Source organism: Caballeronia sp. LZ001 (genome assembly GCF_031450875.1).
Taxonomy (GTDB): domain Bacteria; phylum Pseudomonadota; class Gammaproteobacteria; order Burkholderiales; family Burkholderiaceae; genus Caballeronia.
The window spans coordinates 3,128,701-3,182,563 of record NZ_JARTVX010000004.1 but is presented as its reverse complement, the minus strand read 5'-3'; the positions used below and the strand labels follow the sequence as shown (position 1 = coordinate 3,182,563).

General features: G+C 58.6%; 65 protein-coding genes and 1 pseudogene (2 of these 66 running past the window's edge). 41 read left to right on the top strand and 25 right to left on the bottom strand.

What is annotated here, in order from left to right:
- Together P9292_RS25840 and P9292_RS25835 are read right to left on the bottom strand one after the other, a co-directional pair.
- Positions 1 to 195, bottom strand: partial view of a hypothetical protein gene (locus tag P9292_RS25840; RefSeq protein WP_409015196.1) — the 5' portion only. It extends 72 nt beyond the left edge of the window; 195 of the gene's 267 nt are visible here — the first part of the coding sequence; it begins with the start codon at positions 193 to 195; its stop codon lies beyond the left edge, outside the window.
- A 267-nt stretch (positions 196 to 462) separates the two neighbouring features.
- Positions 463 to 747, bottom strand: a complete 285-nt coding sequence (locus P9292_RS25835; RefSeq protein ID WP_309851359.1) for an HNH endonuclease signature motif containing protein — start codon at positions 745 to 747, stop codon at positions 463 to 465.
- A gap of 312 nt (positions 748 to 1,059) precedes the next feature.
- On the opposite strand from P9292_RS25835, the gene P9292_RS25830 reads away from it, so the two are divergent.
- The gene (locus P9292_RS25830; RefSeq protein WP_309851356.1) at positions 1,060 to 1,368 is read left to right on the top strand and encodes a hypothetical protein; all 309 of its coding nucleotides are present in this window, start codon (positions 1,060 to 1,062) and stop codon (positions 1,366 to 1,368) included.
- Positions 1,369 to 2,694: 1,326 nt separating this feature from the next.
- Here the strand turns inward: P9292_RS25830 and P9292_RS25825 are convergent.
- The 13 genes and pseudogenes from P9292_RS25825 to mnmE all read right to left on the bottom strand — a co-directional run bounded on the left by P9292_RS25825 (position 2,695) and on the right by mnmE (position 12,201).
- Positions 2,695 to 4,980 (bottom strand): DUF927 domain-containing protein, encoded by a 2,286-nt coding sequence (locus tag P9292_RS25825; RefSeq protein ID WP_309961918.1) that lies wholly within the window; start codon positions 4,978 to 4,980, stop codon positions 2,695 to 2,697.
- 210 nt (positions 4,981 to 5,190) lie between these two features.
- Positions 5,191 to 5,427: pseudogene (locus P9292_RS43270) on the bottom strand (PriCT-2 domain-containing protein); the annotation flags it as partial.
- Positions 5,424 to 5,735, bottom strand: coding sequence for a hypothetical protein (locus P9292_RS25820; RefSeq protein ID WP_309841008.1), 312 nt, complete (start codon positions 5,733 to 5,735; stop codon positions 5,424 to 5,426). The pseudogene P9292_RS43270 and the gene P9292_RS25820, both read right to left, overlap by 4 nt.
- A 131-nt stretch (positions 5,736 to 5,866) precedes the next feature.
- The gene (locus tag P9292_RS25815; protein WP_309841010.1) at positions 5,867 to 6,097 is read right to left on the bottom strand and encodes a transcriptional coactivator p15/PC4 family protein; all 231 of its coding nucleotides are present in this window, start codon (positions 6,095 to 6,097) and stop codon (positions 5,867 to 5,869) included.
- Positions 6,094 to 6,318 carry a hypothetical protein gene (locus P9292_RS25810; RefSeq protein ID WP_309841012.1) on the bottom strand — a complete coding sequence of 75 codons (225 nt, stop codon included), beginning with the start codon at positions 6,316 to 6,318 and terminating at the stop codon, positions 6,094 to 6,096. Before P9292_RS25810 ends, P9292_RS25815 begins: the two co-directional genes overlap by 4 nt.
- Positions 6,311 to 6,739, bottom strand: coding sequence for a hypothetical protein (locus P9292_RS25805; RefSeq protein ID WP_309841013.1), 429 nt, complete (start codon positions 6,737 to 6,739; stop codon positions 6,311 to 6,313). The genes P9292_RS25810 and P9292_RS25805 overlap by 8 nt, the downstream gene beginning before the upstream one ends.
- Positions 6,732 to 6,938 carry a hypothetical protein gene (locus P9292_RS25800; RefSeq protein WP_309841014.1) on the bottom strand — a complete coding sequence of 69 codons (207 nt, stop codon included), beginning with the start codon at positions 6,936 to 6,938 and terminating at the stop codon, positions 6,732 to 6,734. The genes P9292_RS25805 and P9292_RS25800 overlap by 8 nt, the downstream gene beginning before the upstream one ends.
- Positions 6,931 to 7,110: a hypothetical protein gene (locus P9292_RS25795; protein ID WP_309841016.1), complete on the bottom strand. Its 180-nt coding sequence runs from the start codon at positions 7,108 to 7,110 to the stop codon at positions 6,931 to 6,933. Before P9292_RS25795 ends, P9292_RS25800 begins: the two co-directional genes overlap by 8 nt.
- A 392-nt stretch (positions 7,111 to 7,502) precedes the next feature.
- Positions 7,503 to 8,156 carry a KilA-N domain-containing protein gene (locus P9292_RS25790; protein ID WP_309961915.1) on the bottom strand — a complete coding sequence of 218 codons (654 nt, stop codon included), beginning with the start codon at positions 8,154 to 8,156 and terminating at the stop codon, positions 7,503 to 7,505.
- Positions 8,153 to 8,410 carry an AlpA family phage regulatory protein gene (locus tag P9292_RS25785; protein ID WP_309841020.1) on the bottom strand — a complete coding sequence of 86 codons (258 nt, stop codon included), beginning with the start codon at positions 8,408 to 8,410 and terminating at the stop codon, positions 8,153 to 8,155. The genes P9292_RS25790 and P9292_RS25785 overlap by 4 nt, the downstream gene beginning before the upstream one ends.
- Before the next feature lie 301 nt (positions 8,411 to 8,711).
- Positions 8,712 to 9,320 (bottom strand): hypothetical protein, encoded by a 609-nt coding sequence (locus P9292_RS25780; RefSeq protein WP_309841023.1) that lies wholly within the window; start codon positions 9,318 to 9,320, stop codon positions 8,712 to 8,714.
- Positions 9,321 to 9,409: 89 nt separating this feature from the next.
- Positions 9,410 to 10,639, bottom strand: coding sequence for a tyrosine-type recombinase/integrase (locus P9292_RS25775; protein WP_309841024.1), 1,230 nt, complete (start codon positions 10,637 to 10,639; stop codon positions 9,410 to 9,412).
- 173 nt (positions 10,640 to 10,812) lie between these two features.
- Complete coding sequence (mnmE, locus tag P9292_RS25770) at positions 10,813 to 12,201, bottom strand: tRNA uridine-5-carboxymethylaminomethyl(34) synthesis GTPase MnmE (protein ID WP_309964180.1); 1,389 nt, start codon at positions 12,199 to 12,201, stop codon at positions 10,813 to 10,815.
- A 307-nt stretch (positions 12,202 to 12,508) separates the two neighbouring features.
- On the opposite strand from mnmE, the gene P9292_RS25765 reads away from it, so the two are divergent.
- On the top strand, positions 12,509 to 12,925 hold the full coding sequence (locus P9292_RS25765) for a helix-turn-helix transcriptional regulator (RefSeq protein ID WP_244826705.1): 417 nt from the start codon (positions 12,509 to 12,511) through the stop codon (positions 12,923 to 12,925).
- A 93-nt stretch (positions 12,926 to 13,018) separates the two neighbouring features.
- Here the strand turns inward: P9292_RS25765 and yidC are convergent, their stop codons facing one another.
- The 4 genes from yidC to rpmH form a co-directional block, all read right to left on the bottom strand.
- The gene (gene yidC / locus P9292_RS25760; protein ID WP_309961913.1) at positions 13,019 to 14,689 is read right to left on the bottom strand and encodes a membrane protein insertase YidC; all 1,671 of its coding nucleotides are present in this window, start codon (positions 14,687 to 14,689) and stop codon (positions 13,019 to 13,021) included.
- A gap of 8 nt (positions 14,690 to 14,697) precedes the next feature.
- Positions 14,698 to 15,018, bottom strand: coding sequence for a membrane protein insertion efficiency factor YidD (yidD, locus tag P9292_RS25755; RefSeq protein WP_309961911.1), 321 nt, complete (start codon positions 15,016 to 15,018; stop codon positions 14,698 to 14,700).
- A gap of 59 nt (positions 15,019 to 15,077) precedes the next feature.
- A complete protein-coding gene (gene rnpA / locus P9292_RS25750; RefSeq protein WP_244826709.1) occupies positions 15,078 to 15,554 on the bottom strand; it encodes a ribonuclease P protein component in 477 nt (158 codons plus the stop codon).
- A 104-nt stretch (positions 15,555 to 15,658) separates the two neighbouring features.
- Complete coding sequence (rpmH, locus tag P9292_RS25745) at positions 15,659 to 15,793, bottom strand: 50S ribosomal protein L34 (RefSeq protein WP_004198824.1); 135 nt, start codon at positions 15,791 to 15,793, stop codon at positions 15,659 to 15,661.
- A gap of 461 nt (positions 15,794 to 16,254) precedes the next feature.
- Between rpmH and dnaA the strand changes: the two genes are divergently transcribed.
- The 5 genes from dnaA (at position 16,255) to dbpA (ending at position 23,620) form a co-directional block, all read left to right on the top strand.
- The gene (gene dnaA / locus P9292_RS25740) at positions 16,255 to 17,841 is read left to right on the top strand and encodes a chromosomal replication initiator protein DnaA (protein WP_250509716.1); all 1,587 of its coding nucleotides are present in this window, start codon (positions 16,255 to 16,257) and stop codon (positions 17,839 to 17,841) included.
- A gap of 270 nt (positions 17,842 to 18,111) precedes the next feature.
- Positions 18,112 to 19,218, top strand: coding sequence for a DNA polymerase III subunit beta (gene dnaN / locus P9292_RS25735; protein WP_244826711.1), 1,107 nt, complete (start codon positions 18,112 to 18,114; stop codon positions 19,216 to 19,218).
- Between the two features lie 114 nt (positions 19,219 to 19,332).
- Entirely contained in the window at positions 19,333 to 21,804 is a 2,472-nt protein-coding gene (gene gyrB, locus P9292_RS25730; RefSeq protein ID WP_244826712.1) for a DNA topoisomerase (ATP-hydrolyzing) subunit B, read from the top strand.
- 236 nt (positions 21,805 to 22,040) lie between these two features.
- Entirely contained in the window at positions 22,041 to 22,235 is a 195-nt protein-coding gene (locus P9292_RS25725) for a hypothetical protein (protein ID WP_309961908.1), read from the top strand.
- Entirely contained in the window at positions 22,232 to 23,620 is a 1,389-nt protein-coding gene (gene dbpA / locus P9292_RS25720) for an ATP-dependent RNA helicase DbpA (protein WP_309964178.1), read from the top strand. Before P9292_RS25725 ends, dbpA begins: the two co-directional genes overlap by 4 nt.
- A 212-nt stretch (positions 23,621 to 23,832) precedes the next feature.
- Here dbpA and P9292_RS25715 read toward each other — a convergent pair whose 3' ends face one another.
- Positions 23,833 to 25,218, bottom strand: coding sequence for an MFS transporter (locus P9292_RS25715; RefSeq protein ID WP_309961906.1), 1,386 nt, complete (start codon positions 25,216 to 25,218; stop codon positions 23,833 to 23,835).
- Between the two features lie 218 nt (positions 25,219 to 25,436).
- Between P9292_RS25715 and P9292_RS25710 the strand changes: the two genes are divergently transcribed.
- Positions 25,437 to 25,823: a DUF488 family protein gene (locus P9292_RS25710; RefSeq protein ID WP_309841034.1), complete on the top strand. Its 387-nt coding sequence runs from the start codon at positions 25,437 to 25,439 to the stop codon at positions 25,821 to 25,823.
- Between the two features lie 35 nt (positions 25,824 to 25,858).
- Here P9292_RS25710 and P9292_RS25705 read toward each other — a convergent pair whose 3' ends face one another.
- The 4 genes from P9292_RS25705 to P9292_RS25690 form a co-directional block, all read right to left on the bottom strand.
- Positions 25,859 to 26,530, bottom strand: coding sequence for a DUF799 domain-containing protein (locus tag P9292_RS25705; protein ID WP_309841036.1), 672 nt, complete (start codon positions 26,528 to 26,530; stop codon positions 25,859 to 25,861).
- Positions 26,531 to 26,539: 9 nt separating this feature from the next.
- Positions 26,540 to 26,905, bottom strand: a complete 366-nt coding sequence (locus P9292_RS25700; RefSeq protein WP_309961905.1) for a DUF4810 domain-containing protein — start codon at positions 26,903 to 26,905, stop codon at positions 26,540 to 26,542.
- 25 nt (positions 26,906 to 26,930) lie between these two features.
- Entirely contained in the window at positions 26,931 to 27,608 is a 678-nt protein-coding gene (locus tag P9292_RS25695) for a CsgG/HfaB family protein (protein WP_309964176.1), read from the bottom strand.
- Positions 27,609 to 28,557: 949 nt separating this feature from the next.
- On the bottom strand, positions 28,558 to 28,914 hold the full coding sequence (locus P9292_RS25690) for a helix-turn-helix transcriptional regulator (protein ID WP_309961903.1): 357 nt from the start codon (positions 28,912 to 28,914) through the stop codon (positions 28,558 to 28,560).
- Positions 28,915 to 29,020: 106 nt separating this feature from the next.
- On the opposite strand from P9292_RS25690, the gene P9292_RS43265 reads away from it, so the two are divergent.
- From P9292_RS43265 to P9292_RS25610, 17 genes are all read left to right on the top strand, one after another.
- On the top strand, positions 29,021 to 29,263 hold the full coding sequence (locus P9292_RS43265) for a helix-turn-helix domain-containing protein (RefSeq protein WP_409015195.1): 243 nt from the start codon (positions 29,021 to 29,023) through the stop codon (positions 29,261 to 29,263).
- Positions 29,264 to 29,266: 3 nt separating this feature from the next.
- Entirely contained in the window at positions 29,267 to 30,553 is a 1,287-nt protein-coding gene (locus P9292_RS25685; protein ID WP_309961902.1) for a DNA-binding protein, read from the top strand.
- Positions 30,510 to 31,442, top strand: a complete 933-nt coding sequence (locus P9292_RS25680; protein ID WP_309961900.1) for a Mu transposase C-terminal domain-containing protein — start codon at positions 30,510 to 30,512, stop codon at positions 31,440 to 31,442. The genes P9292_RS25685 and P9292_RS25680 overlap by 44 nt, the downstream gene beginning before the upstream one ends.
- Before the next feature lie 15 nt (positions 31,443 to 31,457).
- A complete protein-coding gene (locus P9292_RS25675; RefSeq protein ID WP_309961898.1) occupies positions 31,458 to 32,210 on the top strand; it encodes an ATP-binding protein in 753 nt (250 codons plus the stop codon).
- Complete coding sequence (locus tag P9292_RS25670) at positions 32,207 to 32,836, top strand: hypothetical protein (protein WP_309961896.1); 630 nt, start codon at positions 32,207 to 32,209, stop codon at positions 32,834 to 32,836. Before P9292_RS25675 ends, P9292_RS25670 begins: the two co-directional genes overlap by 4 nt.
- A gap of 314 nt (positions 32,837 to 33,150) precedes the next feature.
- On the top strand, positions 33,151 to 33,459 hold the full coding sequence (locus tag P9292_RS25665; protein ID WP_309961894.1) for a hypothetical protein: 309 nt from the start codon (positions 33,151 to 33,153) through the stop codon (positions 33,457 to 33,459).
- 58 nt (positions 33,460 to 33,517) lie between these two features.
- Positions 33,518 to 33,820, top strand: a complete 303-nt coding sequence (locus P9292_RS25660) for a hypothetical protein (protein ID WP_309961892.1) — start codon at positions 33,518 to 33,520, stop codon at positions 33,818 to 33,820.
- A gap of 80 nt (positions 33,821 to 33,900) precedes the next feature.
- On the top strand, positions 33,901 to 34,158 hold the full coding sequence (locus tag P9292_RS25655) for a hypothetical protein (protein WP_309961890.1): 258 nt from the start codon (positions 33,901 to 33,903) through the stop codon (positions 34,156 to 34,158).
- Positions 34,155 to 34,772: a DUF3164 family protein gene (locus P9292_RS25650; RefSeq protein ID WP_309961888.1), complete on the top strand. Its 618-nt coding sequence runs from the start codon at positions 34,155 to 34,157 to the stop codon at positions 34,770 to 34,772. The genes P9292_RS25655 and P9292_RS25650 overlap by 4 nt, the downstream gene beginning before the upstream one ends.
- Before the next feature lie 42 nt (positions 34,773 to 34,814).
- Positions 34,815 to 35,210, top strand: coding sequence for a regulatory protein GemA (locus P9292_RS25645; protein WP_309961887.1), 396 nt, complete (start codon positions 34,815 to 34,817; stop codon positions 35,208 to 35,210).
- Positions 35,207 to 35,641 carry a Mor transcription activator family protein gene (locus tag P9292_RS25640; RefSeq protein WP_309961885.1) on the top strand — a complete coding sequence of 145 codons (435 nt, stop codon included), beginning with the start codon at positions 35,207 to 35,209 and terminating at the stop codon, positions 35,639 to 35,641. The genes P9292_RS25645 and P9292_RS25640 overlap by 4 nt, the downstream gene beginning before the upstream one ends.
- 137 nt (positions 35,642 to 35,778) lie before the next feature.
- Positions 35,779 to 36,315, top strand: a complete 537-nt coding sequence (locus tag P9292_RS25635) for a glycoside hydrolase family 104 protein (RefSeq protein ID WP_309964174.1) — start codon at positions 35,779 to 35,781, stop codon at positions 36,313 to 36,315.
- A 15-nt stretch (positions 36,316 to 36,330) separates the two neighbouring features.
- Positions 36,331 to 36,609: a hypothetical protein gene (locus tag P9292_RS25630; RefSeq protein ID WP_309961883.1), complete on the top strand. Its 279-nt coding sequence runs from the start codon at positions 36,331 to 36,333 to the stop codon at positions 36,607 to 36,609.
- The gene (locus tag P9292_RS25625; RefSeq protein WP_309961881.1) at positions 36,593 to 37,198 is read left to right on the top strand and encodes a hypothetical protein; all 606 of its coding nucleotides are present in this window, start codon (positions 36,593 to 36,595) and stop codon (positions 37,196 to 37,198) included. The genes P9292_RS25630 and P9292_RS25625 overlap by 17 nt, the downstream gene beginning before the upstream one ends.
- Before the next feature lie 22 nt (positions 37,199 to 37,220).
- Complete coding sequence (locus tag P9292_RS25620) at positions 37,221 to 37,523, top strand: hypothetical protein (protein WP_309961879.1); 303 nt, start codon at positions 37,221 to 37,223, stop codon at positions 37,521 to 37,523.
- Positions 37,520 to 37,726 carry a hypothetical protein gene (locus P9292_RS25615; RefSeq protein ID WP_309961877.1) on the top strand — a complete coding sequence of 69 codons (207 nt, stop codon included), beginning with the start codon at positions 37,520 to 37,522 and terminating at the stop codon, positions 37,724 to 37,726. Before P9292_RS25620 ends, P9292_RS25615 begins: the two co-directional genes overlap by 4 nt.
- A 4-nt stretch (positions 37,727 to 37,730) precedes the next feature.
- On the top strand, positions 37,731 to 38,228 hold the full coding sequence (locus tag P9292_RS25610; RefSeq protein WP_309961875.1) for a DUF1804 family protein: 498 nt from the start codon (positions 37,731 to 37,733) through the stop codon (positions 38,226 to 38,228).
- A 220-nt stretch (positions 38,229 to 38,448) separates the two neighbouring features.
- Here P9292_RS25610 and P9292_RS25605 read toward each other — a convergent pair whose 3' ends face one another.
- A complete protein-coding gene (locus tag P9292_RS25605) occupies positions 38,449 to 38,703 on the bottom strand; it encodes a hypothetical protein (RefSeq protein WP_309961873.1) in 255 nt (84 codons plus the stop codon).
- Between the two features lie 84 nt (positions 38,704 to 38,787).
- Between P9292_RS25605 and P9292_RS25600 the strand changes: the two genes are divergently transcribed.
- The 16 genes from P9292_RS25600 to P9292_RS25525 all read left to right on the top strand — a co-directional run.
- Entirely contained in the window at positions 38,788 to 40,569 is a 1,782-nt protein-coding gene (locus tag P9292_RS25600; RefSeq protein WP_309961871.1) for a hypothetical protein, read from the top strand.
- A 3-nt stretch (positions 40,570 to 40,572) separates the two neighbouring features.
- Positions 40,573 to 42,183 (top strand): DUF935 domain-containing protein, encoded by a 1,611-nt coding sequence (locus P9292_RS25595; protein ID WP_309961869.1) that lies wholly within the window; start codon positions 40,573 to 40,575, stop codon positions 42,181 to 42,183.
- Positions 42,170 to 43,489 carry a PBECR2 nuclease fold domain-containing protein gene (locus P9292_RS25590; protein WP_309961867.1) on the top strand — a complete coding sequence of 440 codons (1,320 nt, stop codon included), beginning with the start codon at positions 42,170 to 42,172 and terminating at the stop codon, positions 43,487 to 43,489. The genes P9292_RS25595 and P9292_RS25590 overlap by 14 nt, the downstream gene beginning before the upstream one ends.
- Positions 43,490 to 43,604: 115 nt before the next feature.
- The gene (locus P9292_RS25585) at positions 43,605 to 44,189 is read left to right on the top strand and encodes a phage virion morphogenesis protein (RefSeq protein ID WP_309961864.1); all 585 of its coding nucleotides are present in this window, start codon (positions 43,605 to 43,607) and stop codon (positions 44,187 to 44,189) included.
- Positions 44,190 to 44,389: 200 nt separating this feature from the next.
- Positions 44,390 to 45,469 carry a phage protease gene (locus tag P9292_RS25580; RefSeq protein WP_309961863.1) on the top strand — a complete coding sequence of 360 codons (1,080 nt, stop codon included), beginning with the start codon at positions 44,390 to 44,392 and terminating at the stop codon, positions 45,467 to 45,469.
- 40 nt (positions 45,470 to 45,509) lie between these two features.
- On the top strand, positions 45,510 to 45,920 hold the full coding sequence (locus tag P9292_RS25575; RefSeq protein ID WP_309961861.1) for a hypothetical protein: 411 nt from the start codon (positions 45,510 to 45,512) through the stop codon (positions 45,918 to 45,920).
- Between the two features lie 42 nt (positions 45,921 to 45,962).
- On the top strand, positions 45,963 to 46,856 hold the full coding sequence (locus tag P9292_RS25570; protein WP_309961859.1) for a Mu-like prophage major head subunit gpT family protein: 894 nt from the start codon (positions 45,963 to 45,965) through the stop codon (positions 46,854 to 46,856).
- Positions 46,857 to 46,890: 34 nt separating this feature from the next.
- Entirely contained in the window at positions 46,891 to 47,388 is a 498-nt protein-coding gene (locus tag P9292_RS25565) for a hypothetical protein (protein ID WP_309961857.1), read from the top strand.
- A gap of 3 nt (positions 47,389 to 47,391) precedes the next feature.
- On the top strand, positions 47,392 to 47,805 hold the full coding sequence (locus P9292_RS25560) for a phage protein Gp36 family protein (protein WP_309961855.1): 414 nt from the start codon (positions 47,392 to 47,394) through the stop codon (positions 47,803 to 47,805).
- A 4-nt stretch (positions 47,806 to 47,809) separates the two neighbouring features.
- A complete protein-coding gene (locus tag P9292_RS25555) occupies positions 47,810 to 48,478 on the top strand; it encodes a DUF1834 family protein (protein ID WP_309961853.1) in 669 nt (222 codons plus the stop codon).
- Positions 48,475 to 48,666, top strand: coding sequence for a hypothetical protein (locus tag P9292_RS25550; RefSeq protein WP_309961851.1), 192 nt, complete (start codon positions 48,475 to 48,477; stop codon positions 48,664 to 48,666). The genes P9292_RS25555 and P9292_RS25550 overlap by 4 nt, the downstream gene beginning before the upstream one ends.
- Before the next feature lie 3 nt (positions 48,667 to 48,669).
- Complete coding sequence (locus P9292_RS25545) at positions 48,670 to 50,148, top strand: phage tail sheath C-terminal domain-containing protein (RefSeq protein WP_309961849.1); 1,479 nt, start codon at positions 48,670 to 48,672, stop codon at positions 50,146 to 50,148.
- A 31-nt stretch (positions 50,149 to 50,179) separates the two neighbouring features.
- Positions 50,180 to 50,557 carry a phage tail protein gene (locus P9292_RS25540; protein ID WP_309961847.1) on the top strand — a complete coding sequence of 126 codons (378 nt, stop codon included), beginning with the start codon at positions 50,180 to 50,182 and terminating at the stop codon, positions 50,555 to 50,557.
- Positions 50,554 to 50,928 (top strand): hypothetical protein, encoded by a 375-nt coding sequence (locus P9292_RS25535; RefSeq protein WP_309961845.1) that lies wholly within the window; start codon positions 50,554 to 50,556, stop codon positions 50,926 to 50,928. The genes P9292_RS25540 and P9292_RS25535 overlap by 4 nt, the downstream gene beginning before the upstream one ends.
- A gap of 256 nt (positions 50,929 to 51,184) precedes the next feature.
- A complete protein-coding gene (locus P9292_RS25530) occupies positions 51,185 to 53,251 on the top strand; it encodes a phage tail tape measure protein (RefSeq protein ID WP_309961843.1) in 2,067 nt (688 codons plus the stop codon).
- A gap of 1 nt (position 53,252) precedes the next feature.
- On the top strand, positions 53,253 to 53,863 hold the beginning of the coding sequence (locus tag P9292_RS25525) for a DNA circularization N-terminal domain-containing protein (RefSeq protein ID WP_309961841.1). Its footprint extends 652 nt past the window's final position; the window shows 611 of its 1,263 coding nt (coding positions 1-611); the start codon lies at positions 53,253 to 53,255; the stop codon falls past the right edge of the window.

Here is a 53,863-nt window from a genome sequence, read left to right as displayed (position 1 = left end):
CTCCACGGCCTGCCGCGTGATGCGCAGGCGCGTGGCGAGCGACGAGGCTGCGCGGCTCTCACGCTCGCTCATCGCCAGCAGCCGGTCATAGCGTTTCAGACCATCATCACGCGCAAGCCAAGCGCGCTCGAAGTTGAGCAGCTCGTCAGCGAGGGTGCGCGCATTGACGACGTGCCGGCAGTACATCTCCAGCAAAGGAGCGTGAGTCGCGCTGAATGCGCAGCCGGCTGGTCGCTGACGAGCTCCAACCATACCACTCGCTCCGCGTCACTCAGGTGAAGCGGGGCCGCCAGACGCTGTTCGAGCGCGATTGGCACCGTTGGCGCGGTTGCCAGCGATGCCGCGGATTTCCTTCCCCGTTGAGCCATTTTCTACTTTTTTTGTCCACGTTTATGGTCGCGAAGGGGAACGGTCGGTGTCCGGCCCAAGCGCTCCCAGAAATCGACCTGCCCCCCTCACACATCATGACCACTCGCCATCCGCTGGCATACCGTCAGCACCGAATGCCTTCTTCTCCCGATACCCAAACTGCTGACGCGTCACCTCGTCATGACAGGCCGCGCACAAGCCACGCAGATTCGATTCGTCGTCGGTGCCGCCGTGCGCAAGCGGAACGATATGGTCCACGACAACCGAGACGCATGTGCGATCGAGGGTGCGACATAGCACGCAGACGGGGTCGCGTGAAAGGATACGAGAACGGAGGCGAAGCCAGCGGCGACCTCGAGTCCGACCGTGGGATCGCATCGATGAGGGCTTCCCAAACATCCTTGATAGATTCCTCTAAATAACAATTGTAACTATTCATTAGACAAATACTTTCATTCGGTTGTTGCTGCGCGAAATTCAGTTCGAACGTACGACAACGTGGCGCGCAATGATTTCAACAACCAGGCTCGAAGTTAGGAGCAAAACTTCGCTTGGAACTTTTTTTAAACGATTTTTGAACAAAGGCTTGGCGGTTTTACTGATCATTCGATAGCGCGTTAGCTTGACGCGTGACAACCGGGATCGATCCTCATCGGGAGGGCCATCCCCGGTTACTTTTGGAGGATGCAGATGAAAGCGCTGAGCCTAAAATGGACAGGCGTTCTTGGGGCCATCGCCTGTACAGCAACCGTTGCTATGGCAGCTGGTGGCCAACTTGCGGCAGCCAGTTCGCAGGATGAGAATCCGGTCACTCAAAACCATCCCGCAGAGTGCGTGGGCAACGACAATTGCAAGAAAGTGGAATCAGATTGTCGAGCATGTTGTAGCGAAACCCATTTACCCACTTGCGATCACGGCTTCGGGTTTTTTAACTGTGTGAACAAGTGCAAAGCTCAACACGGCTGTCTAGGAAAACGAGAGCATGATAAAAAATCTTAATACCGCTGAGAAGTTCAACCGCGCGTTGTTGCAAGCAGGAGCGGAGCTAAACAATATGCTTCTAGAAATATGGTCCGAATTGCCGGAGGACGAGCAGACACGGTGTCGATTGGCTATCGGGAATATCTTAGGTGAGATCTTGAGCGAAGGTTTGAATCCAATCCACCGAGTGCACCCGACGCTCGTACCTCCCGACATGCGGAGCACGAGTGGTGAGGAGGCGCGCGAATAGTCTCTGCCTTACGTCGGCCGCGATTGTGATAAATCGCGACCGATGACCCACAAGAATGGGCAATCGAGCAATGACACGGTTTTGCGCGGTGCACTTCGCCACTTCCTCGCCACTGCGTGTGCAACAAACGGGGGCTAAGTCTTGAGCTCCCGTTTTCTTTTCGTATGTCATCACCGAGGATGGCAGTCGGTAGCCGGCTCGCCGCAGTTCCTGAATCCTCACGAGAGGCCTTTGCCAGCGTTGCCGCCATCTCCTCTGAATGTAAAGCGACGACCTAAGCACGAACGCAGCTCTTAACCTACGAGTCATCGATTTTGAATCGTGTACCTAAGAGGGCGCACGAAGGCAAACATGTCAGTCTTGCCCACAATTGCTATCTAAACACGATATTTCCAGGACAAGTACGATTTGCGAACAGCCGCATTTGATATCTAATAGCGGATCTAGGTAGTTCAAAACGGCGGCCCATCTACTTCTTCTTTTAATATGCAATGTTTTCTAACAAGACGGCAGTTAAAATACATTTTGATTGCACTGCTTTTTCTTTTGATAATCGGTTATGTCGTTTCGCAGATAAGAGATGACGACGCCGAAAGTAGATGTTTTCACATATTCATGGATAGCATGGAAAAATGCAATTCGAAAGCGGAATCTGGTTACCGTCAATGCATGAAAGATAGTATGAAAATGCATGGTTGTACTTACCCTCCTAACGACTGAATCGAGTCAAAATCATGAGTTAGCGACGACTTTCTCCTGCTCTTTCCCGAGCGCCACATGTAAGGCGCCTCGATGGCCGCACGGAATCCGCTGAAAAAGTCTCACCCATCTGTTTTTTTTCGCTGTTACGGCTGTTACGCTGTTACACATTCGTCGAAAGCCTTTACCGGTGAAGGTTTGCGCGTAACAGCGAAAGCGTAACAGCGGCGTGCTGTAACAGCGGAGTTGATAGAACGGTGGAGCATCGTGCGTCGAGGTTACAGCGGTGCGCTGTTACACCGCCTCGCTGTTACGCTTTCGCTGTTACGCGCAAAGCCCCGCCCACTGGGGCTTTGCGCGTTTTTGTAACAGCGTAACAGCCGTAACAGCGATATTCAGCAGGATGGTGAAGAGTTTCCCGACCAGAGCGACGAAGTGAAGACGTACATGCGCGTCGGCCCCTTCCCGGGAAGTCGCTCAGCGCGCTGCGCCCACCCGTTTGCGGCAGGCCTGATCCAGCCAGAATCGATAAGAAGCTTGGCGGCGTTTTTTGCATCCAGATCATTGCAAATTTCGCGTTTAAATACCTCCGGAAAAACGAGATACTCAACAACACCGTCAACCGTTCTTTTAAATCCCGCTCGATTAATCGTCGGTCTTTCCGACATGTCGTTTAAGTCGGTAAAGCGAGACTCTTCATGCGCTTCGAAGAACGCTTTTACGTGAGCGCGAATCGCAGTATGTTCGTGATTCCCCGCGCCGCCGCGATTGCTCAACCACGCTTTAAAGCAATAAGCTGCGGCTGATTGCGCCTCGCCGTCTTGCCATCCAGTAATACCTCGATTCGTCGCGTATTCGCCCGCCAAACCAATGAGCGCGAGTCGCTCGCAAACACGGTGAGCTTGTCCGCTGGCATCAGCCGGTAGGTGCTCAGCGACGAATCTGGCTGTCTCCTGACGCAAGTACTGTTCGATTACCTCCGGCTCATTGGCAATAGCATTGAGCATCTCGATGGCGGCAACGCCGTAGCTACGCTTGCAACCTTCGTTGATCAGCGTCGAGAGCTGCGCGCCGCCGACTTGCCCGTGCAGCGTTTCGAACAAGCCGAAGCCCCGACCCGCATCCGCCGGAATTTCGACCAGGCGCACCTCCTGGCCCGCCTTGGCCTTCTTCCCACCTGCCTGCATGTGCTGTGAGAGGCCGATCTCGCCTGCCGACAGAAACAGCAGCCGCCACGATTGCCGCGCCCGCGCCGAGCCGGTTCGCCCCGCTCGTGCCTTGCCACTGCCGTTGGCCAGCATGTAGGCGATCTCGCCTGCCTCCCGAGGATCGACCTGCGCGAGTTCATCAAGCACGAGCAGCGTGTCGTTGTGAAGCGCGGCCAAACCCTCAAGCCCGTTCGAGGTTGCGCGCCACCGCTGCATGTACTCGGGTCCGCCGTAGACACTGCAAGCGGCTCGAAGCGCCGTCGTTTTACCTGTCGACGAGTCGCCAACGAAGTTCAGGCCGCCCGACTCCTGACCCGAATACGCGAGCATCATCCCGGCAAATGCCGTCGAGACCGCGACCAGCATGCGGGAGTTGCCCGAGCAATACGAAGCGACGTCGCGCTTCCAGTCGTCTAACGTTCCGGCCTGTGAATATGCACGCATAATTGCCTCCGATTGAAAGATGACACGTTCGGACGCGTTTCCGATGGTTTGGTCGGGGAAGACGAAAGCGCCGCTATGCCAGCCCGTGCGAGTGACGCACCGCCCCCGCGCTTTTGGTTTGGCGGTCGTCACGTACTCCGTGAGCTTGTTACGTGCTCGATTGCTTGGCGCGATGTCCAGTCCGAGCCGAGCGAGTTCGCCGCGCATGTCCGCGCCGTCCGAGCGCAACATCTCCATCGGCATGGCCCACACGTGAGGATGGTCATCGGCGTCCGTCCACTCCAGCAGTCGCCCCCAGTTCTCGGACGCGCGATCACGAACCAAGGCACGCACATGAAGCGGTGAGCACATCCAATGCGGCATGCCGTCATCGTCTGTATAGAAGACACCTTCCTTCGTTATTGAGAAGCCGCGTGGCACACAGCCCTTATCTGGTCGACCGTCACCGTCAGGCTTTGCAGCTTTCTTGATCTGCGAGGCGACAGCGGCCGTGCCAAACCGTGTGTGCATGTCGTTGAAGTCGGTTTCGTTATCTGCACGCGTATCTCCGAAGTCGGGCACAGCGACGGCGCCACCCACCGATCGCGCCGCCTCAACTGCCTTCTGTTGCCCATTTCCAAGATCGGCCAGCACGGTGATTTCAGCATCGGGATAGGCAGCACGCATTGTCTGCGTGACCTTCGTGAGATTGCCCGCCGAGAGCGCTGCCACAGCCGCCTCACCCGTACACAGGTGAGCCGACAGCGCCGTGGCGACACCTTCAGCAATGAGGATGCGCTCGGACTTCTCGGGCAGGGCGCACGCGAACCAACAGCCGCCCGCTTTCTCGCCGTTCGCCAGCGCTGACTTGCGGCCCGACTCGTCGATCATCTCGACTGTCGTGATCGCGCCGTTAATGGTCACTGGCGCAATCAGGATTCGCCCTTCGAGGTGCGCCCCGCCGCACTGTGGACGGTAGCCGATCAACTTCTGAAGCTTCGTATCGTCGATTTCGTAAAGGGTATCAACAGCACTGACACCCTTGCGCAACAGATACGGATGATCGTCGCGTGCCGGCTCGGCCTTCTCGATGATGGCAAGCGCAAGCGATGCTGCATGCTTGCGTTTCACCTCTCGTTGCTGCGCGTCCTGCGCAACACGGGCGTCGCGCTCAACACGACGACGCTCGACCTCCTTCGGATCGACAACCGTGCCGACTTTCGAGCGCGTGTTGTAGCCGTACCGCTTCGCGATCGCGAACAGCGTAGCGATCGTGATTCCGGCGTCGGGACGGATCGAGCGCCAAGTGTCGCGCGTGTCAGCGGCCGAGTAATTCGGGCTTGCCTTACTCCACATGTCGAAGGTCTCGAACGCTGCTTCTCCCTCTTCGTTTTTCAACGCAGCAGCAACTCGAAACCATACGTCTCGCTCACAGTCCGGCGGGATGTATGACAGTGCTTCGAGGATGCGCTGATGATGGTCAAAGACGGTGCTCATTGCTTGCCTCCCGCAATGACACCTGCCCGTGCAACCACGCGAGCGAAAGCAAGGTTGTCGCCGATCGCCGCCGTCGCTTGTCCTGCGAGAACGCGCATGCGCGGCGAGGGTTCACGCTTGGACATCATGGTTTCAAGCAGATCGCTGTTGCGAAATCCGTTCTCGGCGGCTGCGGCAAATACAACATCGAGCACGCGGCGTGCGTACTGGCGCACTTCTTCATCAACCTTCTTCTTCTGAAACACGAGGAAGCCGCACATCAGCACACATTGCGTCGGGCTTGCATACTCGCCCTCAGCGATGGGCATACCCAGTTCGTAGTTCTCGTTTATGCGACGATCCGCGCCGCTAGCGGAAGCTTGCTTTCGACAGCGCTCGTCCCAAATTTCTTGGGCGCTACGCAGAATGACCGTCCTCTTGCCCATATTCTGTCTGGTTTTCATACAACCTCCCGCGCGGCCAGCGTCAGCCCTTGAATGACCTGCGCAAGCAATTCCGGGCGAAGCATGATGCCCTGTCGAGTCGGCACAAAATCACCCGCCATATCGACGACCACCAGACGAACATCAACGTACTGACGGCCCTTGTACCAGCGATGCGAGATACGAACGCGTTGCGTCGCGTTCTTCTGAACCTCCATCACCATCTTGTCTTGATCGACCGTACTCATACGTCCTCCTTCGAACCGCTCTTATCGCTCGTGCTTTCACCCGCGTACTGAGGATCAGACAGCTTATTGGCGACATCGCGAGATTGATCGATCAGCATGTGCACGACTCCATAAATAGGGTGATCGTCGCTGATAGGGAGATGGCTGATAGCGATCAGCAGCATCTGCAAGGTGTCGTGGATCTGTTGCACCTTCGTCGGCATTTCACTGTGCTTAGCCATGACTAATCTCCTGTGAGGAGTACTCATCGTTAAAGCTACGACGAGAGCGCTCAACCTTGAGACGGTCAATGAACCGTTGTTGCAGATAGCCGTTTGAGTCGGCTGCTACTTCCGCAATGCGAGCGATCAGCTCGATCTCAGCCGCGATATGAAAGAGTAGTGACGGTTCATCTTTACCCTGCAAAGCTTCGACGCGAAGGTGCTTGTTCTCCGACCGACTATCCGCGCTCACCAACATACCGATGCCCGCGGTCAGCGTAGACAGCGATTCAGCCATGTCAGCGACGGTGCCTGTGAAGTCCGCGAGATATTGCAATTCACTGTCCGACGCATGGGCGGTGTTGAAGCGCTCGAAGAAGAAGTCAATCAAGCCTGCGGCCGTCGTGTGTCGACAAACGATCGCTTCTGTGGTCTTAGCCATGACGAACCTCCGTATCGAACTGCTTCAGCAAGTCTGCTGTCATGACTTGGCCGAGCTGAGCGAGCAAGAAAGCACGGCCAGACTCGTTATCGGATGCGCATTCTTCGATCACGGCAAGCAGAGCATCAAGCTGCTGGACTGCGATGAAGAGTTCACCAATGTCAGGTGCACGGTTGGCGCTAGGGACGAGATTAGTCATGGCGCGCCTCCGCACGGGCGATTTCAGCAAGGTGAAGAAGTGCTTCGGCGCAGCAGTCGAGCGCGTCGTTGGCACTGGGCGCGAGCGCTGCATCGCGCAGGGCGCGATTGATGATTTGGATTTGAAGCGGAGTTTTGATTTGCTCAGAACGAGCGGGGATAGCGAGTCGCATGGTGCGGCCTCCATATGCAGAGTTAGCGAACCCGGCCCCCGCTGCTAAACGGGGTGGCCAGGCACAAGGCAGGGTTAGCAGACCGGCGCATATGGAAACCGGCGAGCGCGAACGCTCCCCCACCAAGGCCCGGCCATTGAAGGCGAACACATGGCAGCGGACGAAAAAATACCGCCGAGAGGCGGTTGTCCGCCATATGCAAGTCGAGCTGCTAAACCCGAGCGAGAGATGTCTCCTCCCACGTTTCACAGGATAGACGACGGATTCCCGCCTCGTCAAGCCGTGTGCATTTTCGTACCCGACAGATAGCGACTGTGCTCGCGCTGACCTAATATCGCTTTCGGGGTTGTTCATTTGGCTGGCAAATGCGCCAGCCTTTTTTTTGCCTATCATCACAGACCTCCCAGAAGGGAGGTTTGGCTTGCAGTTGCGCCAAATTCAATGCGCCGCCGCTCCAGCAACGCGAAGTCTTCTGCGGTTGCCGTTCCGTTTAACAGCCGAGATCCGAACAGAGACGCGTCTGCTACCTGATCGCAGCTCATCTCGCGGGCATGCGCGACGCCGGCAAACGTGTTGAGTGCTTCGTAGACGGTGGAGAAGGGGAGGCGATGGCGAGCGACGATAGCGGCGGCCGTTGTGAGCAAGGGCTCACGGTCCGGTGTGTCGCTGCGCTGCGTGCCGCTCTTCGAAAGCAACGACAGTCCTCCGCGCAGAATGTGATCGATTTGCTCGTCACACCAAACTGCGAAATCGACATCCAGCCATTGGGCAAAGCGAACCGCAAGCTTCGGGTGCATCCAAGTCGCGTCTGGCCGACCGCGGCCGCCACGGACGACTTTTAGAAACGGGATTTTCCCGTTTCTATTCTCGAGGGCGCGGACATATCGCACCGTGTCCGACAAGCGCGTCCATTCATGCGGGCTTTTACCGTATTTCTTAGAAGCGGCAGTAGCGTTGAACCATGCATCACCGGTGAACGAGATCTGCACGCCGTCGTATTTGGCTTGGATCGACGTCTGGCTGCATTTAGCGATGCTCGTCTTCATACAGTCTCCGCCCGATAGTTGACCGGATCTGCGAACCATTGATGGATTTCCCGATTTGACCAGACAGCGCACCGTTTGGTCAGATATTGGCGTCGCGGGAAACGCCCGGAAAGCTCGCGTTGCCGAAGGCTTTCTCGGCTCATCGGCACAAAGTGTTTAATGTCATTCCAGCGCGATAGACCATCGAGCGGAAGCGAGATCGGGTGTGAGTCCCTTGCGCCTTTAGCGCGCGTCGGAGAGATCTTGTTTGCCACGTTCAAACCTTTCTGTAGTTGGGAAGGCGTGGCAATTCTTAGTTTTATTCGCTATCAAGTGTCCGGATGGCCGCGGCAATATCCGAATTCGGATGCGGATCTATTAGTGGAAAGGTTTTGCGGGGAGGTTCAGGATTCTTTGTGTCAGTTATGCTATCGCCCTCAAACCCTTGTGCACAAAGGGTTTGAGCGATTTTCTGTCTAATGGAATCCGGTAGGATATGCACTGTTTCGCACCGATACGCCCTAATACAGCGCATTCGCGTGCAATACATCGCACTCCGTCTCAGTGCGTATAGCGTTATGACGATCCACGCGATGCTGCTGGCGCGTTATACGGGCCCTGCTCGGCGAGTATTGCCCGACGGAGCGCTTTAGCCTCGTCCAGATATTTTTTTATCGTTTCATCATCTAAAGGGATTCCAAGCCGTTCGCAATCGGTCCGCATAGACTTCGCTTGCAAATTGCGAGTCGCATCAACCTTCATTCCGTAACCGCCGCACGCCAGCGCCAGGATTAACTTAAGCATGGTCGCGCGTTCTTTTGTTTGCGACGACGCAGGACGACTTACCGAATCAGGTTGCTCTGCGATCGGTTGGTCGCGCTCTTGGCGACGTTTTGCCTCTTGCAAGAGCGGCTCAGGCACCGCTATCCCCATGCGACGCGCTGCGTCAATGATGTATAGCGGGCGCTCCTTCGTCTTGTATTCGTTGCCTCCATATGAAGCCCAACTGAATCGCTCCAACATGCGATAGATTTTTCGAGCGTCGGGATAGATATGGTCAGCGTCGGGGGACGACAGTTTTGCGCCGCGATGCTTATCCGGATCCTTGTTATCCAGCAACATCGCCGCCTCACTGCGGTTCCATCGATCGAGAGCCATCCAATATCGGTAGTCGGGAGTGTCCATTGCACTTTCACGCGCCCCTTGCTGATTTGCCGCGCCGCACGGAGAGGGGAACCCCGTTTTACCTCACAGAGGCAGGCGCGGACCCTTTTTTAAGACGCTCGTTTGAAGCGGCCAATCAAAACACCTTGGCCTTCATCAATTTGAGCGTCCACGAAGTCGGCCCATAGCTGCAAAATCCGCTGCCGCTCTGTTCCGTATTCGGCACGGTTATAAACGCCTTTCATCCCTCTGATCGAGTGAGCAAGCGCCTTTTCGATCGCATCGGACGACTGACCCATCTCGTGCAGGTGCGTCGACGCGGTTCGGCGCAAGTCGTGCAGCACAAAGTGCTCGACCTCCAAGCCAAGCGCCTTGACGGCCTGATTGAGCGTGCTTTTCGCAATTGGTCGATCTGGACCGCGCACTGTGGGGAAGACGAAGGTGCGGCTCGTGCGCGTTTGCGACAATTCTGTGAGCATCACGACGGCCTGATGGGGCAGATATACCCAGTGCTCCCGATCCTTCTTCATTCGCGCGGCAGGGATTCTCCAGACGGCCTCGTTAAGATCGAATTCATCCCAAGTTGCTTCAATCAATTCCGATTTGCGCACCATCGTCAGCGTCAGCAGATGCAGAGCAAGCTTCAATGGACGGCGAATATCTGATGCATAAATGGCGCGCAGCATCGTGCCGATTTCATTTGGTGCCAGCACTCTCGTCCGGCTCTCAGTCGTTGCCACAAAGCGTGCGGGGATCATCGACGCGGGGTTGACGCTCGCGAGCTGGCGCGCGATCGCGTACTCGTAAAGCCGCTTCAATACATTTCGCGTGTGCAGCGCCATCTTCGGCGAGCCGCGCCCTTTGATTTTGTCGCAGATTGCGAGCACATCGGCCGCGCTTACGTCGCCGATACGCATGCTGCCGATGGCGGGATAGATGTCCTTTTCGAGCGTCCGTCGCGTCGTTCGTCGGTAGTCCGCCGACTTGCCGTCGATTTCTGCGGCGAGATAGAGTTCAGCGCAATCCTTCAGAGTGTCAATGCGCTTTTCCGCCCCACGATCCTGTCGAGCGGTGGAAACCGGCGATACGCCGGATGCGACGATCGCGGCGTAGTGCTGTGCCTTGATTCGCGCCGCCTTCAGCGAAATTTTGCCGTATTCACCGATGGTAACTAGTGGCTGCCGATTGCCATGGAGGGAATATCGGAAACGCCAGACTTTCCTTCCCGTCGGCATCACTTCAAGGATGAGGCCGTTCCCGTCGGCTAGGCAATAGCGGGTCGCGCGTGGCTTCAGCGCGCGAATCTGAGAATCGTTGAGAGGCCTGGTGGCGCGGGGCATAGAGGGGTTTTTTGGTACACAAAATCGCTGCTCGCGGCGCTGTGTACCATCCTGTGTACCACAAGCCGCGATTACTAGCGTTTTCAAGCTACGTCAAAGTATAGCAAATAATCCCTGAAAGGCTTGGCGGATAAGCCTTTGCTGGAAATAGCCGGGAAACGTTGTATGGCTGGTTACTTGCCGATGCAAAACCGGCTGAAAATCACGCCCAGTAGATCATCGGAAGTGAACTCACCCGTGATTGCATTGAGATTTTCTTGAGCGAGGCGCAGCTCTTCAGCGAATAAATCAAGCGCCTGTGAGTTCTGATCGGCGTGGGCGGCCGCCAGCGCCAGATGTTCGCGCGCCGCCCGCAACGCGATGAGATGCCGTTCGCGCGCCAAATACACGCTCTCCGCGCCTGCCTGCCATCCGGCAATCTTGAGCAGCATTTCTCGCAAGAGCGCGATGCCTTCGCCCGTCTTCGCCGAGAGATTGACTTGGCGCGCGTCGCCGTCCGCGTCGCGGCTTGCGGCTGGTGTGCCCGCCAGGTCCGTTTTGTTCAGCACGCGCACGACCGGCACGCCATCGGGGAAACGCGCGGCGATCGCGTCGTCTTCGCTCGTCATCCCGCTGCGGGCGTCGAGCAAATGCAACACGACGTCGGCGCGCTCGATCTCACCCCAAGTCCGCTCGATACCAATTCGCTCGACTTCGTCTTCCGTGTCGCGCAGCCCCGCCGTATCGATGATATGCAGCGGTATGCCTTCCACCTGAATGGTCTGAGCGACCTTGTCGCGCGTGGTGCCGGCAATCGGCGTGACGATAGCGAGCTCCGCGCCGGCCAGCGCGTTCAGCAGCGACGATTTGCCCACGTTCGGCTGCCCGGCCAGCACGACCGATAAGCCTTCCCGCAGCAAGGCGCCCTGCCGGGCATCGGCGAGGACGGTGTTCAAGCGCTCGCGAATGCGTGCGAGCTTGCCGCGCGCGTCCGCTGCTTCCAGGAAGTCGATCTCTTCCTCGGGGAAGTCCAGAGTCGCTTCAACCAGCATCCGCAAATTGATGACGTCTTCGACGAGCGCGTGGATTTCGCGCGAAAACGCGCCTTCGAGCGAGCGGCCCGCGGAGCGCGCGGCGGCTTCCGTGCTGGCCTCGATCAGATCGGCGACGGCTTCGGCCTGTGCGAGATCGAGCTTGTCGTTGAGAAACGCGCGTCGCGTGAATTCACCGGGCTCGGCAAGTCTCAGGCCGAACTCGCGTCCGACGTCGAGCGCGCGTTGCAGCACGAGTTGAAGCACGATTGGCCCGCCGTGACCCTGCAATTCAAGAACATATTCGCCGCTGTACGAGTGCGGCGCGGGAAAGTAGAGCGCGATGCCGCGATCGAGCGCCTCGCCGTTGCCGTCGAGAAACGGCACGTAGCTAGCGTGGCGCGCGTGCAACGATTGGCCGCACAGCGCGAACATCGCGAGGTGCGCGGCGCGCTCACCCGCGCGTCCGAACGACAGCCGCACGACGCCAATCCCGCCGCGTCCGGGCGCGGTGGCGATGGCGACAATCGGATCGGAGTCGTTGCTGAACATGTGAGGAAAGCAGGGATTTCGGGTGCGGGGATTGTATCGCGCTGAGACGCGTAGCTGCCGGACATCACGCCCGCTAGGAAAATTCTTGACGTATCTTATTTGAGATACGGACAAACGCATGCGACTCACGCCATTTTCTACAACAAATTCGCAGCTTAGGCAGCACTGACGACGGTCTGAGAGCCAAGCTTGATTGCCTTTTGGCAGTGATCGGTAACGCTTACACAAGATAAAACGACGAATATTTCCGCCACTTCTAACGCGATTGGTTGACGCATAGGCAACGGTTGCCTCGCACAATTGCACTATGCCTACACCACAAGAAAAAGCCGATTTCTCCGAGCGGCTTAAGTTCTCGATGACCCGCGCACCTGAGAAGCTGCGCGGCGCGACCGATCTCGCCAAAAAATTCAGTCTCCGTTATCACGGCGAAGCGGTTTCCCCTCAAACGGCGCACAAGTGGCTCACCGGGCGTTCGATTCCGACCATCGACAAGCTGGAAGTATTGGCCGAATGGTTCAAGGTGGAGTTGCACTGGCTGCACTATGGACCGTCGCCGGGCGGTATCGCTCAGGGGACGCCAAAGCCGCTCGTACGGGATGAGCAATACCCGGCGTCCGGGGAAACGCTCGAGCTTGTGTCGAAGATCGAGGCGTTGTCGCCGCATCATCGGTATCTGGTCGAGGAGCTTGTGCAGCAGTTTTATGGGGCGGCGAAGCGGTGAAGCTGACCTGAACCTACAAGATCGACAGCAAACAAAAACGCCCGGCATGCCGGGCGTTTTCAAATCCACTTCCACATCAAACCTAAAGAAACCTCAAGCCGCCTTCTTCTTCCGCTGTCCCATCATGCGCGTGATGTAATACTGCTGCGCGATCGACAGCACGTTATTCACGACGTAATACAGCACGAGACCAGCCGGGAAGAAGAAGAACATGACCGAAAACGCGATCGGCATGAACATCATCATCTTGGCTTGAACCGGGTCCGGCGGCGTCGGGTTCAGCTTGGTCTGCAGGAACATCGATACAGCCATCAACACCGGCAAGATGAAGTACGGGTCTTGTTGCGACAGATCGTGAATCCAGCCGATCCACGGTGCACCGCGCATTTCCACCGACGACAGCAGCACCCAGTACAGCGAGATAAACACCGGAATCTGCACCACGACCGGCAGACAGCCGCCGAATGGATTCACCTTCTCGGTCTTGTAAAGCTCCATCAGCGACGCGTTCATCTTCTGCGGATCGCTCTTGAAGCGCTCGCGAATCTGTTGCATGCGCGGCGTGATTTCCTTCATGCGTGCCATCGACTTATAGCTCGCCGCCGACAGCGGGAAGAACACAGCCTTGATGAGCAGCGTAAGCAGCACGATCGCCCAGCCCCAGTTGCCGACATAGCTGTGGATCTTTTCGAGCAGCCAGAAAAGCGGCTTGGCGATGATCGTCACCATGCCGTAATCCTTCACGAGCTCGAGCCCCGGCGCGATACCTTCCAGCATGCGCTCTTCTTCGGGACCGGCGAAAAGACGCGCATCGACGGTCGCGGTCTGTCCCGGCGCAATGGTCTGCACGGCCTGCTGCACACCCACGCGATACAAATCCGGATCGATCTTCTGCACGTAGATGTCACGCTTCGCGCCCTGCTGCGGAATCCACGCCGACGCGAAGTAATGCTGCACCATCGCAATCCAGCCGTTGTCGGCGGAAGGCGCGAACGTAGCCTTGTTCTTGTCGATATCGCTGAAGTCGATCTTCTGGAAGTGATGCTGGTCCGTGTAGACCGCCGGCCCGATGAACGTGTGCGAGAAGCGCGGCGTCTCCACCGGCGTGTTGTCGCGCACGAGTTCCATGTAGAGCTTCGGCGTGACCGGCGCGCTACCGACGTTCTCGATTTTCGTATCGACGTTGATCACGTAGCTGCCACGCGTGAATGTGTAGGTCTTTACGACCTTCACGCCACCCTTAACCGGCGATTCGAACGCGAGCGTCAGCGTTTTGGCGTCGCCCGACAAGGACGTCTGGCCCGGCACCGCCGTGAAGATGTCGTTGTGGTTCGGGAAGTCGCCGCCGAGCAGGCCCGTGCGCGCGAGATACGTGCGGGTCGGCGTGTGATCGAAGAGGGTGATGTAGAGGTCGGGCTGCTTGCCGTCGCCTTCCTTCACGAGCGAGAGCTTCGAAAGCGTGCCGCCGCGCGTGTCGATCTCACCGGAATACACGTCCGTCGTGAACTTGACGAGTTGCGCGGCCGCCGTGGCGGGCGGCGTCGTCGAACCCGGCGCGGCGGTACCGGCCGGCGAGTTGGGCAATTCGGAAGGCTGCGCGCCCGATGCGGCCGTGCCCGGTGCGGGGTTGCTGGCGGTCTTGGCCGGCTGCGTCGCGCTCGGGAAGAACATCGACGGGCGCCCATGGTCGCGCTGCCAGTTGTCGAACAGCATGACAACTGACACGAAGAAGATGACCCATAGGACGGTGCGTTTGATATCCATGCGTTGTCTCAGTGTCGATCGGTAAGCGCATCAGCGCCGTTTAGTGGTGAATGCTTTTCTTGAGCGAATTCCGCGGCCGGCTCGCAAACCCGCGTGGAATCTGATCGCGAATCGGAAGGCTGCGGCACGAGATCGACGCCGCCCGCCGAGAACGGATGGCAGCGGCAAAGCCTTTTGGCGGCGAGATACGTGCCATGCGCGGCGCCATGATACTGGATTGCCTCGCGCGCGTAGTCGGAACAGGAGGGATAAAAACGGCACCGGCTGCCGAGCAGCGGGCTCACAGCAACCTTGTAGAAGCGCAACAACGCGATTAGTGCCGTTTGCATAAGCTTCGCGCCGCGCGCCCCGTTCGCCGTGTCCGGCGATTCGAGACGCAGACCGCGCTTCATGACCCGGAAGGGCCGGAGGTGTCGTCTACGGCGGGCACGCCAGGCGGCGCCGCCACGGTTTCAGCCGCACGGCGCGCGACTTCGCGCACGGCACGGTCCAGCAATGCTTCAAGTTCGCCTCGCACGAGCGCGCCGAGCGGCGGCGAACTGGCGCTCGGCATGGCCTTGCGGTCGATCTTCGCGTGCAAGCGCACGAGGATATCGAAACCGCTCAACGCTTCGCGACGCAACCGAAACGCGTCACGCGCGTGCCGCTTGATCAAGTTGCGCGTGACTGCACGCGGCGCCTGCTTCTTGCCGATCACGAGGCCGAGACGCGCCTCCTGCCCAGTCGGTTTCCCGTACAGCACGAAATGCGGCGAACGTCGCCATGGGCGCAAACGAAAAACGGATGAGAACTCATCCGTTTTCAGTAGCCTTGCGGCCTTGGGGAACGCGGCCTGCGCCGGCAACTGAACGATGTCCTGTTTCAAGACTTCTGTGCGGCGCTAAAGCAGCCTGCCGGTTCGTGATGCGCGCCCGGCTTCAGGACAGATACGGCCTGTACCACGCGTGCGCGACCAGCCACCGGAAAGCCTTAGATTGCCAGGCGCTTGCGACCCTTCGCACGGCGAGCGTTGATGACCTTGCGGCCGCCAGCGGTCTTCATGCGAACGCGGAAGCCATGGGTGCGCTTGCGGCGCGTCACGGAAGGTTGGTAAGTACGTTTCATGATGCTCTCACTTGAGTATTGATCGACCGCGCGGGCTTTGGCGCCACCGTGTTCCGACTGTGGATAACCGCAGGCACGAGAGGCACAACGGGCGCAACGACCGGAGGTTCAGGAATTCTGTTTTCGCGGAACCCGCTATTTAAACCGTTTTCCTATTGACCGTCAATAGGTTAGCGTAATAGTGAAGCTCGCCATGCTCGCATCATGTTCATTTCCAGCCTGTCGGACGCGCTGATTTGACCCTGTGGATAACTCGCGCGCCGGTCCCGTTTGGCGTTAGAATCTCGCCTTACTCCCAAATATCCGCCTACTGCTTCGGCCCGCCGTTCGCCCGCAAACCCTTGCGGCGTAAGCCTCCGGAGCATGCCTGCATGGCTGTGCCGGGACTTGCCGAGGCGCTTGCGCATCCGGCAAGCACGGCCGTCAGGAGCGCGGAGCCAACCATAAAACGACCGCATTCGATGAACGATTTCTGGGAACACTGTTCGGCATTGCTGGAGCGTGAACTCACGCCGCAGCAGTACGTCACGTGGATCAAGCCGCTGGCCCCGGTCGACTTCGATGCCGACGCGAGCACCTTGCGCATAGCCGCTCCCAATCGCTTCAAGCTCGACTGGGTGAAGAGCCAGTTCTCGGGACGCATTGCCGATATGGCGCGCGAATACTTTAGCGCGACGATCGACGTCCAGTTCGTACTCGACCCGAAAGCGACCGCTCGCAGCGCTATCGGTCAGGCGCCGAACGCCGCGCCGCGGCCGGCGGCTGGCGCGGGTGTCGCCGACGGCGCGCCGCGTCCGCCCGCGCCGGCCGCCGCACCGCAAGCGCCTTCGGTCGTCGCGCACGCGAACGCTGCCGCGCACGTGAACGCGCTGGCGGCGGAAGCCGCCCAGCAAGCTCAGGCCATGCAGGACGAACAAGCCGATTTCGACTTGCCGAGCCTCGACGCCAACGAAGCCGCCGCTGGCCGGCGCACGTGGCGTCCGGGCGGCAACCCATCGGCCGGCGGTGAAACCGATTCCGCTTACGAACGTTCGAAGCTCAACCCCGTGCTGACCTTCGACAATTTCGTCACCGGTAAGGCGAATCAGCTCGCGCGCGCGGCCGCCATTCAGGTCGCCGACAATCCCGGCATCTCGTACAACCCGCTTTTTCTTTACGGAGGCGTGGGCCTGGGCAAGACGCATCTAATCCACGCTATCGGCAATCAGTTGCTGATGGACAAGGCGGGCGCGCGCATCCGCTACATTCACGCGGAGCAGTACGTTTCCGACGTGGTGAAGGCGTATCAGCGCAAGGCGTTCGACGACTTCAAGCGTTACTACCATTCGCTCGATCTTTTGTTGATCGACGATATTCAGTTCTTCTCGGGCAAGTCGCGTACGCAGGAAGAGTTCTTCTACGCGTTCGAGGCGCTGGTCGCGAACAAGGCGCAAGTCATCATCACGAGCGACACGTATCCGAAGGAAATCTCCGGTATCGACGACCGTCTGATCTCGCGCTTCGATTCCGGTTTGACGGTCGCCATCGAGCCGCCCGAGCTGGAAATGCGCGTCGCCATTCTGATGAGAAAGGCGCAGTCCGAAGGCGTGAGTCTGTCCGAAGACGTCGCGTTCTTCGTCGCGAAGCATCTGCGCTCGAACGTGCGTGAACTCGAAGGCGCGCTGCGCAAGATCCTCGCTTATTCGAAGTTCCATGGCCGCGACATCACCATCGAGCTGACCAAGGAAGCGCTCAAGGATTTGTTGACGGTGCAGAACCGCCAGATCTCGGTGGAGAACATTCAGAAGACCGTCGCGGATTTCTACAGCATCAAGGTCGCCGACATGTATTCGAAGAAGCGGCCGGCCAATATCGCGCGCCCGCGCCAGATCGCGATGTATCTGGCGAAGGAACTGACGCAGAAGAGCCTGCCCGAGATCGGCGAGCTTTTTGGCGGTCGCGATCACACCACCGTGCTGCACGCCGTGCGCAAGATCGCGGCCGAACGCGGCACGGATGCGCAGCTCAATCACGAACTTCACGTGCTCGAACAAACGCTGAAGGGTTGAGCCGGCGCGAACGCGTCGATTATTGCGCCACCGGACCTGTTTATTGGTAAAAACGCCCCCAATTTTCGGGGGCGGTTCCGTTTTAAGGCACAATATAGGTTTAGCTGTCCGTGGCCTGGGCGGCTGGCGTCAAGCATTCGCGAGTGACCGGCGGGGGGCCGGCAACGCGTGTTACGAGGTTGTCCGGCGAGCGCGGCGAACCAACCGCTGGTGACAAAACCAGCGGTGGCAAAACCGGCGGACAGGCCGTCACATCAACGAAGGAACTCTATGCAACTGGTCAAGACCGAACGAGACAATCTTCTAAGGCCGCTGCAAACCGTGAGCGGTATCGTAGAACGCCGCCATACCTTGCCGATCCTCGCCAATCTGCTGATCACCAAGAACGGCGCCGATGTGTCGTTCCTCTCGACGGATCTCGAACTCCAGATCACCACCCGCGCCGATTTCGGCGTCGGCAGCGACCAGATCGCCACCACGGTCGCCGCGCGCAAGTTGCTCGACATTTTGCGCGCCATGCCGCCGGGTGAGGTTGCGCTCGACTTGTCCGACAAGCGCCTGACCGTGCGCTCCGGCAAGAGCCGCTTCGCGCTGCAGACGCTCGCCGCGGACGAGTTTCCTACCGTCAACCAGGCTACAGACTTCGGCGCGAGCCTTTCGGTTCCGCAGAAAACGTTTCGCCAGTTGCTCGGCATGGTGTATTTCGCCATGGCCCAGCAAGACATTCGCTACTACCTGAACGGCATGTTGCTCGTGGTGGATGGCGACCAGTTGATGGCCGTCGCAACGGACGGTCACCGTCTCGCGTTCTCGTCCATGAAGATCGACGGCGGCACGTTCCCGCGTCAGGAAGTCATCATCCCGCGCAAGACCATCCTCGAATTGCAGCGTCTGCTCGAAGACATCGACGACACGCTCAAGATCGACATCGCCGCGACGCAGGTTAAGTTCAGTTTTGGCCAAGTCGAACTCGTGTCGAAGCTCGTCGAAGGCAAGTTCCCCGACTTCCAGCGCGTGATTCCCAAGGCGCACAAGAACACGTTCGAAATCGGTCGCGAAGAACTGCAGCGCTCCCTGCAGCGCGCGGCCATTCTCACGTCGGACAAGTTCAAGGGCGTGCGGTGTCTGGTCGAGCCGGGTCAGCTCAAGATCATGTCGACCAATGCCGACCAGGAAGAAGCGCAGGAAGAACTGGAAATCGCGTATCAGGGCGATACCGTCGACATCGGTTTCAACGTCACGTATCTGCTCGACGTGCTTGCGAATCTGAAGGTCGACACGCTGCAAGTGAGCCTTGGCGACGCCAACTCCAGCGCGCTCATCACAATTCCGGAAAACGAGGAATTCAAGTATGTCGTGATGCCGATGCGCATCTGACGCGTTCAGGTACCACGAACACACCAAGGGGCGGCTCGCCCCTTTGGCGTTTTTAAGGTGTTTTGAAAAGTTTCGAGCAGTAACCGAAGCAGCGACGCAGAACCGGAAAATTCCATGACTGAAAACACAAATTCGCAACCCGACAACAGCTACGGCGCATCGTCCATTCAGATCCTCGAAGGTCTGGAGGCCGTGCGCAAGCGCCCGGGAATGTATATCGGCGATACGTCGGATGGCACCGGTTTGCATCACCTCGTTTTCGAAGTGCTGGACAACTCCATCGACGAAGCGCTGGCCGGCTATTGCGACGACATCCACGTGACCATTCACGCGGACAACTCCATTTCGGTGACGGACAACGGCCGTGGCGTGCCTACCGGCCTGAAACGCGACGACAAGCACGACCCGAAGCGCAGCGCCGCCGAGATCGTGATGACCGAACTCCACGCAGGCGGCAAGTTCGACCAGAACAGCTACAAGGTGTCGGGTGGCTTGCACGGTGTGGGCGTGTCGTGCGTGAACGCGCTGTCCGAATGGCTGCGCCTCACCGTGCGCCGCGACGGCAAGAAACACTTCATGGAGTTCGCGCGCGGCGTGGTGCAGAACCGCGAGCTTATCGAAGAGAACGGCGTGCAGTATTCGCCCATGCCAGTAGTCGGCGACACCGAAAATCGCGGCACCGAAGTGCACTTTTTGGCGGACGCGACCATCTTCGGCAATGTCGAATTCCATTACGACATTCTCGCCAAGCGCATGCGCGAGCTTTCGTTCCTGAACAACGGTGTGCGCATTCGGCTGACCGACTTGCGCACCGGCAAGGAAGACGACTTCGCTTTTGCGGGCGGCGTGAAGGGCTTTGTCGAATACATCAACAAGCAGAAGCAGGTGCTGCATCCGAACGTGTTCCATGCAACGGGCGAGCGTGAAAACGTCACCGTCGAAGTGGCCATGCAGTGGAACGACAGCTACAACGAAAGCGTGCTCTGCTTCACCAACAACATTCCGCAGCGCGACGGCGGCACTCACCTGACGGGCTTACGCGCTGCGATGACGCGCGTGATGAACAAGTACATCGCCGACCACGACATCGCGAAGAAAGCGAAGGTCGAGACGAGCGGCGACGACATGCGCGAAGGCTTGTCGTGCGTGCTGTCGGTGAAAGTGCCTGAGCCGAAGTTCAGTTCGCAGACGAAGGACAAGCTGGTGTCGTCGGAAGTGCGCGCGCCGGTCGAGGAAATCGTCGCGAAGGCGCTGGAAGATTATCTGCAAGAGACGCCGATCGACGCGAAGATCATCACGGGCAAGATCGTCGATGCCGCGCGTGCACGCGATGCCGCTCGCAAGGCGCGCGAAATGACGCGGCGAAAGGGCGTGCTCGACGGCGTCGGCTTGCCTGGCAAGCTCGCGGATTGCCAGGAGAAGGACCCGGCGAAGTCGGAAATTTATATCGTCGAGGGAGATTCGGCGGGCGGCTCGGCCAAGCAAGGGCGCGACCGGAAGTTCCAGGCAATCCTGCCGTTGCGCGGCAAGGTGCTGAATGTTGAGAAGGCGCGCTTCGACAAGCTGATTTCATCCGAGCAGATCGTGACGCTCGTGACGGCGCTGGGTTGCGGCATCGGCAAGGATGATTACAACCTGGACAAGCTGCGCTATCACCGCATCATCATCATGACCGATGCGGACGTGGACGGCGCCCACATCCGCACGCTTTTGCTGACGTTCTTCTATCGGCAGATGCCGGAGATCGTGGAGCGCGGGTACATCTATATCGCGCAGCCGCCGCTTTACAAGATCAAGGCGGGTAAGGACGAGCGGTATATGAAGGACGCGCACGAGCTCAACCAGCATATGCTGAAGCTCGCGCTGCAGGGTTCTGAACTGGTGCCGAGCGAAGGCGCGGACCCGATTTCGGGCGATGCCTTGGGCGAACTCGCGCGTGCGTATTTGCTGGCCCAGGCGGTGATCGATCGCATCAGCCGTATTTACGATGCCGCCTCGCTCGAAGCGGTGATGGATGGCACGGTCATCGATTTGTCGACGCAGGAAGCGGCGGAGGCATCGGCGAAGGCGCTCGAAACGAAGTTGCGTTCGGACCCGTTGAAGCCGGAGGTGACGGTCGAGGCGGCATACGATCAGGTTCGCGAGCTGCGTTCGTTGCATATCAAGCGGCGTCACCATGGCAACGTGAAGGTTTCGGTGTTCGATGAAGATCTTCAATTGACCGCCGACTACAAGCAACTCGTTTCCACTGCCGATACCTTCAAGGGCTTGATTGGCCAAGGCGCGTTGATCAAGCGCGGCGAGCGCTCGATGGCCGTGCTGGACTTCAAGAGCGCGATGAAGTGGCTGATCGCGGATGCGGAACGCAACGTCAGCAAGCAGCGTTACAAGGGCTTGGGCGAGATGAATCCCGGACAGCTTTGGGAAACGACGATGGACCCAGCCGTGCGGCGTTTGCTGCGCGTGCAGATCGAGGACGCAATTGCGGCCGACGGCATTTTCACGACGCTCATGGGCGACGATGTGGAGCCGAGACGCGCGTTTATCGAGAGTAACGCGTTGCGGGCGGGGAATATTGATGTTTGAGGGGTAGGTAGCGCGACGCTATCTCACCGAAACCGTAAGTACCACGCGCGAGGTTTCAACGCGCTGGCACTTACGGTTTTTTTATTGAACGCCAACGCCATACCCCCGCCCAAAACACACGGACCTGGTTCCGCCGCGCCACCCGCAGACCCGCGTACACTTTCGGTTTGAACCGAAAATCACTTCGCCGCATTCCATCGCGGCTACGTGCATCACGCAACAACGAGAAATCCGACATGTTCACCTGCCGAAACCAGTCCTGCGACGCAACGTGGGACGTCTCAGACGTCGTCATCAAGAATGAAGGTCAGGGACTGCTGTTCCGCTGCCCGATGTGCGCCGCGCGCAATTACGTGACGCGCCACGACGCACCCGATGGCGTCATCACCTACGAGCAGGTCACCGAAACCCCGCCGCGAGGCGCGCAATAACCATGGCGACCGATACCTCATTCAGCAGCCTGCCGCTCAACGAATCGATGCAGACGAATCTGCAGCAGCTCGGCTACACATCGATGACGCCGATCCAGGCCGCGAGCCTGCCGCTCGCACTCGCCGGTCACGATCTCATCGCGCAGGCGAAAACGGGCAGCGGCAAGACCGCCGCCTTCACGTTGCCACTGCTCGCCAAACTCGATGCGCGTCAGTTCGCCGTGCAAGCGCTCGTGCTTTGCCCGACGCGCGAACTCGCCGATCAGGTCACGCAGGAAATCCGCCGCTTGGCTCGCGCAGAAGACAACGTGAAGGTGCTCACGCTATGCGGCGGCACGCCCATGCGTCCGCAGATCGCAAGTCTCGAACACGGCGCGCATATCGTCGTGGGCACGCCGGGACGCATCATGGATCACCTTCAGCGCGAAACGCTTTCGCTGGATGGCATACGCACGCTCGTGCTCGACGAGGCCGACCGCATGCTCGACATGGGCTTTTTCGACGATATCGCTTCAGTCGCGCGTCTGTGTCCGAATGACCGTCAGACCTTGCTGTTTTCGGCGACGTATCCCGAGGGCATCGCGAAATTGAGTCAGCAGTTCCTGCGCAATCCGCGCGAGATCAAGCTCACCGAACAGCACAGCAACGCAAAGATCAAACAACGCTTCTATCAGGTCGAGGATCACGAGCGTCTGCATGCAGTGGGTTTGCTGCTGGACCACTATCGTCCCGTCAGCACGCTTGCGTTCTGCAACACGAAGCAGCAATGCCGCGACTTGCTCGACGTACTGCGCGCGCAAGGCTTCGAGGCGCTCACGCTGCATGGCGAACTCGAACAGCGCGAACGCGATCAGGTGCTCGTGCAATTCGCCAATCGCAGTTGCTCGGTGCTGGTCGCGACCGATGTCGCCGCGCGCGGGCTGGACATCACGCAACTCGAAGCGGTCATCAATGTCGATGTGACGCCGGACCCTGAGGTACACGTGCATCGCATCGGGCGCACGGGGCGTGCGGGCGAGGAAGGTTGGGCGCTGTCGCTTGCGAGCATGGACGAGATGGGACGCGTCGGCGCGATCGAAGTGGCGCAGCGCAAGGAAGTGGAATGGTATCCGCTAGCGGAGCTGACATCGGCGGAACCTGGGCATCTGAAGCCGCCCATGGCGACGCTCCAAATCCTCGGCGGCCGCAAGGACAAGATCCGTCCCGGCGATGTGCTCGGCGCGCTGACCGGCGAAGCGGGCTTCAAGGGCGAGGAGATCGGCAAGATCAACGTGATGGACATGGTCACGTACGTGGCCGTTCAACGCGGTATCGCCGATGATGCCGAGCGCAAGCTGGCAGCGGGGAAGTTGAAGGGGCGGAAGGTCAAGGTGCGGCGGATGTGAGTCCGGTGAGTCGCCAACGAGCTAGTCAAGGAACTGTAGCGTGAAGGGTTGTCCTCCGAGCGAGCCCGCCCGATGCGCCCCGCAGCGCCGCACCGCGGATTCACGGAAGCGAGCCGCGCGTGCGAAAGCTTTGCAGATTCAGCGTATCCCGGCCTTCACGCGGGTTTCCAAGCAACTGCAAACGTGCAGTGCAACGGCGCCGAGCTCGACCCTCAAACCTTCCTCTGCGGCTCGACTGAAATCGCATCCGACGACGTCACCTTCGACGTTCTCGCCGTCACCAGCCGCAATCCGCTCGCCACACTTCCCACGCCCGCGAACGCCGCTCCAAGCGACAACGCGAGCGCCGGACCATGCTTTCCCGCGATGCTGAAGCACAACGCGACGAGCGCCGCGCCGGTGGCCTGTCCGATCAGCCGCGAAGTCGCGATCGTGCCACTTGCGCCACCCGCGCGTTCACGCGGCGCGCTCGACATGAACGCCTTCAGATTCGGCGACTGAAAGAAGCCGAAGCCCGCGCCACAGATCGCCATGCGGATGCAGATTTCGAGCACATGCGGTTGCGCTGGCAGCATCGCGAGCGACACCATTCCCACACATAGAATCGCGAGCCCGACGCCGCCCAGCAAACCCGGCGCGTGCCGATCCGACAAGCGTCCGGCGATCGGCGCCATCAACGCGACGAGCGCTGACCACGGCGTCATCAGAAAGCCGGTTTCCACCTGACTGCGACCAAGCACGCTTTCGAAGAAAAACGGCAACGACACGAACGCGAGCCCTTGCGCGGCAAACGAGCAGATCGCGGTCATCGTGGAGAGCGCGAACATCGGGCGGCGGAAGAGATCGACGGGTAGCATCGGCGCGGGATGACCGCGCTCGCGTCGCAGAAGCAGAACGCCCGCAATCAACGTGACGCCGAACGACGCGAGCACGGTATGCGCCGGCGCGCGCTGGGCCGCTTCGCCGAGCGCGAAGATCAGCGACGCGAACGTGATCACGTTGAGCAAGGCGGCGACACGGTCGAAGCCGTGTTCGGCGCGCTTGGTCTGCGGCAACGACCGCACCGCGATGGCGAGCGCGAACACGCCGATCGGCAAGTTCACGGCGAAAAGCCACGGCCACGTGCCGAGCGAGAGCACGATCGATGCGACCGTCGGCCCGACCGCGAACGCGATACCCACGACGAGCGCGTTGAGTCCCACGCCGCGCCCAAGCCGATGCGGCGGAAAAATCGCGCTGATGAGCGCCGCGTTGACGCTCATGATCGCGCTCGCGCCGAGCCCTTGCAGCAGGCGCGCGGCGACGAGCGTCGGCAGCGACCACGAGAACGCGCAGACCGCGGACGCGACGAGAAACACGACGAGCCCGCCGAGATACACGCGCCGGTGTCCGAGGATGCCGCCGAGCGCGGCAAGCGGCAGCAGCGTGGCGACCATTGCCAACTGATATGCGTTGATGATCCAGACCGACGCGGCGGGTGTCGTATGCAGATCGGCCGCGATGGCCGGCAACGCCGTGTTGGCGATGGCGGTATCGAGCGTGGCGAGCGCGACGGACAGCAGGATCGCGAGCATGCCGCGGCGCTCGAGCGAGGACATGGGTGCGTCGGGGTTACGGGGCGCGTTTTGGGGATGTTCTTCGGAGGGCACGTCGGCGGTTCCGGATGTAAGCGGAAGAGGAATAATCCGAAACGATACGGGAACCCGGCGCATTCCGCTCGCCACGGTCGCGGGAGCTTTCAAAGCGTTGTCAGCGTGTATCGCGCGTTGCTTCGGCGCGGTTATCCTTCGCCGGTGACATTCGAAGGAAAACGATCATGGCGATTCGAATCGTGCGGCTCGGCACGCCACGCGCGGTGGACGAAGGGCTGCGTATCGGCACGGTTCGGCGTCCGCCGCGCGGCGTGCCGAAAGCCGAGTTCGCGAGCCGCGACTTTTACGATGTGTGGTATCCAAATCTGGCGCCATCGGCAAAACTTGTCGCCGAAGCGCTCGCGGCCGAAGACGACAAGCAATGGCGCGCGTTCGTGAGGAAATTCAAGGCGGAGATGGCGGTTTCCGAGGCGAGCCGATCGCTGGACTTGCTTGCGGCGTTATCGCGTTCGACGAATTTGTCGGTCGGATGTTATTGCGAGGACGAGTCGCGGTGCCACCGGTCGGTGCTGCGGGAGTTGCTGGCGGAAAGAGGCGCGGTGGTGATTTAGCTCGCCTGGGCTGTGGGGCTCAGGCGAGCATGCGATCAGTCCGTGCCGTATTTGGGCGAGTGCGGTCCGTAGAGTACGGTCGTCTTGCCGCCCGATGCCAGAAGACGTTGGCTCGTGAGGCCTGCCACGTCGAAGGACTTGTCGGTTAAGGTATGCGCGACCTGCGTCACGACACTCTGCGCAATCGCGCTGATGAGCCCGTAACCTACGCCCACGTTCACGCCCACTTCCTTGCCATTCGCGCTCGCGGAGCCTTTCCAGAGTTCGTCGCCTGAACGCAGATCGACGAGCTTCGCGTTTGCGGTGACGACGGTTCTGCTGTCGAAGACCACGAACTTGGTGCCGTAGTTCGTGACTGTCGTGTACAACGCCGCATCCGCGCCGAAAATCTCGCGCAGCTTGGCCGGCGCGACATTCTGGATGTCCGTAGGCGTAGTCAGGCCATTGTGCTTGAACGTCTCGTCCATTTCAGCGACCGGCACGACGTAGTAGCCCGCTTCTGCGAGCGGCATCGTCATTTGGGCGAGCATGCCGTATGTCGCCTTGATATCCGACGTCTCGTTGACCGGCGGCAACACGAGAATCGTGCGCGGCTTGCTGTTGCGAAATGCGGTGTAGTCGCTCTGTTGCGGAGTGGACGCGCACGCGCTCAACAGGCACAAAACCGACAGCGCCGCGAAGAGTTTATGAGAGAGGAACTTGATCATGGCCGGCGTTTAATGAAGTTTGCTCAACAAAAGGTTCATGTAGGCGGACGACTCGGGGAACGCGTTCTTTGCGGCTTCGAGTTCCTTTCTGGCTTCGTCCGAACGGCCGACGCTTGCATACAGTGCGCCGATGTGGGCACGGAAGCCGGGCGGCAGCGCGTTATTCTTCGCAAGGATTTGCTGGCGAGCTTTTTCGAGCGCGTCGATCTGCTCGGGGACGGATTTGTCGCCCGTGAAGAAGGCATACACCTGCGGTTGATACGCGTCCCACTGGTAAAGCGGCGGCGTGGATTGCGTGGCACAACCGGTCAGCAGCGCGCACGCTGCCGCGACCGGCAAGAGAATGCCGGTCGAGAAAAGTTTCTTGTGATTCATGCTTCTGAGTGTTGATGAGTGATGCTTACTTGGAGGCTCGTAGCGCGCCCGCGTCGACTTGTTCGGACAGGTGGTTCACCGCTTCTTGAATTGCCAGGTCGAGCACCTTGCCGTTGAGCGTGGAGTCATAACTCGCGGTGCCGCCGAAGCCGATGATTTCCCGGTTGGACAGGCTGTACTCGCCGGCGCCCTGGCTCGACGCGACGACTTCGGAGGTCGATGCATCGACGATATTCAGGCTCACCTTGGCGTAGGCTATCTGGCTCTTGCCGCTGCCGAGAATGCCGAACAACTCCCGATCGCCGACTTCCTTGCGCCCGAATTCGGTGACGTCGCCGGTAATGACGTAGTTGGCCGCTTTAAGCGCTTGCTGCTTGTTTGCGATGGCGGCTTCCTGCTTGGTCTCGTTCAAGTTCTCGCGATCGAGGACGGAGAAGCGCCGACTCTGTTGCAGCGTCGTGACGAGAATGGTCTTGGCTTGGCTGCCGACGCGGTCGACGCCATCGGAGAAAAGGCCGCGCATATAGCTCGAACGGTTGTCGAATTTGCCAACGGCGACGGCTACCGGCTTGCCCGCATAGGGCGTCTGAGCGATGCTGACCGCCTGAACGGGCAGTGATTTGGATGCTTCCGTCGCACATCCGCTCAGGAGGACGGTAACGGAAGCGAGGGCGACTACTAAGTGTTGTTTTGTGAAGACCATTGGAACCTTGCGAGACAGCGTGCCGGACGCATTCGATGCGGTGGCGAACAGCGCGGGTTTCCGCGTCACCATGTTTCGACAGATGCGTTCGCGGACTCGCGTGAACGGTAACGGATCGACCAGCGCCCTTGTTGCATCGAGAGCGAAAGAGGCAAGGATTGTTCAGCGATTTGAAAGCGAGGGCTAGCGCGAAAATTTTTAATTTTTGGCGCGATGAGGTGGAAGCGGCAGACATGACCGACCGTCCGCTGCGGATGCGAGTGAGAGAGTCGCAAGGCTCGAAATGCAAATGTGGGGTGGTGCTCGATTTGTCACAGTGCAGCGACCTGTGGATAAGTCCCGAGAACCTTTGTACGTCTGAGATTGCGGCTGGCTAGCGTCCGGAGCGACGCGCGAACTGTTTGCGAAATTCTCACGCAAAATGCACGGCTTTTGCGAGGTTTTTGTCACCGGAATGACTCAAAAACCCGAGAGATACGAGAACCCGCTCGGGCACGTGCTAACGCTTTCCAGAACATTGCGCCTATCACAGCGATGATCAGTGACAGGTCGGCTGTGTAGGTATCGAGAGATATCACTCCTGTTGAGGCGATGACGCAACTTGCCCCGGCGCTGCGTGAGACATCCCCTTGCAATGCATCCAGCCTTCGGCGATCGCCGCTTTCTACTTCAAACTGCGATCTCGAAAGTCTGCCTTAAAGCTCCAACGCAACTTTCGAGTTAAATTTTTCCCCTGTGTATCAATAGCTTGCGAAGAAAACACCTACCTAGGGCCTTAGCAAACTCGAAAGTGTAGGTCGTGATGAAACTCGAAAGTCAAAGGACCACGAACTCCCAGCGGATTCCAGGCGTGTATCGATTCTGCGCTCACCGAGCGATGTACACGTCGTCGTTTGCCGGCGAATGAACTGCGATCCGAGAGACATCGAATATCTCATGCGCTGAACCGCTAGCTCCCGTTTGCGACGCTTTTCGACGGACAGCAAGACTGTTTCGCGAGAACACCCCCCATCTGATCCATCGCCCTCCGCGCCTCCTCTGAAGAGTGCTCGTAATTATCAAGCAGCGCTTTAGCGCGAGGCGAGAGCGTAGAAACGCTCGACTCCGGGCGCTTTCCTGTTAACACATAAATCACATCGGCACCGACAGTGGTTAGCGCCGCAAGATATTCCGCATCCGGGCTACGTTCACCCTTTTCGTAATTCTGCTGAGATCGTAGCGAAACGCCGCAAGCATCGGCTATTCCCTGCTGGGACATACCTAAGCGTTCCCTCTCCTCCTTCAGCCGAACAAAAAAATTATGCATGTTTGTGCGTATCCAGTGCTTGCTCATACGCACATATGTGCGTAACATGAGTTCACACAGCGAATGACTGTGCGTAGGTCAACAAGTTAACCCAAAGGATAACGGCATGCATCCGGAATTTCTCAAGGCAGCATTGCGAGTCGCGGGTTACACCGCTGCTCGATTGGCAGACGAATTAGGTGTATCACGATCAATGGTTACGCGCGTCCTAGATGGCAAAGCTCGATCGAAGCGAATTGAGATGCGAATTGCTGAAGTCATTGGCAAGCCTGCCGATGAACTCTGGACGCGAGATGCCAAGCCCACTTTGCGCCGTGACAGAGCGAGCTCGACGGTAGCCATCGTATAGGCCATGAGCGCGAATCGAGCGATGGGGAAGATTAAGCCCTTTTATGCTGCGCGAGAGCTCGCTGAAATGAGCCTGCCCAAAATGCCGAGAACGGAGCAAGGAGTGAGATTGAGAGCAAAACTCTCGAGTTGGCAATCTCAAGAGCGTCCTGGCCGAGGCGGCGGTCTTGAATATGCGCTCGAAAGCTTGCCAATCGAAGCGCAAACGGAAATACGCCGCCGTTCAGCAGTGGTGCTTGTTGCATCTGCCTTGCCGTCTTCCTCCAAGAAGGTAGTCCGTCGAGAGCAGCAATTGCTGCTTGTCGAGACAGACACGCAGCGTCTGAGAGGGGATGCGCGTAAAGGCATTCTGTCGATGCTCGAAAACATCATGACGACATGTCGGGTCTCGCAAGAGGCGGCGATGCACACATTGCTGACGCAAGCGCGCCTCGGGAATCTTGATGACTACATGCTCGCGATGCTGCGGGCGGCCAAAGACACGCGCGGCCGCAAGGGTGACGAGTATCCGAGCATGCGTACGCTCAAGCGTTACCTCGGTCTTGCCAAGCAGGGTCGTCTAGCTCCGAAGTTACCGGCGTCAAGCTTTGTCATCCCGGAGTGGGCAAAATTGTTTCTCGAACAGTATCAAACGCCGCAAAAGCCCACGGTGAGAGAAGCCTATGAATTGTTCGTGGCGCACTGTAGAGCACGAGATACGCCTTTCGCGGTGCCGAGCATTCATCAGGTACGGCGCTTCATTGAAAAACTTGGGAACGTCACGTTACAGACCGGGAGGATGGGATCACGCGAGCTCAAGACCCTGTTGCCGTTTATTCGGCGCACGTTCGACAAGCTGCTGCCGAACGACGTGTGGTCTGCCGATGGGCATACGTTCGATGCAGAGGTTCAACATCCTTTGCACGGTCGCCCGTTCCGACCAGAAATCACCTCGATCATCGACGTCGCCACGCGGCGCGCAGTCGGTTTTTCGTTGGACCTGTCGGAGTCGTCGTTTGCCGTGCTTGACGCGCTGAGCAGCGCAGTACTTAAGTGTGGCGTGCCGAGTACGCTCTACGTCGACAATGGGTCTGGCTATAAAAACGCGCTTTTTAAAAGACGAAGGCATTGGTGTGCAAGGTCGGCTCGGATTCGTTGTTACGCACTCGATTCCTTACAACTCGCAGGCGCGTGGCGTCATCGAGCGTCTTCACCAAACGCTGTGGGTGGCCGCCGCGAAGAAGCTACCTTCGTATGTTGGCGCGGACATGGACCGCCAGGCCAAACACGCGATGTTCAAAATTACACGTGACGCGCTTCGGCATGGTGGTGCGATGACATTGCTTGGATGGGATGCATTCATCCAATTTTGCCAAGAGCAATTCGACGCATATAACGAACGGCCGCATAGCTCGCTGCCGGTCATCCGTGATGCGGGCACGGGAAAGCGTAGGCACATGTCGCCGAATGAACAATGGGCCAAGCATGTCGCGGATGGCTGGACGGCTGACACGCTTGACGAGCATGACGTCCGCTTGGTGTTCCGTCCGAGAATCAAGCGTACGGTCGCGCGAGGCGAGGTGCGGCTCTTGAATCACCACTATTCAAGTCCGGCGTTGGTCGAGTTTCACGGTGACGAGGTTCAAGTTGCGTACGACATCAACGACTCCCGTGCCGTATGGGTCTATGCGCTCGATGGACGGTACATCTGCCAAGCAGATGCCGGTGCAAATGAGCGCGACTACATGCCGCAGTCCGCCATCGAGCATGCTCGCGAAAAACGCGCTGATGCACGTGCGACACGCCTTCAAACAAAGTTGCAGGAGGTGGAGGCAGAGCGACGCGGACGAAAAGCGCTCGACATTGAGACGCCCGAGGTGTTGCAGATCGAAGGTTTCGGCGAGATTTCACGCGCCTCCATCGATGCGCGTCTTGCCGGCATGCCGGTGATTGACGCGACAGAATCGAGCATTGAACGACCGATCGACATTCAATCGGCCGAAGTCTTTGAGATGCCCGAGACCCCTGCACAACGGTTTGAACGTTGGCAGCAACTCGATCAACTCGTATCAGACGGAGGATTGCCCGAAAACACAGACGACCTGAGATGGTACGGACTGTATCCGCAAAGCAAAGAGTTCGCGGCACAAAAGCGCCGCGCTGAAGAGGCTGGCGAGTGGCAGCTCGCCAGTAATCGATAACACCAAAGCGAACGAATGATGACACAACAAGAGGCAAGACTCAAATCCGCCGCTGGAAGCATTGCGCAAATCACGAATATCGCACTTTGCGATATCGCTATTGAACGGGCTTCCTCACGCACGACTGGCCTTCCCGGGATGGTGGTGTTCTATGGCCCGTCAGGGTACGGCAAAAGCATCGCTGCAAATTTTGTCGCCAACTCACGCCGTGCTCATTACGTGCAAGCGAAATCAGTGTGGACCAAAAAGCACTTTCTGAAGTCAGTGCTTTTCGAGATGGGTATTAAGCCCGCTGGGACGATTCCGGAGATGGCTGATCAGATAGCGGAAGAACTCGCGCACAGTAATCGGCCGCTGATCATCGACGAGATGGACCATATCGTCGATCGCCATGCAGTTGAACTCGTAAGAGACCTTTATGAATCGAGTCATGCACCGATCTTGATGATCGGCGAAGAAGGTTTGCCCGCCAAGCTCAAGAAAATCGAGCGCATGCACGGTCGTATGCTTGACTGGATTCCCGCGCAGCCCGTCACCGTAGATGACGCCAAGAAGCTCACGGGAATCTACTGTCCAAATGTCGATATCCACGACGATCTGTTGTCACATGTCGTCGGTCTCGCTAATGGTTCAGTGCGTCGCGTGTGCGTGAACCTCGACCGGATTCAAGAGCAGGCCATGATTGCTGGAATGAAGGTAATCGATCTTGCGAGTTGGGGAAAGCGAGAGCTTTACACCGGCGACGCGCCCAAGCGGAGGATCCAATGATGGCTCGAAAACCCGCACACATCGAACTAGCTGGTGGCAAGGGCCCACGCCAACGTGTTTGGGAAGCGATACGCGGTCAACAGGACGACTTCTGCGCGCATAGCGTCGTGCGGCTCGCCGATATCGATAAGAGCACTGTCCAGACATATCTTCAAGCGCTCGAACGTGGAGGAATCATCGAACCGTTGGGAGAGCGCAAAGCGATTGGTGATCGCAAACATTATCGCCTCGTGCGAAACACCGGCATCGAAGCTCCACGACTTGATCGCAGCGGACGACCGGTGACGAATTCGCGCGGCAATGAAAACATGTGGCGCACCATGCGAATCATGGGCGAGTTCTGCCCGCGAGAATTGGCATTACGCGCATCGACTCCGGACGTTGTCGTGGCTGAGGCGGCGGCGAAGGCCTATGTCAAATGTCTTGCGCAGGCGGGCTATCTCACGGTTGTCGATTCAGGCCACCCTTTCATTCGCGGCAAGGGAGCGAAGCAGGCTCGCTATCGATTCTGTAGCCCGTCGAGCTACACCGGGCCGCGCCCGCCGATGATTCAGCGCAAGAGGTCGGTCTATGACCCGAACCTTGGAAGGGTCGTATGGCAGGAGGAGCCGGACCGTGACGCGTGACGAAATTTGGCTCTCGCTGCTCAAAGATGCGGTCGCAATCAGCTCGCAGAAAGACGTTGCGCGGGAATTGAGAGTGTCACGTCAAACGATCTGTCTCGCTCTGGCAAAGAAATATCCGGCGAAGACCGATCGGCTGGCCGCGCGAGTCCTGAATGTCTTTGGTCGAATGCAATGTCCGCACGTCCAGCAAATCGTAACTGTCAGCGTTTGCTTCGAGCTATTAGCGCGTCGGCCGCCTACCAACAACCCTTTTGCTTTATCGCACTGGCGCGCATGCCAGTCATGTTCGAAACGACCCGTCAGACGAGGTGAAAATGGAAACAATCTTCAATGCTCTTCAACCGACCAAGCCGCCGATCAATCAACTCATGCAACTCACGACGTTACGCCTTGCTTCGGCAATCGAGACGTTGACGGAACGCGGGTTCACTGTGATAGGGATTGAGTTTTCAAACGGCTCAAAGCCCACGATCCAAGTGCAAAGCTGTCCAGCGTGTGCCTCTCTCATCGAAAGTGGCGAGGCGACCTACTACCGAACAGGTGGTGCTGGATCGAACCGATATCGGCGCGGCCAGTTCAAAATCGGGCAGGTCAGAGTCCTGTGGACTGAGCAAGGACATTAGCCGGAGCGCGGTGCTAAAAACAGTGCGAATTTCAATCTTTCTTAAATAGGAGTACTAGATGAGCATCATCTGTCAAGGTCCAGTGTTGCGTAATCCCGAAACTTTCTCATCCATCGAAGACCTACGGCGCGAGCTGCACCGCTTGAACGGTGTGGTCATGCAGCAGTTTTCGACGATTGCTCACCTGAATCAATCCGGACACCAAGCAACGATGGCGTTAGAGACGATTCTTCGCGCCTACCTCGGCGAAGGCGCAGAGGCTGCTTCAGCTCACCTGGAGTCGTATCTCTTTCGCTACCCTCGATTACGCGAGCATCTTGAAGATCAGATCGAGAGTCAACGCCGTCGGCGTATGCATTAAAAAGCGCATTAGATTGCGCAACTCTCGGCCAACGGCACGCCTCGCGCGTGCCTTCGGCAGAATTTGTTGGAAACAGCTTGATGAAAATCCTTACACCTTTATTTGCCCATCCGCTAAACACAGCGCTTAAGCCTGCTGGGATGCCGTCCGCAGCCATCGAGTCGGTCGAGCGCCATGTTCGTGCGATTCAGGCGCTTGAGCGTTCCGGACGCGCGCCAACTGGCGCGCTGGACATCGTCCTTGATGCGTATGTGCAGTGCACTTCATCGCGATCGTCAGCGCAGTCTCAATCGGATGCGGCAGCCTCCGGCCAGATGTCTAACCGAGAAGATTTATGACAACTCAAACTACCATCCCTGGGTTCGTGCGTGATGCGCGCGGCCGTTACGTTCCCGCAGCAAGCGTAAAGCCAGTTGACCAACTCCGCGACCAGGCGGTGATGAAGTTGGTCGATGAAGCAAAGCAATTGCATGAGCGACTCCGCGACTTCAAAGCGCGCGCCTTCTCCGATGTCGAGGCGTTCGTACAAGTCAGCAGTGAGCAATACGGGGTCAGGATTCGCACCATCAAGGGCAACATCTCCTTAATCACCTTTGACGGTCGATTCCGGGTCGTGCGTCAGATTGCTGAACATATTCAATTCGGCGAGCAGTTGCAGGCGGCCAAAGAGTTGATCGATGAATGCATTCGAGAGTGGACCGAAGGCAGTAGCGACGAAATTAAGGCGCTCATCAACGAAGCGTTTCATGTCGACAGGCAAGGCAATGTGAATACGGCACGCGTGCTCGGATTGCGCCGCCTTGCAATCGCTCATCCTAAATGGGACACGGCGATGCACGCTATCAGCGACAGCATCCGAGTAACTGGAACTAAGCCATACATTCGGTTTTACGCGCGTGACGAAACGACCGGCGCGTGGCGGAACATCACCCTCGATTTCGCCGCTGCTTGATCTCAACGATGGACGCGCCCTGGTGGGCGCGGAGAATTTGCCATGATCACTCAACAGATGCTTGCCAAGATTCATATCGGGAAGAGGCAGCTTGGCCTTGACGACGACACCTATCGAGCCATGCTGCGATCGGTGGCGAGCGTTGACTCCGCGCGCGAGCTTGATGTGATCGGTGCGGAGAATGTCTTGCGACACATGCGGCGCTGTGGATTTGTTGCAACGTCCAAGCACGGGCGTCGCCCGCGCGTTGCCTTGCCTCGTGAGGCGCAGCTTCGCAAGGTCGAGGCCTTGCTTACTCACTCGGGACGATCATGGCGTTACGCGGAAGGCATGGTCAAACGTATCTGCAAGGTTGACGCGATCGAGTTCTGCGATGCTGAAATGCTTCGCAAGCTCATCGCGGCATTGCAGCTTGATGCGAATCGGAGGGCCAAATGAGCTTGGCGGACGTCGAGCATTTGTTGCCCGATGCTGTGAAGACAATCATCGGCCTCATTGGCCTGCCTTCGACCGTACGCTTGGTCGAAGCGCTCGGCGGCACGACCTTCCCTGTGGCAATGAGAAAGACGCGTCTCGGTGAAGTGCGCTATGAGATGCTTGCTGCCATTGTGGGCGCTCAAGCAGCCGACCGACTGACGGCTTGCTTTGGCGGCTCGCCGCTGTATATTCCGAATTGCACTCAAGCACTTCGAGAGTTGACTCACCGAAAAATCCGGGCTGACTTCGACGCGCTTACTCAGCACACGAGCGCGATACAGGCAGCAACGCAACTCGCACGCGAATACCGGATGTCGGACCGGCATGTCTGGCGCATTCTAAAGCGCTCGGACAATTGCGAACAAAGCGCCGTGCAATCTGATCTTTTCTGACGTTAGAATCCCCAGTTCACCCCCTCCAAGCCCCGCCTTTGTGCGGGGCTTTTTGTTGACTTGCTGACATCGGTTCACTCGTCTAGGTCGTGCCCGCGAATCACAATTCCTACATCGTTCACGATCCTGGAGTTTTGATGGCACGTGTTGCAGCTAAGACGGCGGGCGGGCAGAACATTGTCGCCTTTCTCGACATGATCGCCGCGAGCGAAATCGATGCGTGGACGCGTGCGCAAAGCGACGACGGCTATAACGTGCTGGTCGGATCACACGGGCCAATCGTCAAGCACATGGGCGACGGCACGTCCCACACGGTACCAGCCAAGCTGTTGACATTCCAGTCTTACGCGGCACATCCGAGTGTCTTGAACCGCGAGCTCAATTCAACAGCGGCCGGTCGTTACCAGCTCCTATCTCGATATTACGACCCGTACAAGCGGCTGCTACGCCTGGTCGATTTTAGTCCGGTGTCGCAGGACCTGATTGCGATTCAGCAGATTCGCGAGCGACGTGCCCTCACGTTGATCGAGTCCGGACAGATCGTGGCGGCGATTGCGGCCTGTTCGAGCATTTGGGCGTCTTTACCAGGTAACGCGTACGGCCAGCATCAAAACAATCTGTCGATGCTCATTTGCGCATACCAGTCGGCTGGCGGCGTTGTCTGCATCGCCTAGAGGTGAAAGAACTTCATGCGCATCTGCGATCTCATACTCGGACATGACGGCAAGCTCTCTCACGCGAAGCTCTGGCCCAACGTTGCGTCTGCCGTCGCGACCGGCATGTTCATCTATCACGGTCTCACCGGACAACTCACCTTGGACACGTGGCTTGTTTATCTCGGCTGCGTGGGTGGGTATTCCGCCGTGATCCAGGCCATCGGAGCGTGGCGTTCAGGGCAGTCGGACGGACAGTCGGACGAGCAGCCCAGCAGTCGAAGGTCAAGGAGCGACGATGCCGTGGATGAGTAGATACCTCGTGATTGCGGCCGTCATTTTGCTCACAACGGCGCTCGGTGCGGCGTTTCACAAAGCCTATCAGCATGGTTTTGACATGGCGCGCGCCCTCGGACAGCGGGAGCTTGCCGAATATCGGGAGTCGGTGAACCGCGCATCTGCGAAGGCCGCTGCCGATGCGTTCGGCCGGTACGTCGCGGATTCCGCTCGCGCGAAGGCGGCCGAGAAACAATTTCTCTCGAATCAAACCGCTGATTCGTCAAGAACAGCGACGCTCAAAGGGCAAATCGATCATGCCGCGCAACCGCACTATTCAACGAAGTCTTCCAAGCATTCAACGCCTCAAAATCGTCGTCTTGCTGAGCGCTTCTATTTCAGTCATGACTTTGTCCGGCTGTGGAACGAGGCTGCCAGAAGTGGCTCCCCGGTTGCAGCAGGTGCCGATTCCTCCTGTCTTGCTGGAAGTTCCGCCGCCGATGCCGCCGCTGACTCCGGGGTATCACAAGCCGATCTCCTCGAATGGTTTGTCGACTACGCAGCACGTACGCACCTGCTTGAGAACAAGTTGAACGCCGTGCGCGCAGCGCTTCCGAACCAGCCGTGAATCACGGAGACAAGATTAGCTCATGCAAGTGACATTAGATACACAGGTCATTTTAGGCACACTCGTGACGATGCTTCTCGGGATCATAGAGGCCGTCGGACTGCTCTGGATTCGCAGCGTGCAAAGCCGGATGAAGGAGGCGTTTCAGTACTCCCAGAAGCTCCAGGCCGATATCGCAACATTTCGCGAGGCGATTGCGCGAGATTACGTACCGCGCGACGAGCAGCGGCACTTTCGGGAAGAGTATCGATCGACGTTGCAGAGTATCGACATGAAGCTCTCTGACATCAACAACAAACTCGACAGGAAACAGGACAAGCAATGACCAAGCAATGTGAAGCCGACAGTCCCGAATTGCAGCTGCTCAAGAAGATCGACCGTCGCCTGGATGGCATCGAGCAGCAGATTGTGACGGTCGAGCGCAGAGCTATCCAATATGGGGCAACGGCTGGCGCTGGGGCAGGAACGCTCGCGGGCGGCATCGTTGCTTTTGGCATTTCGCTCGCTCGCGCAAAGCTCGGTCTGTAGTGGGATGGCCTACTCAAAGGAAGTTCGCGGCAAGGTGCGTCGAGCCTTTGTTTTTGACCGCCTGTCGCTTGAAGTTGCCGCTCTGAAGAGTGGTGTCAATTCGTCGACGGCTCGACGCTGGAAGGACGAAGCGCGCGAGGCGGGAGACGATTGGGACAAGGCTCAAGCCGCACAGCTTTTTGCGGGCGGCGGCATTGAAGGTGCGGCACGTCAGATGTTGGTCGGTCTTGTCACGCAATACCAAGCAACGATGGACGAGCTAGACGGCGCGCAGATGAAGCCAGCCGATAAGGTCGCGCTGCTCGCGAGTCTTGCTGACGCCTATAACAAGACGATCAACGCATCAAAGCGAATGTTGCCGGAAACGAATGAACTGGCGATTGCAATGGGTGTCGTGCAGCGCCTGGCGGCGTTCATCAAGGATCGACATCCGGAATATGTCAGCGCTTTTGCTGAGGTGCTTAAGCCATTCGGCGACGAACTCGCTATTGCGTATGGGTAGTGTCAAATCACGTCAAAAGGAAGTCTTTATGAAATCCAACAATACCGAGCAACGCTCCAAGCAAAGGAAGCGATGGGATTTTCGTGATCGCCAAACGGCATCGTCGGCTAAGGTGAAACGATCCATTCAATTGCGCGCGACGTTGAGAAAGCTGTACGGCCAACTGTTGTTGAAGTTGATCCGCCCCGCACTGGAAACGGATCGTCGTGAACGCGCTATCTCATTGGATTCCGGTGTCCGGATCGCGCATCGTGAAGTCACTCCAGAAGAACGCGAGCGCTTGCTGAGCTTGTTCTCGACTAATCGGCAAAGTGGTGCGGAGGATGTCAAGCGCGCTAGCGTCCAGGATCGCTTGTAATTCCGAATCGTCGAGTAGTTTTTCTGCGACCAGGAATGTCAAAAGGCGTTTGGTAATGGCGTAATTCGCCAGCGCAACGGTTTCGAAATGCAGATCAATCGGCTCTTTGTTTTGCATAGGTAAGTCCTCAATCGGAAAGCGACTTATATAAAGGCCAGCACCTTGAAGGTGACGACGTTCCTCGATTTTATGACATAGGCAATGGCGAACCACTTCACAGAGAAAGACTTCCACAAGGAGATCGAGCAGCTACAAGCGCAATTGCGGCGCGATATCGAGGCTCATGCGACGGGTCTCGATCGCTCGCCCGCAGCGCGCGCGCAACGCCGCCGCCGTGTGCTCGTCGACGGTGATTACGAATTCTTTGCGTACACGTATTTTCCGCATCACATTCGTGGCACGCCATCGCTATTCCAGGCGCATTTCTGCGAGCGGTTTCCGAAGCTGCTGCGTCAGTGCGGCGGCACGCGCGAGTGGTGGGTCGCGCCGCGCGGCGAAGCGAAGTCGTCGATGTGCACGAAAATCGGGCCCGTCTACATCATCGTCCAAGGCCTACTCCAACGTGAGGAAGTTCGGCGCGAGCTCGGCTGGACAGAAGCATTGCCGTCATTTCTTGACTATGTTGTCTTGCTCGGCGCGGAAACGTCACTGCCGACCAAGCTGCTGGAGGTGGTCAAGACGGAACTGATCGCGAACGCAGCCCTTCAGCTCGACTTCCCTGAAGTCTGCGGCCGGGGGGCGACGTGGAAGGTCGGCGAATTCGTTACCAACACCGGTGTCAAGATTGAATCGTTCGGGGCTGAGCAGGCCATTCGCGGGACGTTCCACGGTGCGTCGCGCCCCAAGGTCCTGATTGGTGATGACCTGATTACCGATGCCGAAGCGAAGAGCCCAACGGAACGGCAAAACCGTTGGACGTGGCTGGAGAAGGCGATCGACTATCTCGGGCCGCCTGACGGCAGCGTCAAATACATCGGGGTCGGCACGGTGCTCGACAAGGATGATCCGATCTCTCGCGCCAAGCGTACGGTCGGACATGTCGTTCATCATTTTCGTGCGATCGCCACGTTTCCATCGGATATGGACTTGTGGGCGAAGTGTGAAGAGTTGATGCTTAACGACGACAAGCGCGCGAGCGAAGAGGCGGCGTCATGCGGCGAAGTCCTACCTGACGAAGCGTTACCGTCGTACCAGTTTTATCTGAATCATCGTTCGCAGATGGATGCAGGCGCGGTTACATCGTGGTCCAGCGTGCGCTCGCTCTATTACCTGATGCGTCAGCGCGCAAAAGCACCGCGCGCTTTTGCGACCGAAATGCAGGGTGACCCGCGTACGGAAGACGATAAGGTATTCGGGCACATTACCTATTGGTCTCGCAAGAGCGACGCGTGGCTCTGGTTCGGTGGATGCGATCCGTCGATGGGCCAATCGCGCAAATCAGATCCATCGGCTATTGTGATCGGCGGTCTGGATATCGTCAGTCGCAGGCTTCACGTCGCATACGCTTCCATCAAGCGTCGCGTGCCTTCGAAGTTCGAAGCCGACCTCATTGCGGCGCAACGCGAATATCGCTGCCAGGCGCTAGGTTTCGAGAATAACAACGCCTATGAATGGGCGCGGCAATCCCTGATCAAAGCTGGGTTGAGCGCGGGCGTACCGTTGCCCCTCGTCGGCGTGACAGCCACGGTCGCCCCCGAGGTGCGTATCGATTCGCTTGAACCCTTCGTAACCGATCGACTCGCCGCCTCGATTCTGTTCCACGTTGGTTTGACGCAGTTGCTTGCCGAACTCGATGAATGGCCCGAACCGCAGACCGGTCACCACTTCGATGGACTCTCCGCATTGCACGTCCTGTGGATGATTGCACAGACACGTGGCTATTCGATCGGTGAATTCGAGCCGGTCGTGTCGCGTGATGCGGTTGAAGTCGACCGGAATTCCGACGACTTCGACGACTGTCTGCCAATTCAGCGAGGTTTCTAAGAAATGAATAAGTCCATACTTGATCAACACGGGCGTCCTTTTCAGCATGCGGCTTTAGCTGAACCACAGACGGCAAGCATCGGATGGATCACGCGCGACTTCGCCGGACATCCGTCGCGCCAGTTGACTCCAAAGAAACTGCATAGCATTCTCGAAGCTGCCGAGCGTGGTGAGTTAATGGCCCAGTCCGACCTATTCCTGGATATGGAAGAGCGCGACGCTCATATCTTTGCGGAGATGAGCAAGCGCAAGCGCGCCGTGCTCACGCTCGATTGGCGCATCGTCGAGCCTATTAACGCGTCGGCTGAAGAAAAACGCATCACCGCTCAAATGAAGGAGTGGATCGGCAGCTTGTCTAGTTTTGACGATGTGTTGCTCGATTGCATGGATGCGCTTGGGCACGGTTTCTCAGCACAAGAAATCGAATGGCAGCGTCTTGGCGCGTCATGGCTCCCGCGAACGATCACCCATCGGCCGCAACGATGGTTTCGCACGCCCTATAACGATGGCAACGACTTGCGTTTGCGCGATGCGTCGCCAGACGGTGCGCCGCTCTGGTCGTTTGGTTGGATCGTTCACAAGCATCGCGCAAAAAGCGGTTACCTCACGCGAGGCGGCTTGCACCGCGTTTTGGCCTGGCCGTATCTCTTTAAGAATTACGCGGTGCAAGACCTGGCTGAATTCCTGGAGATCTATGGTTTGCCGCTTCGCGTGGGCAAGTATCCGCCCGGCTCGACCAAGGACGAAAAGGCGGCGTTGCTGCGTGCCGTGACAGCACTGGGCCATAACGCGGCTGGCATCCTTCCGCAGGGCATGCTCATCGACTTCGAGACGGCGGCAGAAGGCTCGAAAGACCCGTTCGAGGCGATGATCAGTTGGTGCGAGAAGAGCCAATCGAAGGCGATCCTTGGCGGGACGCTGACCACTCAAGCCGATGGGAAAACCTCCACCAATGCGCTTGGCAACACGCACAACGAGGTCAGGCATGATCTGCTGAAGTCAGACGCCCGGCAGATTGAGAAGACGCTCACCGAGTGCCTGTGCTATCCGCTGTGCACGTTGAACTTCGGCGGCATCGACCTAAGCCGCCTGCCACGCTTCCAATTCGACACGCGCGATGCCGAGGACTTGCAGCTGTACGCGAACGCGTTGCCTAAGTTGGTGGCCGCCGGTGTGAAGGTGCCCCGTGCGTGGGCGCAGGAAAAGCTCATGATTCCGGAGCCGGCAGACGACGAGGACGTGCTTAGCGTACCGAAGCCGGAAATGGCACTGCCGCCATCTGAACGTACAACCGAGTTAGACCGCGAGCAATCACGGCAAGCGACCATGCGATATCGCGCGGTGCTGCGCAACGCGTCGGGTGAGCTCGTCTACGAAGATCAGCATGCGCTCGATGAGGCGATCGATGCACTCCCCGCTGAGCCGATCGTGTCAGCAAGTGCCAAGGCGTTGTTGCCAGTGGTCACGGCTTTGCGGCGCGGGGCGACGCCGGACGAAGCGATTGAAGCGTTACTCAGCGCCGCACCCGAAATGGACGATCAAGCACTGGGCGATTTGCTGACGCGCGCCTTATTCGTGGCCGACGTGTGGGGCCGCTTGAATGCAGAAAATTGACCTTGGCTACGCCGTTACGCTGGAGCCTGCTGAGGCGATTCGTTATTTCGAGTCCAAGGGCTACGTGATCGGATTCCGGTGGCAGGACGTGGCGGCGGAGGCCCACGCTCGCGCGTTCACTGTCGCGGGGGTAATGAAGATCGATGTGTTGCAAGATGTCCGCGCCGCATTGGATGATGCGCTAAAAAGCGGCTCGACCTTGCAGACCTTCAAGAAGCAGCTTTCGCCTGTCCTCGAACGCAAGGGATGGCTCGGCAAAGGCATGATGGTCGATGACGAAACCGGCGAAATCAGAGGCAAGCGGATCACGCCGCGTCGCTTGGACACGATCTTTCGAACGAATATGCAGTCGGCCTATATGGCTGGCCGCTACGCCTCGCAACTCGAACAGACCGACTCGCATCCTTTTTGGGAATACGTCGCCGTACTCGATAACCGGACGCGTCCGGCGCATCGCGCGCTTGCAGGCGCAGTCTATCGATTCGACGATCCGTTCTGGCAGACGTTTTACCCGCCCAACGGATACCGATGTCGCTGCCGGGTGCGTACCCGGACAGCGGGCTATGTTGAACGCAACGGCATCACGGTGCGCGCAAGTACGGATCGGCTCGTCGAGGTCGACCAGATTGTGACGCGAGACGGCAGAACGCAACGCGCCTTTGCCTACCGTGACCCGATCACCGGGAAAAACGTTCTGCCCGATCCTGGCTTCGGGGCGAATGCAGGCGCGCAATGGCGCAAGCCGTTCACGCCGCCGCCGCTCGATACGTTGCCGCAGAGCATCCCCAACGGGGTCGATTTGCCCCCACTACCAAGCGCGGCGCGCGTGCGCTCAGAAGCCATTCTCCCGGCTGATCTTGAGCCCGAGCAGTATGCGCAAGCCTTTATGCGCCCCTTTGGCGCGGCGATCGGGGCACCCGTCACCTTTATCGATGCGACAGGCGAGCTGCTCCAGATCAATGAATGGTTGTTCAAAGATGGCGCAGGCCACTGGAAGGCGGACAAGTTCAACCGTGGCCCGTACATGGCGCTCTTAGCGGACGCGGTGCGAGACCCGGACGAAATTTGGCTGGCTTGGACGCAGATCGAAGGTCGGTGGTCACTGCGACGCCGGTACATTCGGGCGTTGGAAACCGAGGCCGGGGATTGGGGGCTGGCGATATTCGAGCAAGGCCAGGCAGGCTGGACGGGCGTCACGACTTTTCCGGCGAAGGTCGGCAAGTCGGCGCAGGCTCGACGGGCCTATCTGGATAAGCAGCGCGGCACGTTCCTGAGATACCGCCGAGCTGAGGGACCGCCGAGCTGATGGCCGGACGCGGAAATGAGAATGGCCGCGCTCGCTCGCGGCCATTCGTTTCGCGACCCTTCATCGATCCGGCAGCGAGGCCGGGATATACGATCGCGAGGAGCTCAGTATAACCATGTCCGAGATTCAGATCGATAGCGCCGAATGGGATGCCGCCCTGGCGCGCCTGTATGCGTTCATGCGCGATAGTTCCGCCGTCATGTCCGTCGTCGCGGCGCTCATGAACGATGCGGTCGAAGAGAATTTCGCGATGCAGGGTCGGCCGCGTTGGCTCGGCTTGTCTCCAAAGACACTCAAGCGGCGTGGGCAGTCGGCGGCCGACAGCAAAATCCTCCAATACAGTGGCCGGCTGGCGGCAAGCATTCAGCAGCGCCACGACGCGACGAGCGCCACGGTGGGCACGAACCTGGTGTATGCGGCCATTCATCAGTTCGGAGGCACGATTGCGCGCCATCCGATGTCCGGCATGGTTCGACTACGCACCGAGCGCAACGGTATGCTCAAGCGCCAGCCAAGCGATACCCGTCTCGCGGTCTTCGCCAAGCGACGTTACAAGCAAGTCAAGATCGTACGCTGGACGCGCACGCAAGGATGGACGGTGAAAATGCCTGCCCGTCCGTTTCTTTCGCTACCGGAAGGCGATAATGCTCGTATTGAACGGGAGGTGACCGACTATCTGCGTCGCTTAATTTCCGGCTGAGCGAAAAACGCTCGCTGACGGGCTCGCAGCCTCGTACATGACCCAAGACAGCCATAAGGGTGCTGCACCCCTGTTAGACCCCTGTTAGAACGCGTCAGAATGGCATTTGGGTTTTGACGCTCCCCCGCATGTGGGCCATCACTGCTGTTACTGACAGCAGTCAAGCTGATTTCCGCTGTGTCGTTCGCCAAGATGGCGACATGGCTACTTTCTTCATTGCGGCGCTGTCCGCACACATCCAGAACTGCTCAGCGGCGCTCAAGCTGCTACCAGCGGGCGAGTTCCGGGCGCGGGATGGGCGGCCCGCCGAATGCGCGGCCTGGCGGCTCGACGCAGCCAGTGCCGCACGTTTGATCGCAACAGCCGCTGCGCGTCAGACCCGCTACGTCATCGACTATGAACACCAGACGCTAAACGCGGCGAAGAACGGTCAACCGGCTCCCGCTGCCGCCTGGTTCAAAACCCTGGAGTGGCGCGAGGGCGATGGCTTGTATGCCACCGACGTGGAATGGACCGCGCGCGCCTCGGCGCTGATCGACGCGCACGAATACGCCTATCTATCGCCCGTATTCGCCTTCGATCGAACCGGCAATATCACCGCGCTGCTTAATGCGGCGCTCACTAACGATCCCGCGCTCGATTGCCTCGACGAGGTGCAGCTCACGGCTGCCTGCTCAGCGATCTCGCGTGTGCTCGACGTTTCTGTCCCACCCCATGAGGCTCCCACAATGGATGAACTTCTAGAACAATTGCGCTGGCTGCTCAATATGCCGGTCGGCGCGACCGCCGAGGACGTGACCGCGCAACTGAAGAAGTTGATCGAGTCGCTCTCGGGCGGCCAAGGCGTGGCGGCTGCAAGCGCGAATCTGCCCGAGTTGCTCGACTCGCAGCGTGCCCAGATCGCGGCGCTGTCCGCCAATCAGAACGATCCGGCGCGCTTCGTCCCGATTGCCGTCATGAACGATCTGCGCAAGCAACTGGACACGGCCCACGCCAAGCTCGCTGGCACGGAACTGGACGAGCTCGTCAGCGGTGCGCTTGCCGACGGCCGACTACTGCCCGCTCAAGAGTCCTGGGCGCGCCAGCTTGGACAAAGTGATGTGGTTGCGCTGAAAACGTTCCTCTCGACGGCGCAGCCGATCGCAGCGCTCGGCCGCACGCAGACGGACGGCCGGGCACCGAGAAGTGACAAAACGGCTGCAAACGCGCTGCCGGCCGAGGACCTTGCGGTGTGCAAAGCGCTCGGCCTCGATCCGACGACCTACTCGTCCGCTGCCTAAGTCACCAACGACACCTTCTACCCTCCAGGAGATTTACGCCATGACCGCATTGAAAGCGGACCGCGACACCGTTAATCGCGCCGGACTTTGCTTTAGCTACCCCGCTAAAGCAGGCATTCGGTTCTTCGCGGGCGCAATCGCGGCCATCGAGGTTGATAGCGGGTTACTGATTGCCGGTATCGAATCGAAGGCGCTCAAAGGTGCGGGCATCGTTCAAGAGCAGGTTGACACCACCGGCGGCACTGACGGCGTAGAGCGCGTCACCATTCGGCGCGGTCAATGGCGCGTCGCGAACTCGGCGGGAGCCGATCAACTCACGCTCAAGGATGTCGGATCGCCCGCCTTCATCGTCGACGATCAGACTGTTGCAAAAACAGACGGCGATGGCAAGCGCTCACTCGCCGGCAAAGTCATTGACGTGGAGCCGGCAGGCGTTTGGGTCGAGTTCTAACGCTAGCTACGACTTTCTGCTTTGCCATCTAAAGGATAAAACATGGAAATCAACCGAGCCAATCTACGCGCTCTTTTTACTGGCTACAACACTGTTTTCCAGCAAGCATTCGACGGCGCGCCATCGGATTGGGAACGCGTCGCCATGCCGGTGCCTTCGACCACCTCTCAGGAGGTGTATCCGTGGCTTGGGCAAACCACGCGCTTTCGCGAATGGATTGGCGATCGGGTCATCCAGAATCTGACATCGCACGACTTCACGATCAAGAACAAGCCGTTCGAGAACACGGTGGGTGTCGATCGCGATGCGATCGAGGACGACACCTATGGCGTGTACAAGCCGGTCATCGCGCAGATGGGGATGGACTCCAAGCAGCATCCCGACGAGCTCGTATTCGGGCTGCTCAAACAGGGTCGCGAGAAGCGTTGTTATGACCAGCAGTATTTCTTCGATACGGATCATCCGGTCTTGCAGGCTGATGGAACAGTGGGCTCGGTATCGAATTTCCAGGCGGGCGACAAGCCGACTTGGTATCTGCTCGATATGACGCGCGTAGTGAAGCCCATCATCTTGCAGCAGCGCAAGCCCTACCACTTTGTGGCGATGGACCAAGACACCGACGAGCACGTGTTTTCCGCGAAGACCTATCGCTACGGCGTCGATGCACGGTGCAACGTGGGTTTCGCGCTCTGGCAATTGGCGTACGCCTCCAAGGCCGAGCTCAACGAAGCAAATTACCAGGCCGCGCGCGAGGCGATGACCTCCATGAAAGGGGATAACGGTCGGCCGCTCGGCATTCGCCCCTCGTTGCTCGTCGTGCCGCCAATGTATGAAGGCGTCGGTCGCAAATTGCTCAACGCCGACGCCAACAATTACGGCGCGACCAACGTCTGGAAGGGTTCGGCCGAGTTGCTCGCCACGCCCTGGTTGGCGTAACGCCTACTGGCGGCATCACTTTCGAGGAATGAACATGAGTAAATTGCATCCCGCGATCAAGGTAGCGTCGTGCCAGGAGGGCTTTCGACGTGCAGGATACACATTTGGCATCCAGCCGAAAACGATCGCGTTGGCAGCGCTTCCTCCGCACGCATACGCTGCGATCCGAGAAGACCAATCTTTGGTCGTGGTCGATACGGCGATCTCGCTTGACGAAGACGCGGCGGCGGCGCTTGCCCATGCCGACGCGCCTCATGTGATCGCGGCACAGGCGAGCGGCGGTGCCTTTGCTGCGGCGAGCGCGCTCAACGCTCAGCGTGAAACGCTCGCGCGCCTTGACGCCAGTCTCACCGAACGCGCGAAGCAGCTTGCAGAGCAAGCGTCCGAGTTGCAGCAGACTTCCGCGCTGCTCGACGCGCGAGAGGCGGCTCTCAGTGCGCGTGAGCATCAGTTGCTCGAACGCGAGCAAGCGCTCGATGCACGGAGCAACACGCGCGACCCTTCAAGGCCGAACAAAGCGGCGGGGAAATAAGCCATGTATGCGTGTGTTGAGGCGATGCGCGCGCAATTCGGCGAGCGCGAATTGATCGCTTTGTCGGATCGTGAGCGCACAGGCGTCGTTGACAGTGCGGTGGTGAGCGCTGCCATCGACGACGCATCGAGTGAGATTGATAGCTATCTTGCCGGTCGGTACCGCTTGCCGCTTGACCCTGCGCCGAAGATGCTCTCGCGCGTATGTTGCGACATCGCTCGCTACCTCCTTTGTGGCGCAGATGCCCGTATGACCGAAGAAATCCGACAGCGCTACAAAGACGCAACAGGCTTCTTGAAGCTGGTCGCAAATGGTGACGTGACGCTTGGGGTCACCGCAACGGGAAGTGTTCCTGAATCAGATAATCCGATTCAGTTCGAGTTCGGCGCGCGCGTGTTCGACCGTCGATGCAGGTGAGCATGTGGCGTACGTACCGATTATCACCGCGATCGAGCTTGCGATTGTCGACCGTTTGAGGCGCGGGCTTGGACGCATGGTCGATGAGGTGAGCACTTACGGGGGCGAATTCGATGACGATGAATTCGATACGGTCATTCGCAGATTCCCAGCGGCGTGGGTGACGTTCGGTGGAGTGCGCCGCACAGAGCCCCATTCGGCCGGAAGAACTAAGTGGCGTGCCGAGGCCACGTTCGTCGTGATGGTGGGTGCGCGATCGCTACGCAGCGAGCAGACAAGTCGCCACGGTGGCGCGGCCAAGGCGGAAGTCGGCACGAACTTGATTGTCTCGGCCGTGCGCTATCTACTGAATCAGCAGGATATGGCATTGCCTATACGCGAGCTTCAGCCAGGTAGCATTCGCACGCTTTTTAACACTCGAACGCGCGACGAGGCGATCTCCGTATTTGCGCTTGAATTTCACACGGCGTGGGTCGAAGACAGCCTCTTTCTAGGGGCGTTTCCTCATGGCGTGAGCGAAGGTTCGCTCGCGCGTGCCTTCGAGGAGTACGGCGGGCAAATCGATCCACCGCCGGCTGACTGGAAGGCAACCGTGCTGCGGTATTACCTGAGGCCGCAAAACGAAAACGCGCCGGATGCCGAGGATCGATTAGAGCCGAAGGAGAAGTCATGAAAGTAATCGCCCGCGCCGGATTGCGTGTGCCTCACGAAGATGCGCCACGCAGGTACATCACCGATACGAAACGCGTGTGTGTCCCCTCAAGTTTCTACTATCTGCGCCGCGTGGCCGATGGTGACTTGCTCGTGGTCGATGAAGCGGCCGATGTTCGTAGTGACAAAAACAGCACGAAAGGAGTTTAATGAATGGCAAGCAAGAATATCTCCTTCGACACTATTCCCTCGGGCATTCGCAAGCCCGGGAAGTACTTCGAGTACAACACGAAGCTGGCGGTGCGAACGCTGCCGACCAACGAACAGACGGTTCTCATCATTGGACAACGAACGGCGTCCGGTTCGATCCCCGCATTGCAACCTGTCAAAGTGTTTTCAGGGGACCAGGCCGCGACGTATTTCGGCTCGGGCTCGCTCGCGCACCTTGCAGCAGTCGCTGCGATTAAAGCCAATCCCTATGTAGCGCTCACGGTCATCACCGTTGACGATGCGCAAGAAGCAATCGCCGCCAAAAGCGCCATCGCGCTAGACGGTAAGGCTGAAACCGAGGGCTTAATTGTCGCTCAGGTGGGCAATTCGTCCGTGACGATGAATGTGCGCCCAGACGAAACCGGCGCGGTCCTGATGTTGCGCCTGTGCATGCTGATCAACAAGACGTCCAGCTTGCCGGTGACAGCGGAAATCGCCGCAGCGTCTGGCCCTGACCACAAAGATTCCGCGCAAGTCACCGTTGCAGGTCAAGAGAAAAAGCAGATTGTTCTGTCGGCAAAGAATAAAGGCGCTTGTGGAAATTTTATCCAAGTGTCGTTGAAGGGTGATATCAAGGGGCTCAGTGTGGCCACATCGCCAATGATGGGCGGCAAGATCGATCCGCTCATGTGCGAAGCCCTCGCGGAGGTGGTTGGTGGAAGATACGACCTCTACGCCGTTTGCTGGCCAAGTAAGGCATTTCTGCTCAAGCTGCGCGAATATCTCGACCTCGTCTCGGGACCATTGGAGCAGCGACCGGGCATTGGTGTAGCAGGAATTTCTGCAACGCTCGCTGAGGCCACGACGCTCGCGTCCGAGGTCAATGCTGCGCGCGTCACGCTGGGGTGGCATCCTGGATCGTTATGCGTTCCAGCTGAGATTGGCGCTGCCTACGCCGCCGCTATCGCCAGCGAAACGGATCCGGCACGGCCGCTCAACACGTTGCCGCTGAAAGGTTTGGACGTCACGCCCGTTCAGAAGCAAGCGGGTCGTCAGGAGCAAGAGGCGGCGTTGCACAACGGCATAACGCCGTTCGAGGTTGGTCCAGGAAATGTTGTGCAGATCGTGCGTTCCATCACGACTTACACCAAGGACTCGCAAGGCATCGACGATCCGGCGCTGCTCGACATCACGACAATACGCACGCTCGATTACTTCCGTAAAGCCTGTCTTCAGCGCGTCGCGCAACGCTTCCCTCGTGAGAAATTGTCGGACAAGACGCCAGCGAAGGTACGAAGCGAACTGCTCGATGTGGCGTACAAGTGCGAGGAGCTTGAAATTTTAGAGCACGTCGATGCAAACAAAGACAAGCTGATCGTCGAGCGCGACATGCAAGACGCAAACCAATTAAATGCGGCGATCCCGTGCGACGTGGTGAACGGTTTGCATGTCTTTGCTGGACGCATCGATTTGTTCCTGTAGTCCACGAGCACATTCGTTTAAGGAGCCAGTTATGGCATTGGAAGAATATGTCGGCGCGATCGTTCTCGAAGTCGACGGGCGCGAGGCCGAGGTCGTCAGCGTGTCGCCGACCTCGCGCACTGGGAAAAAGCCGGTTAAAACGATGAATCGGACCGGCCGCGTGAAGGGCTTTGCACGTGGAGTTGAAGAGCATGAATTGAAGGTGACCGTGGTCATTCCGCTCGATGCTGAGGAAATCGACTGGTGGCACATGGAGGGCGGAAAACTGACCCTTCAGCCTGCGAACGCGCGCGGCCAACGTGTCAGCTATTACGACTGCGTCACGCTCGACATGGGCGATCAGTACAACGTCGATAACGAAGCGCGGCGCGACCTCTCCTTGTTCTCAACTCGACGGGTGACAGAATGAATCACTTCACACAATGCGATTCGCTTGAATACGGCATCGAATATCCCGATGGGAGCGGTGAATATCATTTCAATTTCGAAATCCGCCTGCCCACTGTCGATGACAACATCAAAGCCTACGAGCATCCCAGCATTCTCGGCGGTGGCGTTTCGAACATGCGGGTCAATGTCGCGATCCTTGCATCGTGTCTTCTCTCGCTTGGCTCCATTCCGAAAGACGCCATCACTCCGGAGCTGATCGGCTCCGCGGTCGATGCCGACTATGACAAGTTGGTCGCCGTCCAGGAGATGATCAAAAAAAAGCGCAAAGCCATGAAGCCTGCCTCCGCGAATTCCGGCGAGTCGTCCTCATCCTCGGGCAGCACGGCTTAACTGAAACGCGCGTTCGTGAAATGACCCTGCCGGAGTTCGATGGCTACTTGAATGCGCTCACAGAATTGCGTGGCACTGGGCAAGGTAGGCGTGGGCGCACAGTAGAACCCACCTTCAAAAGCCTGCGGCGCAAACGCATGAGGAAATAAGCACCATGTCTCGTGACTTATTGGTTGGCTTGACTGTTCGCATGCGCGATCAAGTATCAGCGCCTGCGCAGCAATGCGAGCGCAACGTGCAGCGTAGTACCCGCCAAATGGCGCAGGCGATTCAACGTGAGGCAGCGCAAACGCAAGCGGTCCAAGACCAGGCGAGTCGTAACGTCATGAGCCAAGCGCAGCGCCTGAGCGACGCGCGTCAGCGCCTCGGCGCGCGCGCTGAGCAATCCATTCGGCGCGATATCGATCAAACCCTCAATAAGTACACCCGTCTTGCCCAAGCCGGCGTTGTTTCGTCAGCAAGTCAGGCACATGCTGTAGAAGATGTCCGACGCAAAGTCATCGGACTCAATCGGGAGTTAGGCAAAACGGTGCAGCAACAAGGGCTGATTGCGCGCGACGCGCATGGCGTGTTGCGCATCGGCGAAACACTCGCGGGTGGGTACGCTGGCGCACGCGTGCTGTCTGGACCGATCGGGCAGGCAATGCAATTCGATCAGCATTTGGCGATGATCGCTAACACGAGTTACCGCAATCTCGCGCCCTCGGAGCGCGTCGGTGCGACCGGCGAACTACGCTCGGCGATCTATCGCGCGGTGCGCGAAGGCGGCGGCTCGCTTGAACAGGCGGTAGCCTCGTTAGAGAAGCTCATGGCCCATGATGCGCTTGGGCACAAGGCGGCTTTCGATCTACTGCCGCAACTCCAGCGCGGCGCGGTCGCTGAGGGTGCGGACCCGACTGACCTTGGGAATGTCGCCGTCAAGGCGGTTCAGAATCTGCGTTTCAATGAGCACGATACGGGCCGCGTCTTGGATATGGGTGCGGTTGCCAGTCACATGGGCGAATTCAAGTTTCCGGATTTGAGCCAATACCTACCGGCGCAAATGGCCGCTGCTGGCAACGCTGGTCTTTCTGGTGCGCGAGGATACGCCAAGATTCTCGCCCTCAATGAAACAGCGATGTCCACGGCGGGAAGCTCAGGCCAGGCGGGCACGAACGTGACCGATCTGCTCAATCAGCTATCGGGGCGTGAATTGAGTCACGCGGCCAAGCGCGCTGGGATTCCAAATTTCGATGAGGTCAAAATGCGCACGCTCGCGCGCGGCGGTGATGTGCTCGATGCCGTTGAAGCGACGATTCATACGCTCTTTGCGAGCGATCGCAAATATCAAGACATCCAACGTAAGTTGCGAGCGGCCAAGCCAGGCGAGGATAAAGAGCTCCTCACCAACATGGCAAATCTGTTGCAGGGCTCAGCCATTGGCAAATTATTCGGTAATCAGCAGTCGGTGATGGCACTGACTGGATACATGACGCAGCAACATAAACGGCGCGAAGTCTACGATGCCGCGATGCGCGAGTGGGAGCGTGGTGGCGGCACGATTGCCAGCGACTTCGAGGTCGTCAAGTCAATGGATGGCTTCAAGGCGCAGCAGCTCAAGAACGAAGCCGAGATTGCCGAAATGGACGCGTTGCGTGGCCTCAATCATCAGCTCGGCGATGCAGCTTCAAAACTTTCGGACTATGCGCGCGCCTACCCAGGCTTGACGACAGCCATTGCAGGTACCACGCTCGCATTCGAGGGCCTGACGGGTGTACTGGCGGGTGCGGGATTGATGCGCTTGTTGACAGGCGGAAAAGCTGCCGCTGCCAATTCGGCTGCCGCCGAGGTAAGTCAAGCGCAGGCAGGCGTCGCAGGACTCGTCGGCGCGGGCAGTTTTGGTGCGCGATGGGCCGAGAAGCTCCGCGGGCTCGGACGCTTGGGTGTTCCGCTTACGTTGGCTGCGAGCGGCATGGAAGCGTTATCCGTCGCAGGAGACGGCACACGCTCAGCCGACCAGCGAAAAGCTGGCTATGTCGGTGTTGCCGGTGGTGCACTTGGCGGACTGAGCGGTATGGCCGCAGGTGCGGCAACTGGCGCGTTGCTCGGCTCGTCGCTACCTATCGTTGGGAACGTGGTCGGCGCAGGCGTGGGCGCGGTCGCTGGCTATCTTGGTCACGATTGGGGCGAGAAACTGGGCAAGATTATCGGGGATGCGATCTTTGCGCAAAAGAAAAACGAAAAGCCGCCAGTCGTCGAAAGCCATGTGAGCATCAACCTCGATGGGCAGCATCTCTACGATTTTGTCACGACGGCCGGCCAAAGAGCCGCGCTAAGGCATTGACATGGCGTGGAAAGACTTGCTTCTTGATGCATCCTTCCGAGGCGTAACGTTCGACGTATTACGTACCGAGGATTCTATCGAGCGCGACACGGCTGCGCACGGCGTGCCTCACGTTGACGGTGAGGACATTGAAGACTTGGGACTTAAGCCTCACGAGCTCAGTATCACTGCGATCTTCTTTGGCGACGATTACGAACTGCGAATGCGGCGCTTGCTTGACGCCCTGGCGATGGCCGGTCCGGGCGAATTGGTCCATCCGGTTTTCGGTTCGTTACCGAGCATGCAGTTGCTCAGTGCCCATGTTGTGCATGATGCAGACAACGTGGATGCGTGCCGCATCGACATGCGGTTTAAGCGTTCGACGCCCTCGAACCCCTTCTTCACGGGGCAGCATCCGGCGCAAGCCGCCGACGCGCTCGCGCAACATTCGGTCATAACGCAGGACGCTGGAACCGCAATGTTTTCGAGAGCGTTGGACAGTTTGCATGCGGCGCAAGCCGGCTTGCGCCGCTTGAACGCGCTACGCGACCTGCTCACTCAAACGCTCGCACCGTTGAGGACACTCGCAATTGGTTTTCGAAGCGTCTCGTTGGACTATTTGGTCTGGCCCGG

What these genes read in the sequence shown, in the direction of transcription:
- P9292_RS25835 (WP_309851359.1), bottom strand. Translation starts at nt 747, where the DNA reads ATGCGATCCCACGGTCGGACTCGAGGTCGCCGCTGGCTTCGCCTCCGT.
- P9292_RS25830 (WP_309851356.1), top strand. Translation starts at nt 1,060, where the DNA reads ATGAAAGCGCTGAGCCTAAAATGGACAGGCGTTCTTGGGGCCATCGCC.
- P9292_RS25820 (WP_309841008.1), bottom strand. Translation starts at nt 5,735, where the DNA reads ATGCCCATCGCTGAGGGCGAGTATGCAAGCCCGACGCAATGTGTGCTG.
- P9292_RS25815 (WP_309841010.1), bottom strand. Translation starts at nt 6,097, where the DNA reads ATGAGTACGGTCGATCAAGACAAGATGGTGATGGAGGTTCAGAAGAAC.
- P9292_RS25810 (WP_309841012.1), bottom strand. Translation starts at nt 6,318, where the DNA reads ATGGCTAAGCACAGTGAAATGCCGACGAAGGTGCAACAGATCCACGAC.
- P9292_RS25805 (WP_309841013.1), bottom strand. Translation starts at nt 6,739, where the DNA reads ATGGCTAAGACCACAGAAGCGATCGTTTGTCGACACACGACGGCCGCA.
- P9292_RS25800 (WP_309841014.1), bottom strand. Translation starts at nt 6,938, where the DNA reads ATGACTAATCTCGTCCCTAGCGCCAACCGTGCACCTGACATTGGTGAA.
- P9292_RS25795 (WP_309841016.1), bottom strand. Translation starts at nt 7,110, where the DNA reads ATGCGACTCGCTATCCCCGCTCGTTCTGAGCAAATCAAAACTCCGCTT.
- P9292_RS25790 (WP_309961915.1), bottom strand. Translation starts at nt 8,156, where the DNA reads ATGAAGACGAGCATCGCTAAATGCAGCCAGACGTCGATCCAAGCCAAA.
- P9292_RS25780 (WP_309841023.1), bottom strand. Translation starts at nt 9,320, where the DNA reads ATGGACACTCCCGACTACCGATATTGGATGGCTCTCGATCGATGGAAC.
- P9292_RS25775 (WP_309841024.1), bottom strand. Translation starts at nt 10,639, where the DNA reads ATGCCCCGCGCCACCAGGCCTCTCAACGATTCTCAGATTCGCGCGCTG.
- mnmE (WP_309964180.1), bottom strand. Translation starts at nt 12,201, where the DNA reads ATGTTCAGCAACGACTCCGATCCGATTGTCGCCATCGCCACCGCGCCC.
- P9292_RS25765 (WP_244826705.1), top strand. Translation starts at nt 12,509, where the DNA reads ATGCCTACACCACAAGAAAAAGCCGATTTCTCCGAGCGGCTTAAGTTC.
- yidC (WP_309961913.1), bottom strand. Translation starts at nt 14,689, where the DNA reads ATGGATATCAAACGCACCGTCCTATGGGTCATCTTCTTCGTGTCAGTT.
- yidD (WP_309961911.1), bottom strand. Translation starts at nt 15,018, where the DNA reads ATGCAAACGGCACTAATCGCGTTGTTGCGCTTCTACAAGGTTGCTGTG.
- rpmH (WP_004198824.1), bottom strand. Translation starts at nt 15,793, where the DNA reads ATGAAACGTACTTACCAACCTTCCGTGACGCGCCGCAAGCGCACCCAT.
- dnaA (WP_250509716.1), top strand. Translation starts at nt 16,255, where the DNA reads ATGAACGATTTCTGGGAACACTGTTCGGCATTGCTGGAGCGTGAACTC.
- dnaN (WP_244826711.1), top strand. Translation starts at nt 18,112, where the DNA reads ATGCAACTGGTCAAGACCGAACGAGACAATCTTCTAAGGCCGCTGCAA.
- gyrB (WP_244826712.1), top strand. Translation starts at nt 19,333, where the DNA reads ATGACTGAAAACACAAATTCGCAACCCGACAACAGCTACGGCGCATCG.
- P9292_RS25725 (WP_309961908.1), top strand. Translation starts at nt 22,041, where the DNA reads ATGTTCACCTGCCGAAACCAGTCCTGCGACGCAACGTGGGACGTCTCA.
- P9292_RS25715 (WP_309961906.1), bottom strand. Translation starts at nt 25,218, where the DNA reads ATGTCCTCGCTCGAGCGCCGCGGCATGCTCGCGATCCTGCTGTCCGTC.
- P9292_RS25710 (WP_309841034.1), top strand. Translation starts at nt 25,437, where the DNA reads ATGGCGATTCGAATCGTGCGGCTCGGCACGCCACGCGCGGTGGACGAA.
- P9292_RS25705 (WP_309841036.1), bottom strand. Translation starts at nt 26,530, where the DNA reads ATGATCAAGTTCCTCTCTCATAAACTCTTCGCGGCGCTGTCGGTTTTG.
- P9292_RS25700 (WP_309961905.1), bottom strand. Translation starts at nt 26,905, where the DNA reads ATGAATCACAAGAAACTTTTCTCGACCGGCATTCTCTTGCCGGTCGCG.
- P9292_RS25695 (WP_309964176.1), bottom strand. Translation starts at nt 27,608, where the DNA reads ATGGTCTTCACAAAACAACACTTAGTAGTCGCCCTCGCTTCCGTTACC.
- P9292_RS25690 (WP_309961903.1), bottom strand. Translation starts at nt 28,914, where the DNA reads ATGCATAATTTTTTTGTTCGGCTGAAGGAGGAGAGGGAACGCTTAGGT.
- P9292_RS43265 (WP_409015195.1), top strand. Translation starts at nt 29,021, where the DNA reads ATGCATCCGGAATTTCTCAAGGCAGCATTGCGAGTCGCGGGTTACACC.
- P9292_RS25685 (WP_309961902.1), top strand. Translation starts at nt 29,267, where the DNA reads ATGAGCGCGAATCGAGCGATGGGGAAGATTAAGCCCTTTTATGCTGCG.
- P9292_RS25680 (WP_309961900.1), top strand. Translation starts at nt 30,510, where the DNA reads ATGGACCGCCAGGCCAAACACGCGATGTTCAAAATTACACGTGACGCG.
- P9292_RS25675 (WP_309961898.1), top strand. Translation starts at nt 31,458, where the DNA reads ATGATGACACAACAAGAGGCAAGACTCAAATCCGCCGCTGGAAGCATT.
- P9292_RS25670 (WP_309961896.1), top strand. Translation starts at nt 32,207, where the DNA reads ATGATGGCTCGAAAACCCGCACACATCGAACTAGCTGGTGGCAAGGGC.
- P9292_RS25665 (WP_309961894.1), top strand. Translation starts at nt 33,151, where the DNA reads ATGGAAACAATCTTCAATGCTCTTCAACCGACCAAGCCGCCGATCAAT.
- P9292_RS25660 (WP_309961892.1), top strand. Translation starts at nt 33,518, where the DNA reads ATGAGCATCATCTGTCAAGGTCCAGTGTTGCGTAATCCCGAAACTTTC.
- P9292_RS25655 (WP_309961890.1), top strand. Translation starts at nt 33,901, where the DNA reads ATGAAAATCCTTACACCTTTATTTGCCCATCCGCTAAACACAGCGCTT.
- P9292_RS25650 (WP_309961888.1), top strand. Translation starts at nt 34,155, where the DNA reads ATGACAACTCAAACTACCATCCCTGGGTTCGTGCGTGATGCGCGCGGC.
- P9292_RS25645 (WP_309961887.1), top strand. Translation starts at nt 34,815, where the DNA reads ATGATCACTCAACAGATGCTTGCCAAGATTCATATCGGGAAGAGGCAG.
- P9292_RS25640 (WP_309961885.1), top strand. Translation starts at nt 35,207, where the DNA reads ATGAGCTTGGCGGACGTCGAGCATTTGTTGCCCGATGCTGTGAAGACA.
- P9292_RS25635 (WP_309964174.1), top strand. Translation starts at nt 35,779, where the DNA reads ATGGCACGTGTTGCAGCTAAGACGGCGGGCGGGCAGAACATTGTCGCC.
- P9292_RS25630 (WP_309961883.1), top strand. Translation starts at nt 36,331, where the DNA reads ATGCGCATCTGCGATCTCATACTCGGACATGACGGCAAGCTCTCTCAC.
- P9292_RS25625 (WP_309961881.1), top strand. Translation starts at nt 36,593, where the DNA reads ATGCCGTGGATGAGTAGATACCTCGTGATTGCGGCCGTCATTTTGCTC.
- P9292_RS25620 (WP_309961879.1), top strand. Translation starts at nt 37,221, where the DNA reads ATGCAAGTGACATTAGATACACAGGTCATTTTAGGCACACTCGTGACG.
- P9292_RS25615 (WP_309961877.1), top strand. Translation starts at nt 37,520, where the DNA reads ATGACCAAGCAATGTGAAGCCGACAGTCCCGAATTGCAGCTGCTCAAG.
- P9292_RS25610 (WP_309961875.1), top strand. Translation starts at nt 37,731, where the DNA reads ATGGCCTACTCAAAGGAAGTTCGCGGCAAGGTGCGTCGAGCCTTTGTT.
- P9292_RS25605 (WP_309961873.1), bottom strand. Translation starts at nt 38,703, where the DNA reads ATGCAAAACAAAGAGCCGATTGATCTGCATTTCGAAACCGTTGCGCTG.
- P9292_RS25600 (WP_309961871.1), top strand. Translation starts at nt 38,788, where the DNA reads ATGGCGAACCACTTCACAGAGAAAGACTTCCACAAGGAGATCGAGCAG.
- P9292_RS25595 (WP_309961869.1), top strand. Translation starts at nt 40,573, where the DNA reads ATGAATAAGTCCATACTTGATCAACACGGGCGTCCTTTTCAGCATGCG.
- P9292_RS25590 (WP_309961867.1), top strand. Translation starts at nt 42,170, where the DNA reads ATGCAGAAAATTGACCTTGGCTACGCCGTTACGCTGGAGCCTGCTGAG.
- P9292_RS25585 (WP_309961864.1), top strand. Translation starts at nt 43,605, where the DNA reads ATGTCCGAGATTCAGATCGATAGCGCCGAATGGGATGCCGCCCTGGCG.
- P9292_RS25580 (WP_309961863.1), top strand. Translation starts at nt 44,390, where the DNA reads ATGGCTACTTTCTTCATTGCGGCGCTGTCCGCACACATCCAGAACTGC.
- P9292_RS25575 (WP_309961861.1), top strand. Translation starts at nt 45,510, where the DNA reads ATGACCGCATTGAAAGCGGACCGCGACACCGTTAATCGCGCCGGACTT.
- P9292_RS25570 (WP_309961859.1), top strand. Translation starts at nt 45,963, where the DNA reads ATGGAAATCAACCGAGCCAATCTACGCGCTCTTTTTACTGGCTACAAC.
- P9292_RS25565 (WP_309961857.1), top strand. Translation starts at nt 46,891, where the DNA reads ATGAGTAAATTGCATCCCGCGATCAAGGTAGCGTCGTGCCAGGAGGGC.
- P9292_RS25560 (WP_309961855.1), top strand. Translation starts at nt 47,392, where the DNA reads ATGTATGCGTGTGTTGAGGCGATGCGCGCGCAATTCGGCGAGCGCGAA.
- P9292_RS25550 (WP_309961851.1), top strand. Translation starts at nt 48,475, where the DNA reads ATGAAAGTAATCGCCCGCGCCGGATTGCGTGTGCCTCACGAAGATGCG.
- P9292_RS25545 (WP_309961849.1), top strand. Translation starts at nt 48,670, where the DNA reads ATGGCAAGCAAGAATATCTCCTTCGACACTATTCCCTCGGGCATTCGC.
- P9292_RS25540 (WP_309961847.1), top strand. Translation starts at nt 50,180, where the DNA reads ATGGCATTGGAAGAATATGTCGGCGCGATCGTTCTCGAAGTCGACGGG.
- P9292_RS25535 (WP_309961845.1), top strand. Translation starts at nt 50,554, where the DNA reads ATGAATCACTTCACACAATGCGATTCGCTTGAATACGGCATCGAATAT.
- P9292_RS25530 (WP_309961843.1), top strand. Translation starts at nt 51,185, where the DNA reads ATGGCGCAGGCGATTCAACGTGAGGCAGCGCAAACGCAAGCGGTCCAA.